Origin of the sequence: Rhizobium sp. UGM030330-04, from assembly GCF_003208455.1 — a bacterium.
Lineage (GTDB): Bacteria > Pseudomonadota > Alphaproteobacteria > Rhizobiales > Rhizobiaceae > Agrobacterium > Agrobacterium rhizogenes_A.
In genome coordinates, this window is the sequence record NZ_QKML01000007.1 from 173,015 (window position 1) to 230,685 (window position 57,671).

47 protein-coding genes and 1 tRNA gene (1 of these 48 cut by a window edge) are annotated in these 57,671 nt (G+C 59.5%); 31 read left to right on the top strand and 17 right to left on the bottom strand.

Features of this window, described 5'->3' with window-relative positions:
- Positions 1 to 1,024 carry the 5' portion of a LacI family DNA-binding transcriptional regulator gene (locus N434_RS12835; protein WP_110758178.1) on the bottom strand. It extends 17 nt beyond the left edge of the window, so the window shows 1,024 of its 1,041 coding nt (coding positions 1-1,024); it begins with the start codon at positions 1,022 to 1,024; the stop codon falls past the left edge of the window.
- 148 nt (positions 1,025 to 1,172) lie between these two features.
- Here N434_RS12835 and N434_RS12840 point away from each other — a divergent pair, with 148 nt between their 5' ends.
- From N434_RS12840 to N434_RS12875, 8 genes are all read left to right on the top strand, one after another.
- Positions 1,173 to 2,138 (top strand): substrate-binding domain-containing protein, encoded by a 966-nt coding sequence (locus N434_RS12840; protein ID WP_110758358.1) that lies wholly within the window; start codon positions 1,173 to 1,175, stop codon positions 2,136 to 2,138.
- Positions 2,139 to 2,236: 98 nt separating this feature from the next.
- On the top strand, positions 2,237 to 3,241 hold the full coding sequence (locus N434_RS12845) for an ABC transporter permease (protein WP_181423961.1): 1,005 nt from the start codon (positions 2,237 to 2,239) through the stop codon (positions 3,239 to 3,241).
- 9 nt (positions 3,242 to 3,250) lie between these two features.
- The gene (locus N434_RS12850) at positions 3,251 to 4,072 is read left to right on the top strand and encodes an ATP-binding cassette domain-containing protein (protein ID WP_065117312.1); all 822 of its coding nucleotides are present in this window, start codon (positions 3,251 to 3,253) and stop codon (positions 4,070 to 4,072) included.
- Between the two features lie 79 nt (positions 4,073 to 4,151).
- The gene (locus N434_RS12855; RefSeq protein WP_110758182.1) at positions 4,152 to 5,054 is read left to right on the top strand and encodes a sugar phosphate isomerase/epimerase family protein; all 903 of its coding nucleotides are present in this window, start codon (positions 4,152 to 4,154) and stop codon (positions 5,052 to 5,054) included.
- Positions 5,055 to 5,136: 82 nt separating this feature from the next.
- Entirely contained in the window at positions 5,137 to 6,309 is a 1,173-nt protein-coding gene (locus N434_RS12860) for a Gfo/Idh/MocA family protein (protein WP_110758183.1), read from the top strand.
- An 82-nt stretch (positions 6,310 to 6,391) separates the two neighbouring features.
- Entirely contained in the window at positions 6,392 to 7,333 is a 942-nt protein-coding gene (locus N434_RS12865; protein WP_110758359.1) for a sugar phosphate isomerase/epimerase family protein, read from the top strand.
- Positions 7,334 to 7,389: 56 nt separating this feature from the next.
- A complete protein-coding gene (locus tag N434_RS12870; RefSeq protein WP_110758185.1) occupies positions 7,390 to 8,319 on the top strand; it encodes a sugar phosphate isomerase/epimerase family protein in 930 nt (309 codons plus the stop codon).
- Between the two features lie 278 nt (positions 8,320 to 8,597).
- Complete coding sequence (locus N434_RS12875; RefSeq protein ID WP_353618473.1) at positions 8,598 to 9,701, top strand: agmatine deiminase family protein; 1,104 nt, start codon at positions 8,598 to 8,600, stop codon at positions 9,699 to 9,701.
- A gap of 132 nt (positions 9,702 to 9,833) precedes the next feature.
- Here N434_RS12875 and N434_RS25795 read toward each other — a convergent pair whose 3' ends face one another.
- From N434_RS25795 to N434_RS12910, 7 genes are all read right to left on the bottom strand, one after another.
- Positions 9,834 to 10,196, bottom strand: a complete 363-nt coding sequence (locus N434_RS25795; RefSeq protein ID WP_181423966.1) for a hypothetical protein — start codon at positions 10,194 to 10,196, stop codon at positions 9,834 to 9,836.
- Positions 10,197 to 10,540: 344 nt separating this feature from the next.
- Positions 10,541 to 10,630, bottom strand: a tRNA-Ser gene (locus tag N434_RS12885).
- 197 nt (positions 10,631 to 10,827) lie between these two features.
- Positions 10,828 to 11,709: a dihydrodipicolinate synthase family protein gene (locus N434_RS12890; protein ID WP_110758189.1), complete on the bottom strand. Its 882-nt coding sequence runs from the start codon at positions 11,707 to 11,709 to the stop codon at positions 10,828 to 10,830.
- The gene (locus tag N434_RS12895) at positions 11,706 to 13,349 is read right to left on the bottom strand and encodes an ABC transporter ATP-binding protein (RefSeq protein WP_110758191.1); all 1,644 of its coding nucleotides are present in this window, start codon (positions 13,347 to 13,349) and stop codon (positions 11,706 to 11,708) included. The genes N434_RS12890 and N434_RS12895 overlap by 4 nt, the downstream gene beginning before the upstream one ends.
- Entirely contained in the window at positions 13,342 to 14,265 is a 924-nt protein-coding gene (locus N434_RS12900; RefSeq protein WP_110758193.1) for an ABC transporter permease, read from the bottom strand. Before N434_RS12900 ends, N434_RS12895 begins: the two co-directional genes overlap by 8 nt.
- Before the next feature lie 15 nt (positions 14,266 to 14,280).
- The gene (locus N434_RS12905; RefSeq protein WP_110758194.1) at positions 14,281 to 15,195 is read right to left on the bottom strand and encodes an ABC transporter permease; all 915 of its coding nucleotides are present in this window, start codon (positions 15,193 to 15,195) and stop codon (positions 14,281 to 14,283) included.
- 76 nt (positions 15,196 to 15,271) lie between these two features.
- Positions 15,272 to 16,780 carry an ABC transporter substrate-binding protein gene (locus N434_RS12910; RefSeq protein ID WP_110758363.1) on the bottom strand — a complete coding sequence of 503 codons (1,509 nt, stop codon included), beginning with the start codon at positions 16,778 to 16,780 and terminating at the stop codon, positions 15,272 to 15,274.
- Positions 16,781 to 17,102: 322 nt separating this feature from the next.
- Between N434_RS12910 and N434_RS12915 the strand changes: the two genes are divergently transcribed.
- Genes N434_RS12915 through N434_RS12925 form a run of 3 tightly spaced genes read left to right on the top strand, consistent with a single transcriptional unit; the run spans position 17,103 to position 20,377 of the window.
- The gene (locus N434_RS12915) at positions 17,103 to 18,299 is read left to right on the top strand and encodes a sialidase family protein (RefSeq protein WP_110758196.1); all 1,197 of its coding nucleotides are present in this window, start codon (positions 17,103 to 17,105) and stop codon (positions 18,297 to 18,299) included.
- On the top strand, positions 18,296 to 19,252 hold the full coding sequence (gene pdxA, locus N434_RS12920) for a 4-hydroxythreonine-4-phosphate dehydrogenase PdxA (protein WP_110758198.1): 957 nt from the start codon (positions 18,296 to 18,298) through the stop codon (positions 19,250 to 19,252). The genes N434_RS12915 and pdxA overlap by 4 nt, the downstream gene beginning before the upstream one ends.
- A 6-nt stretch (positions 19,253 to 19,258) precedes the next feature.
- The gene (locus tag N434_RS12925; protein ID WP_110758200.1) at positions 19,259 to 20,377 is read left to right on the top strand and encodes an iron-containing alcohol dehydrogenase; all 1,119 of its coding nucleotides are present in this window, start codon (positions 19,259 to 19,261) and stop codon (positions 20,375 to 20,377) included.
- 46 nt (positions 20,378 to 20,423) lie between these two features.
- Here N434_RS12925 and N434_RS12930 read toward each other — a convergent pair whose 3' ends face one another.
- From N434_RS12930 to N434_RS12945, 4 genes are all read right to left on the bottom strand, one after another.
- The gene (locus N434_RS12930) at positions 20,424 to 21,131 is read right to left on the bottom strand and encodes a FadR/GntR family transcriptional regulator (protein WP_035260774.1); all 708 of its coding nucleotides are present in this window, start codon (positions 21,129 to 21,131) and stop codon (positions 20,424 to 20,426) included.
- Positions 21,132 to 21,135: 4 nt separating this feature from the next.
- Positions 21,136 to 22,176 (bottom strand): four-carbon acid sugar kinase family protein, encoded by a 1,041-nt coding sequence (locus tag N434_RS12935; RefSeq protein ID WP_110758364.1) that lies wholly within the window; start codon positions 22,174 to 22,176, stop codon positions 21,136 to 21,138.
- Between the two features lie 329 nt (positions 22,177 to 22,505).
- The gene (locus N434_RS12940) at positions 22,506 to 24,749 is read right to left on the bottom strand and encodes a polysaccharide deacetylase family protein (RefSeq protein ID WP_110758202.1); all 2,244 of its coding nucleotides are present in this window, start codon (positions 24,747 to 24,749) and stop codon (positions 22,506 to 22,508) included.
- Between the two features lie 172 nt (positions 24,750 to 24,921).
- The gene (locus N434_RS12945) at positions 24,922 to 25,311 is read right to left on the bottom strand and encodes an acyl-CoA thioesterase (protein ID WP_110758204.1); all 390 of its coding nucleotides are present in this window, start codon (positions 25,309 to 25,311) and stop codon (positions 24,922 to 24,924) included.
- A 173-nt stretch (positions 25,312 to 25,484) separates the two neighbouring features.
- Between N434_RS12945 and N434_RS12950 the strand changes: the two genes are divergently transcribed.
- Positions 25,485 to 25,679: a hypothetical protein gene (locus N434_RS12950; protein ID WP_065117449.1), complete on the top strand. Its 195-nt coding sequence runs from the start codon at positions 25,485 to 25,487 to the stop codon at positions 25,677 to 25,679.
- A gap of 38 nt (positions 25,680 to 25,717) precedes the next feature.
- On the opposite strand, the gene N434_RS12955 is transcribed toward N434_RS12950, so the two are convergent.
- Positions 25,718 to 27,526: an ABC transporter ATP-binding protein/permease gene (locus tag N434_RS12955; protein ID WP_110758205.1), complete on the bottom strand. Its 1,809-nt coding sequence runs from the start codon at positions 27,524 to 27,526 to the stop codon at positions 25,718 to 25,720.
- A gap of 292 nt (positions 27,527 to 27,818) precedes the next feature.
- Here N434_RS12955 and N434_RS12965 point away from each other — a divergent pair, with 292 nt between their 5' ends.
- The 7 genes from N434_RS12965 (at position 27,819) to N434_RS12995 (ending at position 39,587) form a co-directional block, all read left to right on the top strand.
- Positions 27,819 to 31,145, top strand: a complete 3,327-nt coding sequence (locus N434_RS12965; RefSeq protein WP_110758207.1) for a transglutaminase family protein — start codon at positions 27,819 to 27,821, stop codon at positions 31,143 to 31,145.
- A 1-nt stretch (position 31,146) separates the two neighbouring features.
- Positions 31,147 to 33,552 carry a circularly permuted type 2 ATP-grasp protein gene (locus N434_RS12970; protein WP_110758209.1) on the top strand — a complete coding sequence of 802 codons (2,406 nt, stop codon included), beginning with the start codon at positions 31,147 to 31,149 and terminating at the stop codon, positions 33,550 to 33,552.
- Positions 33,553 to 33,556: 4 nt separating this feature from the next.
- Positions 33,557 to 34,438 (top strand): transglutaminase family protein, encoded by an 882-nt coding sequence (locus N434_RS12975; protein ID WP_110758211.1) that lies wholly within the window; start codon positions 33,557 to 33,559, stop codon positions 34,436 to 34,438.
- Positions 34,439 to 34,604: 166 nt separating this feature from the next.
- The gene (locus tag N434_RS12980; RefSeq protein ID WP_110758213.1) at positions 34,605 to 35,843 is read left to right on the top strand and encodes a vWA domain-containing protein; all 1,239 of its coding nucleotides are present in this window, start codon (positions 34,605 to 34,607) and stop codon (positions 35,841 to 35,843) included.
- 148 nt (positions 35,844 to 35,991) lie between these two features.
- The gene (locus tag N434_RS12985) at positions 35,992 to 37,614 is read left to right on the top strand and encodes an ABC-F family ATP-binding cassette domain-containing protein (protein ID WP_110758215.1); all 1,623 of its coding nucleotides are present in this window, start codon (positions 35,992 to 35,994) and stop codon (positions 37,612 to 37,614) included.
- A 64-nt stretch (positions 37,615 to 37,678) separates the two neighbouring features.
- Positions 37,679 to 38,689, top strand: coding sequence for a 2-hydroxyacid dehydrogenase (locus tag N434_RS12990; RefSeq protein WP_110758366.1), 1,011 nt, complete (start codon positions 37,679 to 37,681; stop codon positions 38,687 to 38,689).
- Between the two features lie 145 nt (positions 38,690 to 38,834).
- The gene (locus tag N434_RS12995; protein WP_077767946.1) at positions 38,835 to 39,587 is read left to right on the top strand and encodes a FadR/GntR family transcriptional regulator; all 753 of its coding nucleotides are present in this window, start codon (positions 38,835 to 38,837) and stop codon (positions 39,585 to 39,587) included.
- A gap of 58 nt (positions 39,588 to 39,645) precedes the next feature.
- On the opposite strand, the gene N434_RS13000 is transcribed toward N434_RS12995, so the two are convergent.
- Positions 39,646 to 40,443 (bottom strand): carbohydrate-binding protein, encoded by a 798-nt coding sequence (locus N434_RS13000; RefSeq protein WP_110758217.1) that lies wholly within the window; start codon positions 40,441 to 40,443, stop codon positions 39,646 to 39,648.
- 10 nt (positions 40,444 to 40,453) lie between these two features.
- On the bottom strand, positions 40,454 to 42,241 hold the full coding sequence (locus N434_RS13005) for a heparinase II/III domain-containing protein (protein ID WP_110758219.1): 1,788 nt from the start codon (positions 42,239 to 42,241) through the stop codon (positions 40,454 to 40,456).
- 246 nt (positions 42,242 to 42,487) lie between these two features.
- On the opposite strand from N434_RS13005, the gene N434_RS13010 reads away from it, so the two are divergent.
- From N434_RS13010 to N434_RS13050, 9 genes are all read left to right on the top strand, one after another.
- Positions 42,488 to 43,417 carry a carbohydrate ABC transporter permease gene (locus N434_RS13010; RefSeq protein WP_236771826.1) on the top strand — a complete coding sequence of 310 codons (930 nt, stop codon included), beginning with the start codon at positions 42,488 to 42,490 and terminating at the stop codon, positions 43,415 to 43,417.
- A 3-nt stretch (positions 43,418 to 43,420) separates the two neighbouring features.
- Complete coding sequence (locus N434_RS13015) at positions 43,421 to 44,257, top strand: carbohydrate ABC transporter permease (RefSeq protein WP_065117286.1); 837 nt, start codon at positions 43,421 to 43,423, stop codon at positions 44,255 to 44,257.
- Positions 44,258 to 44,261: 4 nt separating this feature from the next.
- The gene (locus N434_RS13020) at positions 44,262 to 45,434 is read left to right on the top strand and encodes a glycoside hydrolase family 88 protein (protein WP_110758221.1); all 1,173 of its coding nucleotides are present in this window, start codon (positions 44,262 to 44,264) and stop codon (positions 45,432 to 45,434) included.
- 13 nt (positions 45,435 to 45,447) lie between these two features.
- Positions 45,448 to 46,557 (top strand): ABC transporter ATP-binding protein, encoded by a 1,110-nt coding sequence (locus N434_RS13025; protein ID WP_110758223.1) that lies wholly within the window; start codon positions 45,448 to 45,450, stop codon positions 46,555 to 46,557.
- A gap of 19 nt (positions 46,558 to 46,576) precedes the next feature.
- Entirely contained in the window at positions 46,577 to 47,281 is a 705-nt protein-coding gene (locus N434_RS13030) for a DUF624 domain-containing protein (protein ID WP_110758225.1), read from the top strand.
- Between the two features lie 48 nt (positions 47,282 to 47,329).
- Positions 47,330 to 48,610 (top strand): ABC transporter substrate-binding protein, encoded by a 1,281-nt coding sequence (locus N434_RS13035; protein ID WP_110758227.1) that lies wholly within the window; start codon positions 47,330 to 47,332, stop codon positions 48,608 to 48,610.
- 66 nt (positions 48,611 to 48,676) lie between these two features.
- Complete coding sequence (locus tag N434_RS13040) at positions 48,677 to 50,542, top strand: DUF2264 domain-containing protein (RefSeq protein WP_110758367.1); 1,866 nt, start codon at positions 48,677 to 48,679, stop codon at positions 50,540 to 50,542.
- 2 nt (positions 50,543 to 50,544) lie between these two features.
- Positions 50,545 to 52,206 (top strand): acyltransferase, encoded by a 1,662-nt coding sequence (locus N434_RS13045; protein ID WP_110758229.1) that lies wholly within the window; start codon positions 50,545 to 50,547, stop codon positions 52,204 to 52,206.
- A 61-nt stretch (positions 52,207 to 52,267) separates the two neighbouring features.
- Positions 52,268 to 53,416 carry an alpha-hydroxy acid oxidase gene (locus tag N434_RS13050; RefSeq protein WP_065117279.1) on the top strand — a complete coding sequence of 383 codons (1,149 nt, stop codon included), beginning with the start codon at positions 52,268 to 52,270 and terminating at the stop codon, positions 53,414 to 53,416.
- A 27-nt stretch (positions 53,417 to 53,443) separates the two neighbouring features.
- Here the strand turns inward: N434_RS13050 and N434_RS13055 are convergent, their stop codons facing one another.
- Positions 53,444 to 53,788 (bottom strand): hypothetical protein, encoded by a 345-nt coding sequence (locus N434_RS13055; protein ID WP_110758231.1) that lies wholly within the window; start codon positions 53,786 to 53,788, stop codon positions 53,444 to 53,446.
- Between the two features lie 231 nt (positions 53,789 to 54,019).
- Between N434_RS13055 and N434_RS13060 the strand changes: the two genes are divergently transcribed.
- Positions 54,020 to 54,961 carry a bifunctional helix-turn-helix transcriptional regulator/GNAT family N-acetyltransferase gene (locus N434_RS13060; protein WP_110758233.1) on the top strand — a complete coding sequence of 314 codons (942 nt, stop codon included), beginning with the start codon at positions 54,020 to 54,022 and terminating at the stop codon, positions 54,959 to 54,961.
- Positions 54,962 to 54,994: 33 nt separating this feature from the next.
- Here the strand turns inward: N434_RS13060 and N434_RS13065 are convergent, their stop codons facing one another.
- Entirely contained in the window at positions 54,995 to 55,432 is a 438-nt protein-coding gene (locus N434_RS13065) for an Lrp/AsnC family transcriptional regulator (protein ID WP_046799006.1), read from the bottom strand.
- A 131-nt stretch (positions 55,433 to 55,563) separates the two neighbouring features.
- Between N434_RS13065 and ocd the strand changes: the two genes are divergently transcribed.
- Both ocd and ctlX read left to right on the top strand, forming a co-directional pair.
- Positions 55,564 to 56,613, top strand: coding sequence for an ornithine cyclodeaminase (gene ocd / locus N434_RS13070; protein WP_065117277.1), 1,050 nt, complete (start codon positions 55,564 to 55,566; stop codon positions 56,611 to 56,613).
- Positions 56,614 to 56,621: 8 nt separating this feature from the next.
- Entirely contained in the window at positions 56,622 to 57,548 is a 927-nt protein-coding gene (gene ctlX / locus N434_RS13075; protein ID WP_110758236.1) for a citrulline utilization hydrolase CtlX, read from the top strand.
- The last annotated feature ends 123 nt before the right edge of the window (positions 57,549 to 57,671 follow it).

Consider the following 57,671-nt stretch of genomic DNA (forward strand, 5'->3'; position numbering starts at 1 on the left):
CGGGCGTCAGGATTTCAAAGGGAACGATCCGCTGTTCGACGGAGGATGTGTCGCCATTCTCGACGCGCCGTAACATCACGTCGATCAATTGCTGCGGCATCCTGTCGAGGGGAAGTGGCAGAGAGGCGGTAATCAGCCCCTCATTCAGACCCTTGCGCGTTTCCGGGCCGATATCGTTGCAGACGATCTTTATGCCGCGCTGCTTTTCCGTGGGCAGTTCCCGAAGTGCCCGCAAAACGCCGGATATGCCACCACCATTGACATAAATCCCCTTGAGGCCAGGTTCGGAAGCGATCATGTCGCGGATGATGACATAGGCATTTTCGGGCTCTTCGAAGGTCAGCAGTGTTTCCGCCACCTGCAATTCAGGTGTGTTCTCGCGGATATAAGAGCGGAAGCTGGCATCCGAAACATCCTGACATTGATAGCGGTTGCTGCCGATCAGCGGCACGACCACCCCCTCGCCCTTTACCGTCTGGCTGAGGAACCATGCCGCAGTCCGACCGCGTTTCCAGCTGTCGGTTCCGACGAAACCCGCGCGGCTCGCCGCCGACAGATCGGACACGTAGGTTACCACGGGAACGCCCCTGCCCCGCAGCTCGTCGATCGCCTGGCTGACGAGCGGATGATCGGCCGTCACCACCGCGATCGCGCTGCAGGATTGCCCCATCTTCAGGAGATTGGCGGAAACGGCCTCCGGAGAGAGGTCGTCCTCGAACACGACATCCGGCTCGATGACGCTGTCCGGCCTCTGGCGTGCGGCGGTAACGATCCCCTCCGCCCACAACCGGTAGAGCGGACGATGGGATTGCTGCAGCAGGAACCCGAGCCTGTAATGGGGCATGGCCTCACGACGCCGGTCCTTGATGGTGCCGAGACCATAAAAACCGATCTCTTCCGCAGCCTTGAGAATCTGGTCGATCGTATCCTGACGCACAGCGGTCGAACCGTGCAGCAACCGGTTGACCGTGGAGATGCTGACACCGGCTGCCTTGGCGAGATCGGTAATGGTCGGGCGGTTCATGACACCTCACAATCGTATCATTCATGAATGACATGGAATGATACGAAATGCAACATTAAATGAAATATAAATTCCATTATCGTGAAAATGAAAGATATAAATCATCCTGTCATTTTGGCCCATCGGGAGAATGGGCAGGGAGGAAACAATGGCATATTTCAGGAAATTTCTCATCGCGGGTGCTGCATCGCTGGTGATGGCATCCGGCGCGTTTGCGGCCAATATTGCCGTTGTCGGAGGCAAGAATGACGATGCGTTCTGGAACCTCATCAAAAAGGGTCTGGATGACGCACGCCTCGTGGTCGAGGCAAATGGCGGCAAGGTCAATTATCTCCGCCTGCAAACCTACGACAATTTTGCGCCCGACGTGGTGCAGCTGATCCAGACCGCCATCAGCCAGAAGGTCGATGGTCTCGTGATCCCGAACTGGGTACCGGAAGGCGAAGACCCGGCGATACGCGAAGCCATCAAGGCCGGCATCAAGGTCATTCTCATGAATGCCGGGGGCCATGAAAAGGCGAAAGAACTCGGTGCGATCAATTATGTCGGCTCCGACGAATATCTGGCGGGTGTGGCCGGCGGCGAATATTTCGCCAAACAGGGCAAAAACAACGTCATCTGTGTCAACACCGTTCCGGGCGCCGCCAATCTCGAAGCTCGATGCAAGGGTGTCCTGGACGGCATCACCAAGGCCGGCGGCACCGGCAAGCAGCTGCCGCTGCCCGCCACCAGCTTCGGCGACGCCACCGCCGTGGCCGAAGCCATCAAGGCGACGCTGCTTCAGGACGGCAAGATCGATGGTGTTCTCACCATTTCTGCCGGTGATGCGGATTCGGCGGCCATCGGCGTCATGCAGGCCGGCAAAACCGGAACCGCTCTGCTCGGCACCTTCGACCTCAACCAGTCCGGCCTCGACCGCATCAAGGACGGGACACAGGGTTTTGCAATCGACCAGCAGCCCTATCTGCAGTCGCTGCTGGCGGTGACGCTGCTTGCCTCGGCCATCGATTTCGGAACCGATCTGCCGACCGCACCGGTGCTGACCGGCCCCAACATCGTCGACAAATCCAACATCGAGGCCACGCTTGCCGGCGTCGCCAAGGGTGCGCGCTGAGCAATGATCCATGCGCTGTCCCGATCCCGATAGCCGGGCTCGGGACAAAGCGGACAGGACATCGCCGCAAAACCCGGAATCTATCGTGGAGTAACGACGTGAAAAATCTCTCTTTGGGCGACCTTTTGCGCCGCCCGGAATCAGGCGCCTTTCTCGGCCTTGTTTTCGTTCTTGTCTTCTTCGTTGTCTTCGGCAGCATCGAATTCCTGAAACCGGCGGGTGCCGCAAGCTGGCTGAATGTCGCCGCCAATCTCGGCATCGTCGCCATTCCCGTCGGCCTTCTCATGATTTCCGGCGAGCTGGACATTTCCATCGGCGCGATGATCCCGGCCGGCGCGCTGACGGTCGCCATCATCACCGGTTATTACGGCATGCCGATCTGGCTCGGCATCATCGGCGCGCTTGGCCTTGGGGTGCTCGTCGGGCTGATTAACGGCTTTCTGGTGATACGGACCGTGGTGCCGTCATTGATCGTCACGCTCGGCACGCTGTTTGCGGTGCAGGGACTGATCCTCGGCTTTTCCGTGCTTCTGACCGGCACGACCAGCGTGGCGCTGAGCCCTGCCCAATCCGGCCCGATCGCCAAATTCCTGTTCGGACAGTTCATCGGCGGCAGTTTTCAGGTCAGCATCGTCTGGTGGCTCTTGCTGACGGCGATCTATATCTTCTACGTCCATTATTCGCCCTTCGGAAACTGGATCTTCGCCATGGGCGGCGACCGCGTGAGCGCCCGCAACGCCGGCATTCCCACCGACAAGCTGACGGTGACACTTTTCGTCCTTTCCTCCGTCAGCGCCTCCTTCGTCGGTGTCTGTCAGGCAATCCTGTTCAACGTCGCCCAGGTTTCGGCCGGCATGACCTTCATCTTCAACTCCATCATCGCGGTCGTCGTGGGCGGGGTACTGCTGACCGGCGGTTTCGGTTCGGTGATCGGCATTTTTCTCGGCACCATCACTTTCGCCATCGTCAACCAGGGCATCTATTTCACCGCGTTTGACCGCAACTGGTCGAGCCTCATCATCGGCGTCATGCTGCTGCTCGCGGTGCTGATGAACAACACCTTCCGCGTCATGGCGCTCACCTATTCGCCGAAGAAGAAGTGAGGCTGGACGATGACCACACCCATTCTCGAACTCAGAAACGTCAACAAATCCTTCGGTCCCATCGATGTTCTGCACGATATCTCGCTGAAGGTGCGCGCCGGCGAGGTGCTCTGCCTGCTGGGCGACAATGGCGCGGGAAAATCCACGCTGATCAAGACACTGGCCGGGGTTTATCAGCCCAGTTCCGGTGAGTTGCTGATGGATGGCAAGCCGGTCGATTTCGACGGGCCGCGCGATGCGCAGCGCATGGGCATTTCCACCGTGCACCAGTTCGGCGGAACCTTTCCGCTGATGAGCATCGGCCGCTCCTTCTTCATCGGTGCAGAACCGACCAAAGGTTTCTGGCCTTTCCGCATCTACGACCGCAAGAAGGCAAACGAAATCGCCGTCAAGGCAGTGCAGGAATTCGGCATCACCCGCATCGATGACGGCGACCGCCTGATCGGCGGGCTCTCCGGCGGCGAGCGACAGTCGCTCGCCATCGCCCGCGCGGTGCATTTTGGCGCACGCGTTCTGATCCTCGACGAGCCGACGGCGGCGCTGGGCGTGAAACAGGCGTCCCATGTCCTGCGCATCGTCCTTGAAGCGCGCAAGCGGGGGATCGCGGTGATCTTCATCACCCATCAGGTCACCCACGCCATCGCCGTCGGCGACCATTTCGCCGTGCTCATCCGTGGCGCGGTCGCCGCCAATTTCCGCAAGGGCGAAAAATCCCGCGAGGAGATCACCGACCTGATGGCCGGCGGTGAGGCGCTCGCCGATCTCGGGGCTGAGGTGGAAAATTACATGGCCAGCCATGACGGCCATCCGCCGCAGCCGCCATCCAGTTAGAGCATTTCCAGTAAAAACGATTCCGCTTTTACGTCCGGACAATGCGTAAAAACAAAGACATAGAGAAGGATCAAGACCGATGAAAATCGCCATCGACCCCCACATGCACCGTTTCACCAGCCTCGATGCGCTGCCCGCCAAGGTGAAGGAGCTTGGCTTCGACTGGATCGAACTCAGCCCCCGCGCCGATTTCCTCGAATGGTTCAAGGCGCCGCGTGTCTTTCCCGAGCGCATCAGGTCTTTCAAAAAGGCGCTGAAGGACGCCGATGTCGGCATCGCTGCGCTGCTGCCGATGTATCGCTGGGCTTCCAATGACGAGACCGAACGGCAGGCGGCGGTGAAACACTGGAAGCGGGCCATCGAGATCGCCATCGACCTGGAGGTCGACACGATGAACTCCGAATTCGGCCGCGGACCGCATCCCGACAAGGGTTCATGTTATTGCTGCCATACCGGCTCGATGATTGAGGCCTGCGAGGATGCCTGGTGGCGCTCGATGGAAGAACTGGTGCCGATCTTCGAACGTGAAAACATCAACCTGCATGTCGAGCCGCATCCGGAAGACTGGTGTGAGACGCTGCAGCCGGCGCTCGACATCATCCGCACCGTCAATTCGAAAAACGTCAAATTCCTCTATTGCGCGCCGCACACCTTCTATTTCGGTGACGACACCAAGGCGATGCTGCGCGAAGCGAAGGATGTGCTCGCCCATGTGCATGTCGGCGACACCTTCAACCACAAGGCCAGCTCCGGGCTTCGTTATATCCTCAACCCGCCGGGCACGCAGGCGCGGGTGCACCAGCATCTCAATATCGGACAGGGTGAAGTGCCATGGGACGAGTTCTTCAGCACACTCGCCGAAATCGGTTTCGACGGCATCATGACCTCCTGCGTCTTCGCCTGGGAGGACAGGGCCGATGAATCGAGCCGGTTCATGCGCAGCAAGATGCAGGACTATATCGACCTCTATTTCAAGAAATAACGCGGCAAACCGGCGCTGAAGCTGAGGCGGACCAAGCCTCCGGCCACGGCCATTGGCAACATCAAATGGAAAGACGACTGACATGATCAATGGAGAAAGACTGATTTCACGCCCGCTGCGCTGGGCCATGGTGGGCGGCGGACGCACGGGACAGGTGGGCTACAAGCACCGCACCGGCGCCCTGCGCGACGGCAACTACCAGCTCGTCGCCGGCGCATTCGACCTCGATGCCGAAAGAGGCCGTGACTTCGGCGTCAATCTCGGCGTGGCGGCGGAACGCTGCTATGCGGATTACAAGGCGCTGATTGCCGGTGAAACGGCACGCGAAGACGGTGTTGATGTCGTCTCCATCGCCACCCCCAATTTCACCCACTATGAAATCACCAAAGCCTGCCTTGAGGCCGGGCTGCATGTCATCTGCGAAAAACCGCTGTTCTTCACCGTGGCGGAATGCGACGAGGTGGCGCGGCTGGCCGAACAGAAGGGCCTGATCGTCGGCGTTACCTATGGTTTTACCGGGCACCCGCTCGTCCACCAGATGGCGGCCATGGTCAAGAAGGAAATGCTGGGCGACATCCGCATCGTCGACCTGCAATATACTCACGGCTTTAATGCCGGTGACGATGTGGGCGCGGGCGAGGCCGTCAAATGGCGCACCAATCCCCGCACCGCCGGCCCGACCTTCGTGCTGGGCGATATCGGCACGCATCTTTATTATCTCTCGGAAGTCGTGCTGCCGCATATGAAGGTGGAACGCCTGCTTTGCGACCGCAAGGCTTTCATCCCCACCCGCGCGCCGCTGGAGGACCACGCCACCGTTCTGATGCACTACGACAACGGCGCACGCGGCCGTCTCTGGGTCTCCTCCGTCAATGCTGGCAATATGGGATCGCAGCGTTACCGCTTTGTCGGCTCCAAAGCCTCGCTCGAATGGTCCGATTCCCATCCCGACCAGCTGATCTACGAAGTTCAGGGCGAACCCGGCCGCATCCTGCATCACGGCATGCCCTATCTGGAACAGGAAAGCCTCGCCATCGACCGCATGGGCGCGTTGCATACCGAAGGTCTCGGCGATAGCTGGTCGAACATCTATCTCTGGATCGCCCAGGCTATCGACGCGGCAAATCGCGGTGACAGGGCTTTTCTGAAAACCCACCATTATCCCGGCATCACGGCCGGCACCGAAGGCGTTCGCTGGCTGGAAAACTGCGTCCGCTCGGCCGATGCCGGCGCCACCTGGGTCGATTTCGCATAACCAGTTTGGGGGCGCGCCGGACCACTCTCCCGTCCTCCTCTTCCTCAAGCGCGTCCCCATGCCTCTTCCGAAAGATGAAACGATGAAACTCGCAATTTGTACTGATGTCATGGCAAACTTGCCCTTCACCGATATGCTCGACAAATGTGTCGTGCTGGGCGTCGAGGGCATCGAGATGACCGGCGGCGGCTGGTCCAGCGGCCCGCATTTCCGCGCGGACGAACTTCTGGCGGACAGGGGGTTGCTCAAGTCCAAGCTGAAGGAAATCGAGGCCCGCGGCCTCGAAATCGCTGCGCTGAATTGCTCCGCCAATCCGCTCGATCCCGGCGACATGGGCAGGCGCCACTTTAAGGAGATGCAGGACACTGTCCGGCTGGCCGGAGAGATCGGCGTGACGAAGATCGTCACCATGTCCGGTCTGCCGGAGGCAGCGCCCGGCGATACGGTGCCGAACTGGCTCGTATACACCAAGAGTTGGCCGACCGAGATGCCGGAGCGCGACCGTTATCAATGGGAAGACCGCGCCTTCCCGCTCTGGCATGGGCTCGTGAAGCTCGCCAAGGAAGCCGGCGTTGAAAAATATGCGCTCGAGAATTTCTCGGCCATGCTCGTCTGGAACCCGGAAACCCTGTTTCGGCTGCGCAACGAGGTTGGCCCGGCGGTGGGCATGAATCTCGATCCGTCACACCTGATGTGGATGGGTGCCGATCCCATCGCCTCTGCCCGGGCACTCGGCGACGCTATCCACCATTGCCATGGCAAGGATACCCGCATCGAACGCGGGCTGGCGGATGTGAACGGCCTCCTGGAGCTGAAAGAGGTGACTGACGTCGCCAATCGCAGCTGGAACTATGTGGCTGTCGGCGCCGGCCGCGATCTGCAATGGTGGAAGGAGTTCTTCTCCGTCGTGCGCATGGCCGGCTACAACGGCTGGGTGAGCCTCGAAATGGAGGATTTCACCATGTCCACCGAGGCGGGCATCCAGTCCTCCATCGACGCCCTGCAAGCGACCATCAGCCGCTGAGACGAGCTCCCGGGCCGCAGAATGCGGCCCGGCACCGATCGCACTACGAGGATGCCATGACCAACCCGATCACCATCACCACCGCCCCCTGCTGCTGGGGCGTCGATGACGTCAAAAACCCCCATCTGCCCCATTGGGAAAAGGTGCTGGATGAGGCGAAGGCTGCCGGTTTCGGTGGTCTGGAACTTGGCCCCTACGGCTATCTGCCGCTTGATCTCAAACGCGTTTCACAGGCGCTGGACGAGCGCGACCTGAAGATCGTTGCCGGCACGATCTTCGACGATCTGGTCTCACCTGACAACCGCGACAACCTGCTACGCCAGACCGACGATATCTGCGCGCTGATCACCCGCCTGCCGAAGCCGGAAACCCATGCCGGCCAGCGTTTTCCCGCCCCCTATCTGACGGTGATGGACTGGGGCCATGACGAACGCGATTATACCGCCGGTCATTCCGGCCGCGCGCCGCGCCTCGATGCAACGGCGTGGCAGGGCATGGTCGAAAACATCCGCGCCATTGCAACGCTTGCCCGCGACACATACGGCGTGCGCGCCACCATCCATCCCCATGCCGGCGGCTACATCGAATTTGCAGACGAGTTGCAACAGATCGTCGAAGACATTCCCGCCGAACTCGCGGGTCTCTGCCTCGATACCGGCCATATGGCCTATTCCGGCATGGATCCCATCGCCACGCTTCGCCGCTATTGGGACCGTGTCGACTATATTCATTTCAAGGATATCGACGCTGCTGTTTTCAAGGTAGTGATGGCAGAACACATCCGTTTCTTCGACGCCTGTGCCAAGGGTGTGATGTGCCCGATCGGTCGCGGCTCGATCGATTATCCGGCGATCCGCAGCCTGCTGACGGAACTCGGCTACGGCGGCTACATCACCATCGAACAGGAACGCGACCCGCGCAATGCCGGCAGCATTCTGAACGACCTTGCGGCCAGCAGGGTGTTTCTCGCAAAAACCGGTTTCTGAACCATACGAGGTACAGTCATTGCATTTTCCGAAGAGACAGACCGACGCATTATGTAACGGTAACAATGGTCGATAGCCGGCCCGAAACGCGAGGCGATGCCAGCACATAAAATGCCCGAGCCTCGAACGGAGACATTCATCCGTCACATCCGTGTAAAAGCCGCATTGGAAGATCGCAGGACAATTTCACCTCCGTTGACAGCATATACTGTCGAACCTAAGGTGCGCGCCCACAAGTTGAGCGATCATTTCCTTTGTATTTTCATGGTGATACGATGATGACCCGCCGTCAGGCCCTGCTGTTTGCCGCTGCGGCCACCGCCGGCCTTTCGGCCTCGCACCACCGGGGCCGGGCGACAGGCCCGTCGGCCCGTGCCGCCGGTTTTTGGTATCCTGAGGAAACGGAACCGCATGAACGCACCTTCATGCAGTGGCCGGCAAACCCCGCCATACACGACGATCCCGATTTCCTTGAGGATCTTCAGAAATCCATCGCGAAAATCGCCAACACCATCGCGGAATTCGAGCCGGTCGTGATGCTGGCCGCAGCGCAACACCATGGCGCGATCCGCAAACAGGCGTCAGACAAGGTCGAATTATGGGACGTTCCCACAGATGATCTGTGGTGCCGCGATTCCGGGCCATCCTTTGTTGTGGATGGCAAGGGCGGGCTCGCCATCACGCAGTTCAACTTCAACGGCTGGGGTAACAAGCAAACCCATAATGCCGACGGAAAGATTGCCGCGCGGATAGCCGAACGCATGGGCCTTCCGGTTTTTGACGCAGGCCTGGTGGGCGAGGCTGGCGGGGTTGAGACCGACGGCCACGGCACGCTGATCGCCCATGAAAGCAGCTTCGTCAATATCAACCGCAACCGGAGCAACAAGACCGAAATCGAACGGATGCTGCTCGACACGATGGGCGCACGCAAGATGGTGTGGGCACCCGGAATCATCGGCGCCGACATCACCGACTACCACATCGACGCGCTGGTCCGTTTCGTCAAGCCGGGGCAATTGCTGATCCAGATGGGAGACAAGATCGACCACGATGACCCGTGGTCGGTCGCCGCCTTCGAAACCCGCGATATTCTGGCTGCTGCCACAGACGCGGAAGGGCGCAAGCTCGACATGGTCATTTTGCCGGAACCCCACGATATCCGGGTCGACAGCGCCGATTTCGTGTCTTCCTACGTCAATTATTATGTTTGCAACGGCGCTGTGATCGCCGCCGAATTCGGCGACCGGGAAGCCGACGAGCGGGCCGCAGCCATTCTTGGCAAGCTGTATCCCGGCCGTGAGATCATCACATTAAATATCGACCCCGTGGGTGAGGTAGGCGGCGGCATCCACTGCGCCACCCATGAGCAACCCAAAGTCTGATCATTTGAGCCTCATGTGCTCATGACGGCCAGAACGTGCGGGAAGATCGAAACCGGCACAAAATGGCCTCGAAGTTTGAAATGACTTCGAGGCCATTCGACAATTCACTGGCAAGAACCGGCTCCGCGACCGTCAGGCTTCAACGGACTCGCGAACATCATCCAGCAGAAAGTGCACGATCACATAGGGTGTCGTGTATTTCTGACCACTATCGGACACGCTCTCGACGCTGCCACCATCGGAAGGATGCCATTTCTGGTAATGGGGGTTGTTGGCAATCAGCGTAATCGCCTTGCCCGAAAACCTGCCGTTCAGCCGATAGCGAGCCTCTGCGAGAGGCCAGATTTTCTCAAAGTACTGCTGACTGATACGGGCTTTCAAGGCCCTTCTGGATATCGTTTTTCCGGGCGAACCGTCATCATGTGCCGCCAATGGAATATGCAGATCAACCTCTTCCGCATCATCCAGCAGAAAGGCAAACTCGTCTGGCCACATCCGTCTCACGTATCACTCCTCCCAAAGCTTACCGTCCTACAGAACGGCCATGATAGCGCGTCTGTCGCGAGAGGCAATGGCGGAGAAGAACCTACGTGCCATCTCCCTCTGAACTGCCGGATCAATGCCGTATGATCTCCGGCTGATAATAGGGACACACATCGGATACCTTGATGCCGCATCGATCTTCATCAACGGAGGCTGCGGGTCTCTCAGCCCTGCTTCATGCAGTCCAGGAATATGGAAGCACCGGATATGCGACCACGGCCACTTTCGGCATCGGCTATCAAAGATAGCCTAAATTCAAAAACCTTCGGGAAACCTTGCCTGTCCCAGGCAAATTATGGCGGAGAGGGTGGGATTCGAACCCACGATACCCTTGCAGGTATGCCGCATTTCGAGTGCGGTGCATTCGACCACTCTGCCACCTCTCCGCATGCGCGAACGCTTGCGTTGCGCGCTCCTCTTAAACATCAATGGTCGGGCTGACAAGGGGAATTTCGTGTTTGTGTCACAAATTATTCGTCATGGAGGAGGCCGGGGAAGCACTGTGGAGTTTCGCTGTTTTCACCGCTTGTTTTTGACGTGACGCACACAGTGTTTTCCATGCGCCCCACATTCGGCGCCGGCATCACAGCCGCTGATAACGCCGCAGGATTTCCAGGATGCGGCCGTCCTGTTCCGGATCCGGCAGAAGGGCCGGCTGGCGGCTGGCGCCGACGGAGGGGTCCTGCAGATAGAGCGAGCGCTTGACCATGGCCGGTGCAAAACCGAGCGCATAGAGATCGGTACGGAAGGCCGCGTAGATCGCCTGCTGGCGTTCGGCCTCAGCGGTGTTACCGGTATTAAAAGCGCTGAGAATGCCGGCGAGTACATCCGGCAGGGCGTTGCCGAGGCCGGAGATGCAGCCGGCGGCGCCATTCTGCAACGACCAGAGAACGAGATGGTCCGGGCCGGAATAGACTTCGAAACCGGGCACCTCCCTTGCCACCTGAAGATAGGCCTCGAGCGTCTGCTGGGCACCGCCGGAATCCTTGATGCCGGCGATGTTGCCATGGGTCGCAAGTTTGCGCGCGGTTTCCGGTTCTATGTGGTTCTGGGTGCGGGCGGGAATGTCGTAGAGATAGACCGGTGTTTCGACAGCATCGGCCACTGTCGAGAAATGGCGGATCAGGCCATCCTGTGTGCAGGCGATGAAGAAGGGCGTGATGACGGCAATGCCGTCGACGCCGATACGGTCGAAAGCCTTGGCAAGCTGTATGGTCTCGAACGTGGCGGGCATGCCGGCATTGACGATGACTCTGGCGCGGCCCGCCACCTCGTCCACCACCTCTTCGGTCAGGCGGATTTTTTCCTCATGCGTCAGGGCGGTGAAATCACCATTGGTGCCGGCGCACATGATGTTGTTACCGGCAGCCACCTGGCGGCGCACCTGCGCGCGGGTCGCCTCGTAATTGATGGTTTCGTCCTCGTTGAAACAGGTGACGAGCGCGACGAAGGCTTGTTTGCTCATGAAAGAACTCCGCTTGAATTTCCGATGGCGTGACCGGCGGCAGCCGGATGACGCTGGGATTGCATGTCGGGGTCGGGATCGAGGCTGGCGGCGAGCAGCGCACGGGTATAGGCTTCGCGCGGCGCCTCGAAAACCTGTCGCACCGTGCCGAACTCCACCACCTCTCCCCGCTGCATGACCATGACGTGATCGGCAAAATCCCGTACCACCGGCAGGTCATGGGCAATGAAGATGAAGGAGAGGCCCATATCGCGGCGCAGCCTGTCGAGAAGCGTAATGACCTGCGCCTGAACCGAAACATCGAGCGCCGAGACCGCCTCATCACAGATGATGAGCTTCGGCTCCAGCGCCAGCGCACGGGCAATGGCGATCCTCTGGCGCTGGCCGCCGGAAAACTGGTGCGGATAACGGCGCATATGTTCCGGCGAAAGGCCGACCTGCTGTAGCAGCTCCGCGACCCGTTCGCGCCACTTCGTCTTCGGCAATATGTCCGGATGGATCACCCAGGCCTCAGAGATCAGCTGGAACACGGTCATGCGGGGATTGAGCGACTGGGTGGGATCCTGAAATACCATCTGCAGATCGCGCCTCAGAGCAAACAGTTCCGCTGGCGACAGCCTGAACAGATCCTGTCCTTTCCAGACGGCGCTGCCCGCATCCGGCTCGTCGAGCCGTAGCAGAATGCGTGCCAGCGTCGACTTGCCGGAACCGCTTTCGCCGACGACGGCGATAGTTTCGCCGGGCATAAGGTCAAAGGAAACGCCCTTCAGCGCTTCGAATGCACCATAACGCTTGCGCACGTCACGGACACTGAGCAGCGGTTCGCCCGCCGCTTTCGGCTCATGCATGTCGCCGCGCCCCGGCGCGGCATTGATGAGCTTGCGGGTATAGGGATGCTGCGGATTGCGATAAACCTCGCGCACGGCGCCAGCCTCCACCAGCACGCCTTTTTCCATCACCACCACCCGGTCGGCGATTTCGGCGACGACACCGAGATCGTGGGTAATGATGAGTACGGCCATGCCGGTTTCACGCTGCAATTCCTTGAGCAGCGAAAGCACCTCGGCCTGCACCGTCACGTCAAGCGCGGTGGTCGGTTCATCGGCAATCAGAAGATCGGGCCGCAACGCCAGTGCCATGGCGATCATCACACGCTGGCGCTGACCACCCGAAAATTCATGCGGATATTTCGAAAGCGACCGGTCGGGATCGGGAATGCCGACACGGGCCATGAGCCGCCTTGCCTCCGCCTCAGCTTCCGCCTTGCCCATGCCATGGGTCGTCATCGCCTCGCGGATCTGCCAGCCGACGGTATAGACCGGATTGAGATGGCTGAGCGGGTCCTGAAAGATCATGGCGATACGGCGGCCGTTGATCTCGCGGCGCGCCTCGTCCGGCATGGTCAGCAGGTCTTTGCCGTCGAGCAATATCCGACCGCCGCTGATGCGGCCGGGCGGCATATCGATGAGGTTCATGATGGCCGAGGACGACACCGACTTGCCCGAGCCGCTTTCGCCAAGGATCGCCAGCGTTTCACCACGGTCGATATGATAGGAAACGTCCTTCACCGCATGGACGACACCGCTTGCGGTGTGAAACTCCACGGAAAGGTTGCGCACGTCGAGAAGATGGTCAGCCATGCTTGCGGCCCTTCATTTCCAGCCGCCAGCGCTGCACGGGATCAAGCGCGATGCGCAGCCAGTTGGATAGCAGGTTGAGCGAGAGGGTGGTGAGAATGATGGCAAGCCCCGGCCAGAAAGACAGCCACCAGGCATTGGTGAGATATTGCCGTCCCTGCGAAATCATCAGGCCCCAGGTGATTTCAGGCGGCTGAATGCCGATACCGAGGAAGGACAGCGCGCTTTCCGCCAGCATCACATAGGCGAAATCGAGCGTTGCAAGCGTCGTCAGCGTTGGCAGCACCACAGGCAGGATGTGGCGGAACAGGATGCGTTTGCCCGATGCGCCCATGACGCGCGCCGCCTGCACGAACATGCGTTCGCGCACTTCCAGCACTTCCGCCCGGGTGGTGCGGATGTAAACCGGGATGCGGGTGATGGCGAGTACCAGCATCAGGTTGAGGATGGAGGAACCGAGCAGATAAAGCACGATGACCGCGATCAGCAGCGACGGGAAGGACATGATCACATCGGCAAGCCGCATGATGATCTGGCCGACGCGGTTGGAGGAAAAACCGGCGATCAGGCCAAGCACCGTGCCGGTGATGGCGGAGAGGAGGACGGCGCCGGCGGCGATCATCAGCGTATTTTGCGTGGCGGCGACGATGCGTGCGAGAAGTGAGCGGCCGAGCGCATCCGCCCCCAGCCAGAAATACCATTCGCGCTGCCAGTCGAACGGGGCAAGGTTGCGCCCGCGCAGGTTCTGTTTCGTCGCGAGATCGCCGAGCCAGGCCGGGCCGACAAAAGCGAGCACGACGATGACGACGAGAAAGATCGCGGCGCAGAGCGCGAATTTATCCGCCCACAACATGCGCAGCATGCGTGTTGCGAAGGACGGTTCATCGATGATCTCGGTATCGGCGTTCGAAAGGCTCATGGCGAACTGGCCTCCTCAGTGCCGGATGCGCGGATCGAGCAGCGCATAGGCGATGTCGATCAGAAGGTTCATCAGGAAGATGGCGAGCGCGGTCACGAGAATGGCGGCCAGCACGACATTGAAATCCCGCTGAAGAATGGAATCTATCATCAGCTTGCCGACACCGGGAAACCCGAAGATGGTTTCAACGATGACTGCGCCATTGAGAAGGCTCGCGGCCTGATCGCCGATCACCGTGATGACCGGCAGCATGGCGTTGCGCAAGGCGTGGATGAAGATGATCGGCCCAGATCTCACACCCTTGGCCCGCGCCGTCTTGACGTAGGCGGAAGACAAGGCACCGATCATCGAGCCGCGCACCACCTGCACGATGATACCGAAGGGCCGCACGAACAGCACCGAGATCGGCAAGATCCAGTGCAGCACCGATCCCGTGCCTGATGTGGGCAACCAGGCGAGATTGACGGAAAAGACGACGATCGCCACGATGGCCAGCCAGAAATCCGGAACCGAAGCCCCGATCAACGAAACGGTCGAGGCCATGCGGTCGAAAAAACCGCCGGAGCGGAAAGCCGCAAGCGAACCGACAACGATGGCCGCCGCTGTGACCAGCGACATGGTGATGACCGCAAGCCAGAGCGTCCAGTTGAAAGCCTCCAGCACCACATCCAGTGCCGGCCGGGCTTTTCTGAGCGATTCTCCCAGATCTCCGGTCATCACATCGCCTGCATAACGCAGGAACTGCACCATCAGTGGATCATTCAGCCCGTGCAGCGCACGAAACTGCTGTTTCAGTTCCTCCGACGCTTCCACCGGCAGAAACAACGCAGCCGGGTCTCCCGTCAGACGGGAGAGGAAGAAAACCATCACGATGAGGCCGATCAGGGAGATCAGGCTCGCAACGGAACGTTTTCGGATGAAACTCAGCATGGTTGACTCCGGGTTTTCAACGCAGGCGGCGAAGCTCTCGCCCCGCCGCCGCTTTTTGGCAGATCAAGACACCGGCTTATTTGATGCCGATTTCCGAAAGCTGCAGCATCGAGTTGGTGGCGATGGTGGGCTTGAAATCCAGCCGTTCCGAAACACGGGAGAAACCGACCATGTGGAACAGCAGCACATCCGCCACCACGTCATCATGCAGGTAGGCGATGAGTTCGGACCAGAGCTTGGCACGTTCGTCACCCACGGCTGCGGAGGCACGTTCGATCAGATCATCCACCTTGGGGTCCGAGAAGCCGGACTGCGTGCCCTTGGTGGCATATTTGAAGAACATGGTGAAAGACGGATCGCCCTTGGAATTATCGTGCATCGCAGCGACGATCTGCGGTCCGCGGCCTTCCTTGAAGGGCTTGGAATAATAGCTCTCGTGCTCGGCCACTTCCACGAACTTCAGATCGATCTTGAAGCCGACATCCTGCAATTGCTGCTGAATCGCCTCCATGATCTCCGTGACATTCGGGAAGTTTGCCGTGCGCGCGATGATGGTGATCGGCGTATCCACCTTCACACCGGCAGCCTTGGCTTCCTCGAGCAGTTTCTTTGCGCCTTCGGGGTCGTACGGGAAAACCTTGACGTCAGGGTTCCAGCCAAGCGTAGTCGGCGGAACGAGCGCTGTCGCCAGCACCGCGCCCTCGGGAACCAGCGTGCCGAGGAAAGCCTGACGGTCGATGGCAAGGTTGAGCGCGCGGCGCACCCGCACGTCGTTCAGCGGCGCGATGTTGTGATCAAGGCGCATATAGACCGTTTCACTGTCGAGATAGGAAAAGTCGGTCTTCGGATTTGTCGCGTCGAGCTGGGAAATGGAGGGCGAAAGATCGGCCTCCCCCGTTTGCACCATGGCGGCGCGTACCGAAGGATCGGCGCGGAAGAGATAGGTCGCTTCCGTCACCTGCGGCTTCGCGCCCCAATAATCATCGCGCGCGGTCAGAACGATCTGCTGGCCGGGCGTCCAGTTGGTCAGCTTGTAGGGCCCGGTACCAACCGGCTCGCGGATGAATTCCATCTTGGTTTCTTCCGGAACGATGGTGACCAGCGACATCAGGAGCGGCAGGATGGGCTGGGCCGGCTCCGTCTTGAAATCGATCGTATAGTCGTCGACAACCGAAGGCGTCACCGTCATGCCACCAAAATAGCGGCGGGATTCGCAGGCATTCTTGTCGCTCATGATGCGCTCGAAGCTGTGCTTCACATCCTTGGCGTCAAAACCCGTACCATCTGAAAACTTCACGCCGTGACGCAGGTGGAAACGCCAGCTGCCGTCCGCGTTCTGCTCCCATTTTTCGGCAAGGCGTGGCTGAACGCCGTTCTTGCCGCGCACATCAAGCTCGGTCAGCGTCTCGCTGACATTTTCCATGATGATACGGCCGATATTGGAGCGGGTAGCCATGCAGGGCTCCAGCAGGTCCGCCTCTTCCGCCAGCACGATCTTGATCGGCCCCGATGCCGCAAACGCCGGCGAAACCGCGGCGCTGAGGGAACCCAAAACAAGGGCGCCCGCAATCAATGACTTCTTCATTCCGTTCTCCTCCCAGATCAGAAATTCAGCAACATGGCGGCGTGCCGCAAGGGGTTTTAAGAAAAGCCCCGCCTCCCGCATCGAGGAGCATGGCATGCGGATGATTGTTTCCTCCACCCGTGAACAGAGCATCGGCGCTATCACATTTTTTGTCAATTTATTTTTCGTAAGCATTTTTTATTGGCGGCAATATAACAAATTTTATCATTTTAAAACAGATAATTAGGCAAAACAATCAAAAGCTCAAAGGTCCGATTTCTATTGAAATAAACTTGACAACTTTTCGAATATGTCATTTTCATCAGACCAAGAGGAGACCACGATGACCCCTGATGACATCGCTCATGCCATGACCGGAGCCATCCGCACCACGTCAGAAAACCGGCAGGAAGCGCTGCTGCCGTCGCCGATGATCCAGAACCATGCAAGCTTTCTGCACCTGGCTGATGACGGCGCCCTGCTGTGCGCGTGGTTCGGCGGCACGCTGGAAGGAAAATCGGATATTTCGATCTTCGCTTCCGTGTTGATGCCCGGCGCGACAAGCTGGGGCGCACCACAGCGCCTGAGCCACGACCCTGCCCATTCCGAACAGAACCCGGTTCTTTTCACTGCGCCGGATGGTGCCCTGTGGCTGTTTCACACCGCCCAGCCATCCGGCAATCAGGACGAATGCCGCATTCGCATGGCACGGGTTACCCGTGATACGACGGCCCCGGAAAAGCTCGTCTCCGAAGAGGGGCGTTTTCTCGATCTTCCGAAGGGCTGCTTCATTCGCGCGCCGCTGCGCATTCGTGATGATGGCGCCTGGCTGTTGCCGATCTTCCGCTGCATCCAGCGCCCCGGCCAGAAATGGAACGGCAGCCACGACACCGCAGCACTTGGCATATCCAAGGACAATGGCCTGACATGGCAATTGCAGGAGCTGGAAAATTCGACCGGCTGCGTGCATATGAGTCCGGTTTCCGGCGGTGATGCACGCTACTCCGCCTTCTTCCGCCGTCGTCAGGCCGATTTCGTCTACCGCACGGAAAGCACCGATGGCGGCCGCTCCTGGTCGAAGCCGCTGGCGACCGACGTGCCGAACAATAATTCCTCCATCGCCGCAATCAGGCTCGGTGACGGCAGACTGGCGATGATCTGCAACCCCGTCAGCGCCGCGCAATCAAGCGACCGGCGCGCCTCGCTTTATGACGAACTGGGAGAGGATGACGGCAGGCCGGATGCCGATCCGAGTGGCGGATGCGTGCCTGTCTGGGGCGTGCCGCGCGCACCGGTCTCCATCTGCCTCTCCGATGACGATGGGCGCAGCTTCCCCACCCACATCCTGATCGAAGACGGGCCGGGCACCTGCCTGTCGAACGATTCGACCGATGGCCGCAATCTGGAAATGTCCTATCCGTGGCTTCTGGAAGCGCCGGACGGTACGCTGCACGCAAGTTACACCTATCATCGCCGCGCAATCAAATATGTCCGGCTGGCGCCCGGCTGGGCCGTGGTCAAGGACGAGGGAAAAAGATGAGCAACATCATTGGTATAACCATGGGAGATCCCTGCGGCGTGGGCCCTGAGATCACCGTCAGGGCGCTGGCTGAGATGTCCGTGCCTGACCGGGCCGCGACGCGGATCTACGGCAACCTCGCAACGCTTCAGGCAGCGCGGGATGCGCTCGGCGTTGATATGGACCTTGTCCCCCATGTCGTCGATCTGCCTGTTGAGGGCGCACCACTTGCCTGGGGGACACTGTCGCCGGTGGCCGGAGACGCCGCTTTCCGTTTCATCGAAAAGGCCGTTCGCGATGCCGAGGCGGGCGAAATCGGCTGCATCGTCACCGCGCCGATCAACAAGGAGGCGCTTAACCTTGCCGGCCACCATTATGACGGCCACACCGGCATGTTGCGCAGCCTCACCGGCTCTTCGGCCGCCTATATGCTGCTCGCCTCCGAACGGCTGAAGGTCATTCACGTCTCGACCCATGTGTCGCTGCAGGATGCCATTCGTCGGGCAACAACCGAACGAGTGCTGGCGACCATTCGCGCCGGCAACGCCCATCTGAAACGCATCGGTTACGAGCAGCCGCGCATCGCGGTTGCCGGCATCAATCCGCATTGCGGTGAGAACGGCCTGTTCGGCACCGAAGATGACGATCAGATCGCGCCTGCGATTGCTGCCGCCCGTGCAGAAGGCATCGACGTGCAGGGACCGATTTCCGCCGATACCGTATTTCACCGGGCCTATTCGGGCGCTTTCGATCTCGTTGTCGCGCAATATCACGATCAGGGCCATATCCCGATCAAGCTGGTCGCCTTCGATACCGCCGTCAATGTCTCGGTCGATCTGCCGATAGACCGCACTTCCGTCGACCATGGCACGGCCTTCGACATTGCCGGCAAGGGCATCGCCAATCACGGCAACATGAATGAGGCCATCGCCTATGCGCGCAAGCTGGTAGCGGGCAAGAGCGCGAAAGGATAAAAACCCATGTCCACAGCTCCCATTCTCATCCACCAGCCACGCAGGCTTGCTGTCGGCGCCGGCACTATCGCGCAGGTTGGCGCCTTCGCCGGAAAAACCGCCTCGACCCTGGTGGTCGCCACGCCGCTGACGGCGAAATTCGTCGACCGTCTGCAATTGCAGGGTCCATTCACGGTCTTCGATGCCATTCCCGGCGAGCCGGATACCGCAACACTGGATGCAGCGCTGACGGCAGCACGCGCGGCCAAACCCGACCTCGTCATCGGCCTTGGCGGCGGCTCGGTGATGGATGTGGCAAAGCTGGTCGCCGCATTGTGGAATTCAGACCAGATGCTTGAGGATGTGGCCGGACCGAACAGGGTCGCTGGCCGCAATACCCGACTTGTGCAGATCGCCACCACCGCCGGCACCGGCTCGGAAGCCGGCATCCGCTCGCTCATCACCGACCCCATAAAGGGCAACAAGATCGCGGTCGAAAGCCCGTTTCTGATTGCGGATTTCGCCGTGCTCGATCCGGAACTCACCTATTCCGTGCCATCAGCCGTGACGGCGGCGACGGGGGTGGATGCCATGGCCCATTGCGTGGAAGCCTTCACCAACCGCAAGGCTCACCCGATGATCGACGGGTTTGCCCGCATGGGCTTTGCGCTGGTCGGCAAATATCTGGCGCGCGCCGTTCGCGATGGCGGAGATACACAAGCCCGGGAGGGAATGATGCTCGCCTCCTATTATGGCGGCATCTGCCTCGGTCCGGTCAATACGGCCGCCGGCCATGCCATCGCCTATCCGCTCGGCACGCTTCTCAACCTGCCGCACGGACTGGCGAATGCCATCGTCTTTCCGCATGTTCTGGCTTTCAACCAGCCCGCGGTTTCGGCAAAAACGGCGGAGGTGGCGGATGCGCTCGGCCTTCGCGAACACCTTGCGTCTGATGACCTGCGCAAGGCGGCGACGGATTTCTGCGCCGGGCTCGGCATCGAAATGTCGCTGGCAAAACACGGAGCGACCGAGACCGATCTTCCCCGTTATGCCGAGGACGCGCATGCAATCCGCCGGCTGATGGACAATAATCCGGTCGATATGAGCCTTGAGGACGTGCTTGGCATCTATCGCCGCGCCTTTTGAGCGACGGCATCCGGTGCGCGGTCACGCGCATCCGGCCAGATCCTCCTTAATCCGCGTGCGAGGACTCGAAAAGGCGATCGCGCGATCCCGTCAAATGCTGGAGCATCAGCTGCCGGGCCGCCTCCGCATCCCCATCCGCAATCGCCTTCGCAATCGCCTCATGTTCGGCAAAAACGCGTGTCAGACCGGATGCCTCGCGCTTGACCGACATGCCGTGGAATTTCATGCCCATCGCGATATGATCTTTCAGAGCTTCCATCGCGGTGGAGAAATAACTGTTCCTCGCCGCCCGGGCGATGGCGAGGTGAAACTGGTAATCGGCATCCTCGCGGTGGGACTGGCGATTGGTGGCATCCCGCATCAACTCAAGCGCCTTCCTGATCGCCGCAAGCCTCTCGCCATCATGCCGCAATGCAGCGGCAGCAGCAGCAGCCGGTTCCAGCGTCAGCCGGAATTCGTAACAATTCAGCAGATCCGCGACATTTTCCAGCTGTCCGAAGCCGAGTGGCTCGCGCAGGCCGAAGGCCCGCACATAGCTGCCGGAACCCCTGCGGGAATAAATGAACCCCTGCTCGCGCAACCGCCGCAACGCCTCGCGCACGACCGGTCTCGACACTTCGAATTCCATGGCGAGTTCATGCTCGGTCGGCAACCGTTCATCCGGTTTGTAGGCGCCGGATTTGATCGCCCGGTGCATTCTCTCGAAAATAATGTCCGGAAGTGCCTTGCGCGCCGTTTCTTTCATCAGCCCCATCTGATCAGTTCTCTCCAGCACCATTTTCGCCAAGCATCATTTTCGCAATGCGTTTCAACGTGTCAGCTTGCCCAAAACCGCCGGACTTCGCAATGATACATTGGTCGCCGGACCAGCCGACGCCGAGACCCGGCAGGCATTCACCGGCAAGGCGCAGACGCGTAACGCCCATGGCGCGCAACACGGCTTCCGCGGTCGCCCCACCCGACAGAAGCAGCCGGGCCGCACCATCCGTCAAGCGCGGCACGACGCCTTCCGCCAGATGGCGTGAAACCGCAAGCGGAGACACTTCTTCCGCCCCGTCCGTCGCCTGAACGAGCATAAGGTTGGAGCCATCCCCGGCGTGGCGGGGCACAACACCATTTGGCGCCTCTGCAATCGAAACAGATGCAATATTCTTCAGCACCTCAATTTGCTCCAGCGTGATCGGATCACGAGAACCGATGACAAAAAGCCCCTTGCCGGGGGGAATAACAGCCGCCTCAGCAACAGCCTGCGCCGTCATCGTCTCCGCAAGCGCTTCGGCAAGCCCACGCGCGCCGACCAGAAGATCGACTCCTTCCGCCTGTGCCGCGATGAGAGCTTTTCTGACATCCGCCTGTGTATGCGTATCGGGTATCGTGCAACGGTCGGCATGACCGCCAAGCTTCCCATGAACGGGAATGGCGGTTTCGACGCCGAAACCGGACACGGCTCCCCCAGTGACCACACGCCCGAAATCGGGAATGGCGGGCGCGACAAGCGCCTGCCTATAGGAAATCGCATCCATCTCGGCTGCAACATGCCCTTTCAGCCGGGAATCGATCTTCTTGAAAAGGAATGTACCGGCCGGAACCAGCCCCATCAGTTCCCGCGTACGGCGGCAGGCTTCATCCGCCTCGCCATCGCGGCAGCCAAGATTGACGCCGAGAACGGCAGGCCCATTCGCCAGCGCTGCGCGCACGCCATCCAGCCCGATTGCGACTTCCGTCACCAGGCCACGCCCGGCAAAGGGAGCGGTCGCATCGAGCGCACCGGTCAGGTCATCGGCAAAAATCAACAGCACGGACAGGGCCTTCAAAAAAGTTGTAATGTTTTACCTCAATAAATTTATTTATAATCAATAGATAAATGGATGTGAATAACAAAAATGATCCCATGGATGATGGCGTCGGCCATCCAGCGCAAACAGCCCGCAGGATGAAAGCCGAATTCGAAAGTTAGGGATAAAATGGAAACCTTGCCCGCCCGCGCATGGCTGCGGGTAAAGAAGATGATGAGCGGGGGCCGCTAAAGCATTTCCAGTAAAAGTGCGTCACGGTTTTACACTCGGAAAATGCGAAAAAACAAAAGGCTGGAGCACGTCTGATGATTCCGTTTCAGACCGGACGAGCTCTAGACCAGCCGGAAAGGCAGTCCCGAAATAAGCGCTTTGACAAAGCGCTTCTTCTGAAAGCGTCCATTCAGTGAAACACGCGGTAATTGCGTTGGCTTTTCAAGGCTATGGGGGCCTAGAACTCCAGCCTGCGTGGTGACCGCCACGGAAAATCCGGCCTGAAGCACCGCCGTTGCCTCACGCTCCGCCACTGCCTTTGTCCAGCCATAGGGATAAGAAAAGGATTGGGGCCGACGACCGACGTAAGCCTCCACGCGGCGCGTCGATTCCTCTATTTCGTGGGCCAGACGCGCAGCATCTATCTTGCGCATGTTCACATGCGTCATGGTGTGCGCGCCGAAATGCACCAGCGGGTCCTGCGACAGCGCCCTGAGTTCGGCGGCGTCCATAACGAGTTCGTCCACAATCGAAACGGGATCGATACCATGCTGCCTCGCCGCGCGATCGATCCTTTCCACCGCCTCATCCTCGGCAAAGGTCTGCACAAAGTTTTCCAGGCGGGCGAATGCCTCCGCTTTCTGCGAGGAGGTGGCGGCTTCCACATGCTCAGTCCCCGCCCCGAAATCGAATTCGAACGACGCGGCCTTCTGTGTCAGCGCGGCGGCAGTTTCCCACCACAGGCTGCGCGTCCGCTCGACAAAACCCGGCGTGATGAAAATTGTGTAGGGAACGGCATATTTGCGGAAAATCGGTGCGGCATATTCGGCATTGTTGCGATAGCCGTCATCTAGCGTGAAGGCACAGAAAGACCGGCCTTCGCGATTGTCGGCAAGCAGCGTCGGCAGATCGTGCAGATGGACGGGAACGAGGCCACATTCGAGCGCGGCCTGTATCGCTTCTTCAAGAAATTGCGGCGTGACGGACAATTGTACATTGGGTGCGGACACCGAAACCGCCCGCCCCGGCCGCACATGGTGAAGCGTGAAGATCACTCCCCGCCCGGCAAGGGATGGAAATGCCGCGCGCACCGCCGGCAGGGCGCTCACCTCCAGCCCTGCCCGTATGGCCCCATATCTTGCGAGACGTTTCAGCGACGGCAAGAACGCCGTCGCGGATTGCCGTAACTTCAGACCGGGCAAAACCCGCTTTTTGACGACCCTCCACGCGGTCAGCGGAAGGTCGATCATGCCGGGAAGGGGATCGTTCAGCGCAAAAGCGGCCCAGCTTCGGATTCTGCCGAGCGAGGCAAGGTAGTCCCCCACATCCACCTTGCCGCGCCGGCTCAATGTGAAGGCCGCAACCGCATCCCGTACAAAATAGGACCACGAAACACCTTGCAGCACACTGCGGGGCTGGCTTACCGGCAGGTCATTGGCGGTCCGCCACAGCAATGCGCCGAGATCGATACCCGCAGCCGAACACAGGCCGAACCACGACCACGGACGCGGATTGACGTCGAGAAGTTTCAGCGCGCCATCCCTGCTATCGAACTTGAACTCCACCTCCACCAGTCCGCTATGACCGGCCGATTTTAGTATTGTCCGGGCCGCATCGATCGCCTGCTGGTTGTCGACAACCTCGACACAGGTACTGGTATAGCCGAAATCGACGGGATATTGCCGGGCGCGCCGGGCGGTGAACTCGGCAACCGGCTCGCCGTCCAGCCAGAGGGCCGCATAGGAAAACTGGCTCTCTCCCCCGCCGGGAATGAGTTCCTGCACCACGACATTGGCCGCGCCGATCTCTGCGCTTGCATCCAGGAAAGCGGTTTTCAAGGCCTGCCGGTCATCGGCACGAATGACCTTGGCCCGGGAAATCACGGTATTGCCGCCACCCATGTTCGGTTTGAGAATGACGGGAAACAGCACATCCAGCGTATCCACACCGTCGATCGATGTCAGCGCATAGGTCCGGGGAATACTGACGCCAAGCTCCACGGCGCGCTTATAGAGCAGCGGTTTTTCACACAGCCATTGCAGCGCGGTCCACTCCGGCAAAATGATCTTGTAGAGCGCGGACAGCTCCTCCCGATACTGCGAGACGAGCTGAACCTCGCCATCTCCCGACGGCACCAGCAGGCAGCCTTTCAGATGATATTTTGCGGCCATTTCCCGTAAAAACGGCAACGCCCCGCCATCGTGAGGCCCGGCCCAGCGGATCGTTTCCCGCACGAAACGCGACCAGCCGGGCAGGGGTGAATCATGAGTGAGGTAATAAACGGGGATATTGAGTGCGCCAAGGCTGCGGGCAAGGGCGAGCGTGCCGTGAGCGCCACCGACAATAACAACACCTGGAATGGTCACAGCCTGATCCCCGTCCTATTCCGTACCTTGATCGCAAAAATTGATAAATAAATTGGATATTTCTAAAGTAATGGGCGGCTGGCGGTCGAAGTGCCGGAGCGGAAGCGCATGCTGTTCTTTCAGGCATTCTTCACGCGCTTCGCAGTAGCCTTGAACGGAAACGGGAGCCCGCTCACGCCTCCTTGCGAACGGGGCGCGGCTCGCCATTATCGTCCACCGCGACCATGATGAAGACGGCTTCCGTGACCTTTTCGCGGGAATCCTGATAGTGCCTGCGGGTCCAGGCCTCGATCCTGAGCGTGACGGAGGTACGGCCAACCTTTTCGATCCGGGTGTAGACGCACAATGTGTCGCCGATCTTGACCGGTTTCTTGAAGACGATTTCATTGACCGCCACGGTGACGGTGCGGCCGCCGGCCACATCGTTGGCGCGAACGAAAGCGGCAAGGTCCATCTGCGACATGACCCAGCCGCCGAAAATATCACCGGCCGGATTGGCATCGGCAGGCATGGCAAGCGTTCTGAGCGTGAGTTCCATATCGGCGGGCGGTTGCTGGTCCATGTCTCAAAATCCTTTCACAAACCTCCCGCCGTCGGACTTAAACAACCGCGCCACCTCAGCCAATAGCCGATTTGTCGCGGCAGCCCCTCCAAAACAGCAAGGAATCACAAAGCAATCGTAAGCTTCGGTTAACCATGATGGGGCACGATTCCAAAAAACGCGAGGGCGTGCGAATGGCCTATGACTGGAGTGGAAACAACACGATACAGCAACGTTACGACCGCATCGTGCTGGTGGTCGCAGGCGTTATCGCCATCAGCGTGGCGACCGGAACCGTTGCCCTGAATTCACAAGCAGGCGCGGACACCACCATAAATCTCGCAAAACAGCAGCGCCTTAACCTGGAAAAGTGGCATTTGCGGCTTTAGCACCCGTGGTCAGGCGGAAGAGGAAACCAGCCTGACGACTATTGGGGCGTGACATCGCGCCTGTTGATATTCTCCTTCGGGGAGACGTGGTCGAGATGCGCCACGGCAGGAGAAAGAACCGAAAGAAAGGTCTCCGACCGACCGATATAGATGATTGCCGCACCGTCTATCCCGTTCAGGACCCCGGCCAGCGTATCCTGCGTCTGTTTCTCCAGCCCTTCCAGCAGATCGTCGATGACGACGAATTTCGGTTTCAGCAACAGGGCATTGGCGATCCTGATACTTGCCTGCTCGTCCGAATCCAGTTTCTTGTCCCAGCGGATATTTTCATCGAGACGGGAGGCCATGTCGCCAAGCCCGCATGCACCAAGCGCGGCGACATAATCTTCTTCCGCAAACCGCTGCGGCGCGCGGGGATAGGCCAGAATTTCCCGCAGTGAGCCTGTGGGCAGATAACCATGCTGGGCGATGAAAAGCGTATCGGACTGATCCGGCATTTCTATCCGGCCCTGCCCCCAGGGCCACAGACCCGCCATGGCGGCAAATAACAGCCGCCGGTTCACGCCCTGTTCACCATTGATCATGAGACGGTCGCCCGGGCCGATCTCAAGCTCGGCTTCACGCAGCCTGAACCCGCGCTCCACATCCTGCCCGCCCGCATCCCGGCAGATGATGACCGACTGCAGACGGATCCTCTCATTCTCCGCGCTCCGTTGCAGATCGATCGCCTGGCCATGCTGCTCGACGCTATCCATCTGGATCAGGGCGTTGCGGAATACCGAAACACGCTGCAACGTCGCCTTCCAGCTGGCGATCGGTCCGAAATTGTCGATGTACCAGCGCAGCGCCGTATTGACCTGATTGAAGGCGCCGACCGCCATCATCAATCCACCGAATGTGAGGTTGCCGGAAAAATAGACCGGGGCTGCGATGAGGATGGGCGCCACCACGGCCAGCCAGCCATAACCCGCCGACACCCATGTCAGATGCGTCAGCGCCATGGCCAGACCCCGGATAACCCCCAGCACCGCATCGATATCGATGCCGATCCGCCGCCTCTCGTTCTTTTCACCGCGCGCAAGCGCAATGGCGGCGAGATTTTCACTCGCACGCATCAGTGAAAAGCGCAGTTCCGCCTCTTTGGAATAACGCTCGGCGTTCAGCCCCACCAGCCGGTAACCGACAAGGTTGCTGAGCAACGAGGCAGAGCCGGCATAAAGGATCGCCGCCCAGACCATATATCCCGGAATCGCAACCGGACTGCCATTGATGGTGATGGCAAAACCGGCCGAGAGCGACCAGAGCACACCGATGAAACTGATGAGCAGGATCGTCGCATTCACGAGGCCAATGGAAAGCGCCGTGCTGCTTTCGGCAAGATTGCGGACATCGTCATGCAGCCGCTGGTCCGGGTTGATCGCAATGGTGCCGAAACCGGCGAGGCGGGCGGCCCGTCCGGGTTTCAGCCATTGATCCACCATATCCTTGGCAAGACCCTCGCGCATGTTCAGCGCCGTCATCTGATTGAGCCAGGTCTGGATGACATTGAGGAGCAGCAAGAGCCCGGCGATGATGGCGAAGACTTCAAGCTGATGAATAAAAGCGTCGAGATCGCGCCGTTCCAGCGCGTTGTAAAACGGCGCGTTCCATTCATTGAGCCTGATCTGTCCGTAAGCCGTCAGCAATATCACCGTGAGCAGTGCTATCGACAGGAATATCAGCCGGTTGCGCACCGGTGACGTCCAGAAGGCACGCCCCATCATGCGCAGCTGCGCCGGAAAATCGAGGTCGAAACCCGAAAGGTTAGCCGCGCTCTTGCGCTGATCGTCGGTCACCGTTGTTGCCATTCATTCCATTCCGAAACGTCAGTCGGCAAAGAAAGCGGGTCGCGATCCCGCGCCTTTCGATGCCAAGCAATAACACGCCGTTTCACCTTGTCCACAATCCCGGCAATATCTGAGGGGCGACAATTGAAAAGCCCGTACAATTCCTCGTGCGGGCAAATGGCGCGGCTTCAACCAACAATGCAATTGCCCCCGGAAATGATCCTTGCTTTCTTTTCCTGCATTGCACAAAATCCGAATAATTTCAGAGGGGCGGATAACCGCATAAGCCGGAAAAACCGGGCAAGGCAGATTAATGGCGATCAAAGCGAGCATCTATCATCTGACGCATTATAAATATGACAATCCGGTCCGCCTTGGACCACAAATCATCAGATTAAAGCCAGCCTCGCATTCCAGAACCCGCGTCATCAGCCATTCGCTCAAGGTTTCTCCATCCAATCACTTCGTGAACCTGCAGCAGGATCCCTACGGCAATTATCTTGCCCGTTTCGTTTTTCCCGAGCCGGCGACGGAGTTCAAGATCGAAGTCGATCTTGTCGCCGATATGACGGTTTATAATCCGTTCGATTTCTTCGTGGAGGAAGAGGCGACAAAGTGGCCTTTCGATTATCCGCAGGAGTTACGCGACGATCTGTCCATCTATATGAAGCCGGAACCGACCGGACCCCTGCTCGCCGCCTTCATGGCGACGGTCGACCGGGCCCCGGGTCAGCCGACGGTCGATATGGTCGTCGGCCTCAACGCGCGTCTGCAACAGGAAATCGGTTACGTCATCCGCATGGAGCCCGGTGTCCAGACACCGGAGGAAACACTCGCTTCCGGCAAGGGATCTTGCCGCGATACAAGCTGGCTGCTGGTGCAGGTTCTGAGGCATCTCGGCCTTGCCGCCCGCTTCGTGTCGGGATACCTCATCCAGCTGACGCCCGATCTCAAGGCCTTGGACGGCCCGTCCGGTACCGAGGTGGATTTCACCGATCTTCACGCCTGGGCCGAGGTCTATATGCCTGGCGCAGGCTGGATCGGGCTTGACCCCACTTCGGGGCTTCTGACAGGCGAAAGCCATATTCCGCTGGCGGCAACGCCGCATTATCGCAATGCCGCGCCGATTTCCGGCGGCTATTACGGCCACGCCAATACGGAATTCGCCTTCGACATGCAGGTCCGGCGCGTCGCCGAAACCCCACGGATTACGAAGCCGTTTTCCGATGACAGCTGGGAAGACCTCAACGCGCTCGGCGAAGCGGTGGATGACGTTCTCAATGCCCATGATGTCCGGCTCACCATGGGCGGTGAACCGACATTCGTTTCCATCGACGATTTCGAATCCGACGAATGGAACACCGGCGCCGTCGGACCCACGAAACGCGAAAAGGCCGATGCCCTGATCCGCCGGCTGCGCGAACGCTTTGCCCCCGGCGGTTTTCTGCATTACGGGCAGGGTAAATGGTATCCGGGCGAAAGCCTGCCGCGCTGGACCTTCTCGCTCTACTGGCGAAAGGACGGCCTGCCGATCTGGCAGAACCCGGCGCTTATCGCCGAGGAAGGTGCCGATACCAGCGTCTCGGCCGACGATGCACGGAAACTGCTCGGCGGCATCGCGGCCCAACTCGGCATAGATACGGATCTGGTGCTGCCCGCTTACGAAGATCCGGCCGAATGGATCATCAAGGAAGGCAGCCTGCCCGACAATGTCGACCCGTCCAATTCCAGGCTGAAAGACCCGGAGGAGCGCAACCGCATCGCCCGCGTCTTCGAACGCGGCTTGACGACCCCGACCGGCTACATCCTGCCCGTTCAGGCATGGAACGCGCGCGCCACCGGCAAACGCTGGATCAGCGAAAGATGGAAGACGCGACGCGGCAAAATATTCCTCGTTCCGGGTGACAGCCCGGTGGGTTACCGTCTGCCGCTCGGTACCCTGCCCTATGTGCCGCCATCCGCCTATCCCTATATTCACGAGGCGGACCCGTCGATCCCCCGCGGTCCGCTCCCCGATGTCTTCACACCATCGGGCCGCGCCATGCCCGAAGCCTCCTTCCATGCCAGCGAGACAGCCGGGCAGGAGCGCGTTGAACAGACTCTCGGCGAAATCGGTGGCGCGGTGCGCACCGCGCTCTCCGTCGAGCCGCGCGACGGCCGGCTCTGCGTCTTCATGCCCCCGGTCGAACGCATCGAAGACTATCTCGAACTGATCGCAGCGGCAGAAGCGGCAGCGGCCGAGCTCGGGCTGCCGGTCCATATCGAGGGTTATGCGCCGCCCCATGACGAACGCATCAATGTCATCCGCGTCGCGCCCGATCCCGGCGTCATCGAGGTCAATATCCATCCCGCCGCAGGCTGGAAGGACTGCGTCGACATTACCACCGCAGTCTATGAAGAGGCACGGCAGGCGCGGCTTGGCGCCGACAAATTCATGATCGATGGCCGCCACACCGGCACCGGCGGCGGCAACCACGTGGTCGTGGGTGGCGCCAGCCCCAATGACAGCCCTTTCCTGCGCCGTCCCGATCTTCTGAAGAGCCTCGTTCTGCACTGGCAGCGGCATCCTTCCCTTTCCTACCTATTCTCAGGCCTGTTCATCGGCCCGACCAGTCAGGCGCCCCGTATCGACGAAGCGCGTCACGACAGCCTCTACGAACTGGAAATCGCGCTCTCGCAGGTACCCGCCCCCACTGAAGGGGGTCCGCCTTTGCCGTGGCTGGTCGATCGGCTGTTCCGCAATCTGCTGACCGATGTGACAGGCAACACCCACCGCGCCGAAATCTGCATCGACAAGCTGTTTTCGCCTGACGGACCGACCGGCCGCCTCGGTCTCGTGGAGTTCCGCGGCTTCGAAATGCCGCCGAATGCGCGCATGTCGCTCGCCCAGCAAGTGCTGGTGCGCGCGCTTATCGCCCGTTTCTGGAAAAATCCGGCCGGTGGCAGATTCGTGCGCTGGGGCACCGCACTCGCGGACCGTTTCATGTTGCCACATTATATCTGGGCGGATTTCCTCGACGTACTCGCCGATCTCAGGGAAAACGGCTTCGACCTGAAGCCCGAATGGTTCACCGCCCAGCAGGAATTCCGTTTCCCCTTCTTCGGTGAGGTCGAATATGAGGGTGCGAAGCTGGAACTGCGTCAGGCGCTGGAGCCCTGGCACGTGATGGGCGAACAGGGCGCCATCGGCGGAACCGTGCGTTATGTCGACAGCTCCGTTGAGCGCCTGCAGGTGCGGCTGGAAACCTCCAATCCCGCGCGCTACGCGGTGGCCTGCAACGGCCGCGCCGTTCCGCTGACCCCGACGGAAAACCGTAGCGTCGCGGTCGCCGGCGTGCGCTTCAAGGCATGGCAGCCCGCTTCCGGCCTGCATCCCGTCCTGCCCGTCAATTCACCCTTGACCTTTGACATTTATGATACATGGTCGAGGCGATCGATCGGCGGATGCATCTACCATGTTGCTCATCCGGGCGGGCGCAATTACGAGACGTTTCCCGTCAACGGCAATGAGGCCGAGGCACGCCGCCTCGCCCGTTTCGAACCATGGGGACATACGGCAGGGCAATATCCGCTACAGGTGGAAACCGTGTCACCAGAATTTCCGCTGACGCTCGATCTGCGTCGGCCTTACGGAGTGTAAATTGTCCAAAGCCCCGGCAACGGAACGCAAGACGGAAACGGGCGCGCCACCGCGCGGGCTTGAATATTCCCCCTTGCCGGGCGTTGCCGACGAAATGCTCGATACCAACGGCAAGGTCAGACCGGTCTGGAAAACCCTGCTCGACGCCCTGTCGCGCATGTCGGAACGGGAATTGCACGAGCGTTTTGCCCGTACCGACCGCTATCTGCGCGATGCCGGCGTGTTCTACCGCGACTACGGCAAGGGCAGCAGCGAAAGAAACTGGCCGATCTCCCATATTCCGGTGCTGATCGACGACAGGGAATGGGCAGTTCTTTCCGAAGGGCTGAAACAGCGCGCCAATCTTCTGGAAGCCATGGTCGCCGATTTTTATGGCGAGAACCGTCTGGTGAAGGAAGGTTACGTGCCGCCGGCCCTGATCGCCTCCAATCCGGAATATCTGCGGCCCATGGTCGGCGTCAAACCGGCAAGCGGCCATTATCTGCATTTCTGCTCGTTCGAAATCGGCCGCGGGCCGGATGGCAACTGGTGGGTGCTGGCCGACAGGACGCAGGCGCCTTCCGGTGCGGGTTTCGCGCTTGAAAACCGGGTGGCCACCACCCGTGCGCTTTCAGATATCTATGCGGAAACCCACGTCCACCGTCTCGCCTCTTTCTTCGGCGCTTTCCGCGACACGCTGCAGGCGCACCGAAAGCATCCCGATGACCGCATCGCCGTGCTGACGCCAGGCCCGGCCAACGAGACCTATTTCGAACACGCCTATATCGCCCGTTATCTCGGCTTCATGCTGCTGGAGGGCGAGGATTTGACCGTCGTCAACGGCCGCGTCATGGTCAGGACCGTGGCCGGGCTGAAACCCATCGGCGTTCTCTGGCGGCGTCTCGACGCCTCCTATTCCGACCCGCTGGAACTGAACCAGCAATCCCATATCGGCACGCCGGGCATGGTGCAGGCGCTGCGCAATGAAGCGCTCACCATCGTCAATGCGCTTGGCAGCGGCATTCTCGAAACGCGGGCGCTGCTCGCCTTCATGCCCCGCATCTGCCGCCACCTTCTGGGCGAGGAACTGAAGCTGCCATCCATCGCCACCTGGTGGTGCGGGCAGGAAGCCGAGCGCCGCCATGTTGCCGGCAATATCGAAGGCATGGTCATCGGCCCGGCCTATTCGCGGCTCCCCTTCTTCGACGATAATGGCCAATCCGTACTCGGGTCCTCACTGCGCGAGACGGCAAAGGAATCGATCAGCGACTGGCTTGCCTCCGATGGCCACAAGCTGGTGGGTCAGGAAGTCGTGAAGCTTTCAACGACCCCGGCCTATATCGACAACAAGCTCGTGCCGCGTCCGATGAGCCTTCGCGTTTTCGCCGCCCGCACCCAGGATGGCTGGCAGATCATGCCGGGCGGCTTCGCACGGATCGGCAGCGGCGATGACGTTTCCGCCATTGCCATGCAATCGGGCGGCAGTGCGGCGGATGTCTGGATCGTCAGCGACAAACCGGTGGAACGCACCACGCTTCTACCGGCGGAAGAAAGTTTCACCCGCAACATGCCGGGCAGCCTGCCGAGCCGCGCGGCGGACAATCTCTTCTGGCTCGGCCGTTACATCGAACGCTCGGAAGGCGCGCTGCGCATCCTGCGCGCCTGGCACGGACGTTATGCCGAGTCAGCCGACCCGCGCCAACCGTTGCTCGCCCATGTGACGCGATATCTCGAAGCACTCGATGTGGAAATGAACGATGCCGTGCCGGAAAGCCTGCTCACCAACATCAACAGCGCACTTTATTCCGCCAGCAATATCCGTGACCGCTTTTCGCCTGATGGCTGGCTGGCGCTGAACGATCTCGCCAAGACGGCCCGCCGTTTCCACGCAAAAGTCGCTCCCGGCGACGACGCTACCCATGCCATGACGATCCTGCTGCGCAAGCTTGCCGGCTTTGCCGGTCTCGTGCACGAAAACATGTACCGCTTCACCGGCTGGCGTTTCCTGTCTATCGGCCGTTATCTCGAACGCGGCCTGCATATGACGCGGCTTCTCGGCCATATGACCGGCCCGGATGCGCCTGATGGTTCCTATGACATGCTGCTTGAAATCGGCGACAGCGTCATGACCCATCGCCGCCGCTACAATGTCAACACGGCCGGGCTGACCGTGACCGATCTGCTGGCGCTCGATCCGCTCAATCCCCGCTCGATCCTGTTTCAGCTGAACGAAATCCGTACCGAGGTGGAGCAGCTTCCGAATGCCTTCGTCAACGGCCAGATGTCCCCATTTTACCGCGAGACGATGCGCCTGCATTCCGGGCTCGCCGTCATGACGCCGGAAAACATGAACGGCGCGATCTATCGGCAGCTCGAAACCGACATGGAACATCTCTCCGATGTTCTGGCCCGGACCTATCTCGGATAACCCTATGCTCTACGATCTTTCCCTGCATATGGGTTACACCTACGACACGCCGGCCCATGGCGCGCGGCACATCATCCGCGTGCTGCCGCTATCCATTCCCGGCCGGCAGCGGCTCGTCGCCGGTTCGATCGATGTTTCGCCAACGCCGGAAGAGCGCGCTGTCTTCGAGGACTTCTTTCACCAATCGGCCACATCAGTGCATTTGCGCGCGCCGCATGAAAAGCTGGATATCCGCATGCAGGCGCGTGTGATGGTGGAATCACCGGCATTGACGGCCGATTTTTCGCCCGAGCTTTCACGTCTGCCGCAGGACATGGCCGATGTCTGGTCGATCGATTTCCAGTCGCCACACCACTTCATCGGCACAAGCCCGAGAATAGGGATGGATGCGGCGATATCGGCCTATGCACGGGAGTTGCTGACGCCCGGAATGACCATCCGCGAGATCGCGCTGGCCATGTGCAAACGCATCCACAGCGACTTCACCTATGATGGTGAGGCAACAACCGTGGATACGACGCCATCGGAGGCCTTTCAGCTGAAACGCGGCGTGTGCCAGGATTTTTCGCATATCATGATCATGGCGCTGCGCAGTCTCGGCATTCCCGCCGGTTATGTCAGCGGTTTCCTGCGCACCATCCCTCCGCCGGGCAAGGAACGGCTGGAAGGGGCGGATGCAATGCACGCCTGGGTCCGCATCTGGTGCGGTGAAGCGGCCGGTTATCTGGAACTCGATCCCACCAACGATATAGTTGCCGGAAGCGACCATATCGTCGTCGGTTACGGCCGCGATTATTCCGACGTCGCCCCGGTGATCGGGGTCCTGAAGAGCTATGGCAACCAGCAGATAAAACAGGCCGTCGACGTCATTCCCGTCCAGCAATGACGCAACCTGTATTATTTCAGCCCGCAAACAAATTAATTCTTGAAAATACTTCAAATTCTGCACCAATTTGAACGATTGGTAAGATTTGAATCTTCACGTTAGCGGATTTTACATCCTTTGTGGGTTTCCTGCGCTCAATCGAATATTCTAATCGTTGGGCCCCGCCATGACCGCCTCCGCAGATCAAAAACTCAAGCGCCGTTTCCTTGCCGATACGAGCGGCAATTTCGGTATCATGACGGCAATATTGCTGCCGATACTGCTGGGTGTGGCCGGAGCCGGCATGGAATTCGCAAATGTGATGCAGGTGAAAGCTGATCTGCAGAACACGGCGGATTCCGCAGCGCTTGCTGCGGCGACCGAAGCACGCGTGAAAAAAGGTGATGCCACCGACGAAGAGATCAAGGAAATAGCCAAGGCTTTCATCGCCAGCCAACAGCTGAAGAACCTGACCGAGGAAGAGAGGAAAGAGCTCGAAAAGAACTCTCCGATCAGTATCGCGACAACCGAAGATGCCCGCGGCAAGACCTATATCATCGAGACCACGATTAACCGTCAGCTGCAGCTCAATCCCCTTATTGGCTTCTTTGGCACCAAGACCATCAACATTTCCGCCACCGGCATCGCGAAAAGCACGGTCAACAAGGGCGCGCCGATCTCGATGTATCTGGTGCTCGACCGGTCCGGATCGATGTCATTCAAGACGGATACGATCAACACCGCGAAAAAATCTTGCCCGAACTACACCGCGAACAACTGGGGCAAAAGCGAAGCACAGGTCACATCCAGCCCGTGTTACGTCAACAAGGCCACATCGCTGAAAACCGCAGTTGGCTTTCTCGTCGCGACGCTGAACAAGGCCGACCCAACCTATACCGCCAGCGGCGGTTCCCAGCTCGTTCGCACAGGCGCGTCCGTCTATACACACGAGTCCTATCCTGCGCAGTCGATTACCTGGGGCACAAGCAGCATCGTCAGCTATGTCGACAAACAGATACCGGAATTTCCAACAGGCGGCACGGACGCACGCAGCAGCCTGACTGCCGCATATAACGCCCTCAAAAAGACGAATACCGTCGAAGCGGACGCGCACAAGTCAAAGGAAAGTGAATCCTTCGAGCGCTATATCGTCCTCATGACCGACGGCGAAATGACGGGAAACAGCGCCGCCTGGAATTCAGGCATCGACCAGTCGGTACGCACCACCTGCGAGACTGCCAAGAAAGACGGGATCAAGATTTTCAGCGTCGCCTTCATGGCGCCGGACAAGGGCAAGTCGCTGTTGCAATATTGCGCTTCCAGCGCCGACAACTATTACGCTCCCGAAAACATGGAACAGATCGTTACCGCCTTCGGCGAAATCGCCCGCAAGGCAGCCGGCAGCATAGCCACGCTCACCAACTGACAAAAATCCGGCAGGTGCAGTCGGAAACCATCCGGCCTGCGGGGCGCATATGCCCCGCGGCGATCTTCGCCAGTTCTGCATGGCTGGCGCAGGTGACAGCGGCTGCTGCCCGTGGCATAGGAGGGCGCTCCCATTCACAGGCCCTGTCATGATCCGCATTGAAAATATCAGCAAGTCGAACAGCCACCGCATTCTCTACATCGAAGCTTCCGCGGCACTCAACCGCGGTGAGAAGATCGGCCTTGTCGGCCCGAATGGCGCCGGCAAGACCACGCTGTTCCGGATGATAACAGGCGAAGACCAGCCCGATGAGGGCCAGGTGGTCGTCGAAAAGGGTATGACGGTCGGTTATTTCGACCAGGATGTCGGTGAAATGTCCGGCCGCTCTGCCGTAGCCGAAGTCATGGAGGGCGCAGGCCCCGTCAGTGAAGTGGCGGCGGAACTTAGGCAGCTGGAAGCCGCCATGTCCGATCCTGACCGGATGGATGAAATGGACGCCATCATCGAACGTTACGGCGAAGTGCAGGCGCGTTACGAAGAGCTGGACGGCTATGCGCTGGAAGGCCGCGCCCGTGAGGTGCTGGACGGGTTGAGCTTCAGCCAGGAGATGATGGACGGCGATGTTTCCAAGCTTTCCGGCGGCTGGAAGATGCGTGTGGCGCTCGGCCGCATCCTGTTGATGCGCCCGGACGTCATGCTGCTCGACGAACCCTCGAACCATCTCGATCTCGAAAGCCTGATCTGGCTTGAGGATTTTCTGAAGAACTATGACGGCGCGCTGCTGATGACCTCGCACGACCGCGAATTCATGAACCGCATCGTCACCAAGATCATCGAGATCGACGGCGGCAGCCTCACGACCTATTCCGGCGACTACGGCTTTTACGAACAGCAGCGCGCCCAGAATGAAAAGCAGCAGCAGGCGCAGTTCGAACGCCAGCAGGCCATGCTCGCCAAGGAAATCAAGTTCATCGAGCGCTTCAAGGCGCGCGCCTCACATGCCGCGCAGGTGCAGAGCCGTGTGAAGAAACTCGAAAAGATCGATCGTGTCGAGCCGCCCCGGCGGCGCCAGACCGTGGCCTTCGAATTCGCGCCGGCTCCCCGCTCGGGCGAGGATGTCGTGGCGCTGAAGAAGGTGAACAAGGCCTATGGCAGCCGCACCATCTATGGCGAACTCGATTTCATGGTGCGACGCAAGGAACGCTGGTGCATCATGGGCGTCAACGGCGCCGGAAAATCGACATTGCTGAAACTGGTCACAGGCACGGCAGAACCGGATTCCGGCAATGTCACCCTCGGCGCCAGTGTCAAGCTCGGCTATTTTGCCCAGCACGCCATGGATGTTCTGGATGGCGACAGCACCATTCTGGAATGGCTGGAAGAGCGCTTCCCCAAGGCCGGCCAGGCGCCGCTGCGCGCCCTTGCCGGCTGTTTCGGCTTCTCGGGCGACGACGTGGAAAAACGTTGCCGTGTGCTTTCCGGCGGTGAGAAGGCCCGCCTCGTCATGGCGGCCATGCTGTTCGATCCACCGAATTTCCTCGTGCTGGACGAGCCGACGAACCATCTCGATCTCGACACCAAGGAAATGCTGATCAAGGCCCTGTCGGATTATGAAGGCACGATGCTGTTCGTTTCCCACGACCGCCATTTTCTGGCCGCCCTTTCAAACCGGGTGCTGGAACTGACACCGGATGGGATCCACCAATATGGTGGCGGATATACCGAATATGTCGAAAGCACCGGGCAGGAAGCGCCGGGCCTTCGCAGCTGAGACGGCCTGCCGGACAAACAATCCCTGCGACGGCAGCTTTCGTTTTCGAATACCGGAGAAGCAGATGCGGATCGTGGTCTACAGCGCCAAGCCCTATGACAGGCAGTTCCTCGACGATGCTGCCAGGCCCGGCATGCGGATGCATTATTGCGAAGCGCGCCTGTCTCTTGAAACAGTGGCGTTGGCGAAGGGAGCGGATGCCATCTGCGCTTTCGTCAACGACCACCTGTCACGACCCGTGCTCGAAAAACTGGCGGAAACGGGAGTAAGGCTGGTTGCCCTGCGCTGCGCCGGCTTCAATCAGGTCGATCTCGCGAACGCCGAAAAGCTGGGCCTGACCATTGCCCGCGTCCCGGCCTACTCCCCTTACGCGGTTGCCGAACACACCATGGCGCTCATCCTGTCGCTCAACCGCAAGATCCACCGCGCCTATAACCGCGTCCGCGAAGGAAATTTCGCCCTTGATGGCCTGCTCGGTTTCGACCTTCACGGCAAGACAGTCGGCATTGTCGGCACGGGTAAGATAGGGGCGATTTTCGCGCGCATTGCGGCCGGCTTCGGCTGCCGCCTTGTCGGCCACGATCTTCGCCCCAACCCAGATTGCGAGGCGCTCGGCATGGCCTATGTCACGCGGGAGGAACTGTTTCGGACATCGGACATTCTCGCGCTGATGTGCCCGCTCACACCGGAAACCCGTCACCTCATTCGCAGGGAGACGCTGCCGCTTCTGAAAAAGGGCGTGATGCTCGTCAATACCAGCCGCGGCGCCATCATCGATACGCAGGCCGCGATCACCGGACTGAAAGACGGCACGATCGGTTCCCTCGGCATCGATGTCTATGAAGAAGAGGCCGATCTCTTCTTCGAAGACCTTTCCAACGAGGTGCTGCGCGACGATGTTTTCGCGCGACTGCTGACTTTCCCCAATGTTCTGGTCACCGGCCATCAGGGCTTCTTCACGCAGGAAGCTCTCAAGAACATCGCGGACACGACGATTGGTAATATCGAGAGCTTTTTCAGTACCGGCACGGCGCTATATGCGGTTTCCACGGAGCAGTTGGCCGGCCCCGCCTAAACTCTGCTGCCGAATTCGAGAAGATTTTTGATGCCCTCATCTGCGACCTCCGCATGAAATTGGGTAAAATTGGTATGATCATTGAGTTTTTCTAAAATTCATCATACATATTTGACAGGCTCCACGCCTGCCTCGATTTTAATGCATGGTGACCGACGTGCCTGAACAGCAAAAACAGCGCAGCAAATCCTCCGGTTCTCTGGTCAGTCAAGTCAGCCTGAGCCTTAGAAACGCGATTGCCTCCGGGCAATATGGACCCGGTGACCGCTTGCCCAGCGAAATCGAGATGACGGAAACCCACGGCGTCAGCCGCACGGTCGTGCGCGAGGCGGTGACGGCACTACGCTGCGACGGGCTGGTGGAGGTTCGCCAGGGGGCCGGCATTTTCGTGCTGAAGCGCGAAAAGGAGATGTCCTCCACGCCCGGCATCGATCGCGCCCGGCTGTCGTCCGATCTTGAGGTTCTGGAAATCAGAACGCCGCTTGAAATCGAGGCGGCGGGGCTGGCCGCCCTTCGCCGTTCCCCCTCGCAGGAGGAGGCGATTTTCGACTGTCACGCCCGGCTTCTCAAATGCATCGACGAAAACCGCTCCATTCGCGAGGCCGATCTGGCACTGCATCTGGCCATTGCGGCGGCAACCAACAATCCGCTCTTCACCCAGTTCCTCGAGCTGCACGGTCAGGCCGTGATCCCGCAATCCCGCGTGGTGCCCGAAACCCGGGAAAACGACCAGACGGCCTATCGACGACTGATCCACAAGGAACATGAGGCGATCGTCATCGCCATATCGGACAGGAATGAACAGGATGCCAAACTGGCCATGCAGGCGCATCTGCGCGGCAGCCAGAACCGCTATCGCGACATGATGCGCGACCTTCGCGGCATTTCGCACAGCTAGAGCATCTCCGAAAAAGCTGCGTGGCGGTTTGCGGCTAGGGAACTCGGCAATCAGAAATCTATGATGCTTCCCGCAGATCCGCGCCCCAGACCTCGATTTGCGTCAGCGCGGGAAACGGTGAGGGATCGTCCGCTTTTTTCAGGTCGTGCAGGCGGATCCATTCCACACGGCGCGGCGCGACCGGGAACGTCTGGGCGGCACCGGTTTTTTGCAGCGTGAAGCGCAGGCTTTCGCCGTCGGAAAATGTAACGCTCGCCTCTTCCCACCAGGCATCATGGGGAAAATCTGCCCTCAGATAAAATGTCAGCTGGTCGATCAGAACCGCGCGACCGAAAACAAGCGTCAACGAAGCTTCGGGATCACGGTTGATGCCCCAGCTGGTATAGGGCCAGAAACCATGGCCGGCGCTGACCTTTTCGCCATCAATGACATTACGGGCCGCAAACGCGGCTTCCCCACGCGTTTCGGTACTCGCATGGACATGCGGAAACAGCGAGGTGTTTTCGTGGTCATCGAAAGGGTTCAGGGCCAGGTTCCTGCGAACCCCGATCTCACCGGCAAGAGCACAACGCGCCGCAATCCGGTGAATGCTCCCGCTGAAAGCCTGCGGCGGATAGGATTTGCGCTTCGCCGCGAAAGGAACAGGCAGGACAAATTCGGCCGTCTGCAAAAAAACCAGCGTGGGCGGCATGCCGGCATCAAGGCCGAGCCAGATATGACCAGGCTGCGAAGCTTCGACGACGAGCCTGTCGCCTTCGCAATATTCAGCGCGGTAGACGAGGAACACCTCGTTCTCCGCCCCGGCCTCCGCCAGAATAGCACCGGCCGCATTAACGACCTTGAGTGTAAGCTTCATCGGCATTTCCTTAGCTGATCGTCAGGCACAGACGCTTGGCTTTGATGGGAACAAGAATGCGATAGATCATCTGCGGCAAAGACTGGCGAAGCCTGGTGTCGTCGATGGGGATGGCCTCGATGGCAGGCTCTCCCGCCCCTTCGCAGGCCACCTCGCCAAGACCCGCAAAGATCAGGCTTCCCGGCGTGACGACGGGCTTTTCGACAACCATCAGTGACAGAACCGCGCTTCTCTCGCCCTGATAATCATCAGTGATCTCGATGCGGCTGCCACGCAGCAACCGGATACGGCGCCGGTAATGCTCGACACGCGCTTCGGGCGGATAAGCTCCCGCTATATCGAAAGCAATTTCCGCCTGTTTTTCCGAAAACTCCGCCACGAAATCCCGTGTCGCAAACTCTGCCCCGGCGCCCTGCATGACGCCACCGAAGGTCGGCAGATTGTGAAAGGCCGACTGCATCGTCCAGATGTCATAGCGCCGCGGCGAGAAAGTTTTCGCGGTGTAGGTTTCCACCCCCACATCGATGATGAATGGCCTGCCATTCTTGTAAAGCGTGAAACTGCCGACATCGTTGTGGTTATGGCTCTCGCCATTATTGCCCGCCTTCACGGCAAGATCGAACACCCCGTCGCGGACAATCGCCAGCCCGATACCGGTATAGACAATGTCGTTCTTCATCGGTTCTGCAACAGCAAGTGCAGACAATTCCGGCGTGACGAGAACCGCCTGGACGCGATACCAGAGGTTCCACTCCCTGCGCATCAACTTATCCGTTGATCGGTTCCAGCAAGCTGCGGCGAAAGCCTGAAGCGGCAGGGAAGAGACGGCTTTGCCGAAGAGATATTCCCGAACGCCTGATATTTCGACCTTCGCCGGCGCATCGGCGAAGTTGAAAAAACTGTCTCCCGCCACATGCATGTTGAGGATGAATTCCGCCATGTTGCGCAGTTTCGGCGCCTTGAAAAGCGACGCCATGGAGCCGGGCGCGGCGGTATCGAGAATGCTCATCGCTCCGAACAGGCACAGCGCTGCATGGCCGTAATAAAGAACGCCCTCTTCGCAGGCTCCGTCTTCCGCATAGTCCTTCTGAAACGCATCGAGACTCTGGAGCGCCTTTTCCACGACCCAACGCCGCGTCGGCTGGTCGGTGGGCGAAAGCAGGGTGGAGAGCAGAACATTCTGGGTGATCCAGGCCGTCCAGTTGTTCATCCGCTCATCACCGCTCCCCATCCACCAGAAATGTCGGGCGAGATAGGGCTTCGTAATCCGACATTCGATCTCGGTGCGGACGCGAGATATAAGGGTTGGGGCCGCTTGCTCCAGTTCCGACGCGAGCAGGTGCAGGCACAAAGCAAGATTGGCACCCGTTTCCGCGGCGAACAGGTCGATCACCGGATCCTGCGGGTCGGGAAGCGACGCGCGGGGGCCACCGCGAATATGGGAATTATGCGCGGGCAATTGCCAGCCGCTTTCCTCACATATCAGCCAGAGACCATCGATGATGGCATCGAGAAACCGACCTTGCCCCTCGGCACATTCACCGAGAACCAACGCGTTCAATTTCAGCCGGCGGGAGAAATAAAGCGCCTCGAAACGATCACGATTGCCGCTCCGGCCATATTCCCGGTAATCGCCCGCCAGAATGACGGACCAGGGCTCGCCAAGAGCCTGCTCCGCCGCATCGACGAGACTGCCGCGAACCGCTTCCGTTGCTGAAGACCGAATTTTTTCTGTCGTCAGTTCCGCGCCGAAATCGGCGAACCGATCAGGCAGGAGCCGCATCATTTCGACAAACACGCCCTCAAACCTCCCGCGCGTTCCGTAATCCGATATGGGCCTCCTATCATACGTATTTTTGAAAAACCAGAAAATTTGTCTGACTTTATGTAAAGTTGTTTGACCAATATCGATATTGTGTTATCCAGAGCGCGGGAGGCGGCAGGGTGAAGACCCGGGCCGCAATGGAAAATGCAGGCAGCCGGCACCGATGAAGCGTGAAACGGCGGCAATGGGAGATATGCTGTGGCAATCGCAACCGCGACCATGTCCGACAAGCAGGCGACTCCGTATCGCAGGAAAAAACTCCGCATCGTCTCCAAACGGCGGCGCGGAATAGAAAATGCGCTCGTTGCCTATTCCTTCATTGCGCCCAATTTTCTCGGCTTTGCGATTTTCACGCTCGGGCCGATCCTCTTTGCCTTTGCACTGGCCTTCATGCATTGGGACGGCTCCAATGCGATGCGTTTTGCCGGTCTCGATAATTTCTGGCGGCTGTTCGAAGACAGGGCCTTCATCGCAGCCTTCTGGAACACGGTCATCTACACCGTCGCATCGGTGCCGGCCACGCTCGCCTGCGCGCTCGGCCTTGCGATCCTGCTCAACCAGAAAATCCTCGGCCGCAATTTCTTTCGCACGGCCATGTTTTTTCCCTATGTCGCGTCACTGGTCGCCGTGGCCGTCGTCTGGAACATGATTTTCAATCCGGAGATGGGTCCGGTCAACATGCTGCTCTATACGCTCGGCCTCGATCCCGCCGACATGCCGGGATGGGCGGCGGACCGGCACTGGGCCATGGTCACGGTCATTCTCTTCGGCGTGTGGAAGAGTATGGGTTATTACATGGTCATCTATCTCGCCGGGCTGCAGGGCATCAATTCGGAGCTTTATGAAGCAGCAGGGCTGGATGGTGCCAATGCCTGGCAGAAATTCATCCACGTCACCCTGCCGCAGCTTGCGCCGACGACGTTTTTCGTGACCGTCATGCTGACGATCCAGTCCTTCAAGGTTTTCGATCAGGTCTACATGATCACACAGGGCGGCCCGGGCACCTCGACGCTGGTTCTCGTCTATCACATCTACAATGAGGCCTTCATTTCCTGGGATCTCGGCTATTCCAGCATGATCGCCCTCGTCCTGTTCTTCCTGGTCCTTGTCGTCACCATCGTTCAGTTCAAACGGCAGCGGGAGGACTGATCCATGCGCATCATGGGCCGCAAAATCCCTGCCGCCACGATCGGCATCTATCTGACGGTGATCGTCGTCACCATCGTCATGCTTCTGCCCTTCGCATGGATGCTGTCGGCATCGCTGAAACTCAGCCGCGATGTCTTCGCGTTCCCGATCGAGTGGATACCCTCGCAGCCACGCTGGGAAAACTATGTGGAAATCTGGACGAAGATCCCGCTGGCATTATTCATCTACAACACGTCGAAGCTGACGATCATCGTCACATTGCTGCAATTGCTGACCTCAAGCTTTGCTGCCTACGCCTTCGCCAAGCTGCATTTTCCCTACAAGAACACGCTGTTTCTCGGCTATATCGCCACCATCGCCATGCCCTGGCAGGTCTATATGGTGCCGCAATTCCTGCTGATGCGCGAATTCGGGCTGAACAACACCCATCTTGCGCTGATTTTCCTGCAGGCCTTTACCGCTTTCGGCGTTTTCCTGATGCGGCAGTTCTACATGTCGATCCCGAACGAGCTTTGCGAGGCGGCGCGCATCGACGGCATGAACGAATACCAGATCTGGGCGAAGATCATGCTGCCGCTTTCCAAACCGGCGCTTTCCACCTTGACGATCTTCACCTTCGTCACGACCTGGAACGACTTCATGGGTCCGATGATCTATCTCACCAAGACCGAGCTGAAGACCATCCAGATCGGCCTGCGCATGTTCATTTCGCAATATTCGGCGGAATACGGATTGATCATGGCCGCCTCGGTGGTGGCGCTCATTCCGGTTCTCATCGTTTTCCTGGCGTTGCAGCGCTTCTTCGTCGAAGGCGTCGCCTCCACCGGCCTCAAGGGTTGATTTCATGCTCGATTTGACCACGTCCGTTCCAGCCCCGATCACGACAGAGGAAGTCGATGCCGCACTCGCCGCCGCCGTCGCGCAGGTCAGGCGCAACCTGCCCGAGTTCACCTACGCGGCGCAAAACCACTCGAGCGTGAAGAACCTTTACCCTGCAGTCGCCAATGACCAATGGACTGCCGGTTTCTGGCCGGGCCAGATATGGCTCGCCTTCGAGCACACCGGCGACAGGACCTTTCAGCATGCGGCGCAAATTCAGGTGCAGAGTTTCCTGCACCGTATCGAAAACCGCATCGAGACCGACCATCACGATATGGGCTTCCTCTATTCACCCTCCTGCATTGCCGCATGGAAACTGGTGGGGGACGAAGACGGAAGGCGCGCGGCGCTGATGGCGGCGGACCAGTTGATGGAGCGGTTCCAGCCGGTCGGTCAATTCATCCAGGCCTGGGGCCGCAGGGATAATCCCAACGAATATCGCTATATCATCGACTGCCTTTTGAACCTGCCGCTGCTTTATTGGGCGAGCCGCGAAACGGGCCGGGAGGACTACCGCACCGTGGCGCTTGCCCATGCCCGCACCACGCTTGCCCATTCCGTTCGGCCGGACGATTCCACCTATCATACATTTTACATGGACCCGCAGACCGGCGCGCCGGTGCGCGGCGTCACGAAACAGGGTTACAGCGATGAGAGCTACTGGGCCCGCGGACAGGCCTGGGGCATTGCCGGCATGGCCATTTCCTATCGATACGAGCGCCTGCCCGCCTATCGCGGCACCTTCGAGCGGCTTCTCGCCTTCTATCTCAAACGCCTGCCCGATGATCTCGTACCCTTTTGGGACCTGATTTTTGCGGATGGCGATGGCGAACCGCGCGACAGCTCGGCGGCAGCCATCGTCGCCTGCGGTCTTCTGGAAATGGCGGAGCTGGAGACACCGGAAAAGGCAGTGGAATATCGCGATCTGGCAAGGCGCATGGTGAAAAGCCTCGCCGATGTCTATTCGGTTCGCGATCCCGCGATCTCCAACGGGCAGCTTCTGCACGGCACCTATTCCAAGAAGACGCCCCATAATACCTGCCGGGGCGAAGGCGTCGACGAGTGCGTCTCCTGGGGCGATTATTATTATCTGGAAGCGCTGATCCGGCTTTCGCGCAACTGGTCTTCCTATTGGTGAGCGCGAGGAACAGATGGCTAGCATTTCCCTGAAAAAACTCAACAAGACCTTCGGCGCGCTCAAGGTGGTTCACGATATCGATCTGGATATTGCCGACAAGGAATTCATCATTCTGGTCGGCCCTTCCGGATGCGGCAAATCCACGACGCTCAGGATGATCGCCGGGCTGGAGGAAATTTCCGGCGGCGAATTGCGCATCGGCGAGGACGTGATGAACGATGTGCCCTCCAAGGATCGCGACATCGCCATGGTGTTCCAGAACTATGCGCTTTATCCGCATATGACGGTCTACAAAAACATGGCCTTCGGTCTGGAACTCAGAAAGGCGCCGCGCGATCTCATCGACACCAAGGTCAAGGATGCGGCGAAAATTCTCGACATCACCCATCTCTTGAACCGCAAGCCGAAAGCGCTCTCCGGCGGTCAGCGCCAGCGTGTCGCGCTCGGCCGGGCCATGGTGCGCAACCCGGAAGTCTTCCTGCTCGATGAGCCGCTTTCCAATCTGGATGCCAAGCTGCGCGGCACAATGCGGTCGGAAATCTCCAAGCTGCACAAGCGGCTGGATGCCACCTTCATATACGTCACCCACGATCAGGTGGAAGCCATGACCATGGCAGATCGCATCGTGGTGATGAAGGACGGCCATATCCAGCAGGTGGATACGCCGCAAAATCTCTACGACCGGCCGATCAACATGTTTGTCGCGGGTTTCATTGGCGCACCGCAGATGAACATGCTGCCCATGACGCTGCGCCGCGACGGCGACCGCTTCACCGCCCTGTTCGACGGCAATCCGCTGCCTCTGCCAGCTGATATCGATTCCGGGCGGCTGCGATCTTACGAGGGAAAGAACATCATTCTCGGCATCCGCCCGGAAAATTTCCACGAATTCGCCCCGGCGGATATCGATGCCGCCAATGTCGCACCCTTCCGGGCGACGGTGGAACTGGCGGAACCGATGGGATCGGAAGTGCATCTCAACCTTGTCTCCGGCGGCAGAAACCTCGTCGCACGCGTCTCACCGCGCTTCAGAGCGAAGATCGGTGATCCCGTCGAACTGGTGGCCGATCTGACGAATGCGCAGCTTTTCGATCCCGCCACCGAACAATCGATCCTTTATTGAGGCGATGGGGAGAAACGCGATGCAATGGCTGGAGGGGTTATGGACGAGGGAAGGAGCCGGGATCGACAAGAACACCCCGCCGCTGACCGGCCTTGCCCTGTTCCTCGACATCATCAAACGCGAATGGTGGGAGATGGTGAAGCTCAATCTTCTCTTCATCCTCGCCAGCCTGCCGGTGGTGACGATGCCGGCAGCGATGCTGGCCATGGCTCGTGTCTGCGTTTCTTTCACGGATGATGAAAATACCTATCTGCTGCGCGATTTCCTCGAAGCCTTGCGGAAATTCGCCCTGCGCGGCACTACGCTTGTGGTTTTAAACGCGCTGCTGGTGAGCGCCGGTGTTTACGCGACCGTCAGCTACGCCGGGGCGGCCCGGCTTCAGCTCGTCTACAGCCTGCCCTTTGCGGTCAGTCTGGCAGTGACGCTGTTCCTCATCCTCCTGTGCGCCTACGCCATTGTTCTCATGGCAAGACAGGACCTGCCGCTTCGGGAAACGCTACGGCAGGCGGCATTTTCTGCGCTCACCAGGCCACTGCCCATGCTGGCGGCACTCGGTTTCGTCACGGCACTCTGGATCGCGCACATCCTGTTTTATCCGGTGTCCGTCTTCATGCCGGCCACCGTCAATTTTTCGCTCGGCATGTTCGCCCTGTGTTTTGCGGCGAGAAACGCCGCTACGCGGATGCGGGTGTCGATACCCGAACCGGCGGGGAGCAGCACTTAAGGCATACCGAAAATCAAACGACATCAGTCAGGGAAGGAGAAACGGGCTATGGAGTTTAAGACAACCAGACGTGCATTCGCTCTCGCAACCGCCGGTCTCGGCATTGCCATGGGCATGGGAGGAACGGCGTTCGCTGCGGGCGATGCACCCGTCACCTTGAAATGGGCCCTTTGGGATCTGGACAAGGGTGCCTACTTCAAGCCCTTGATGGAGGCCTACAAGCAGAAGCACCCGAATGTGACGTTCGAGGTGGTGGACCTCGGCTCGCAGGACTATACGCAGATGATATCCACGCAGCTGACCGGCGGCTCGAAGGATATCGACATCGTCACCATCAAGGATGTGCCCGGCTACGCCAATCTGGTGCGCGCCGGCAACATCACCGATCTCAGCGGCTTCATCAAGGACCAGAAGATCGAGACGGCACCCTATGGTGGCCTGATCGAGGAACTGACCATCGACGGCAAGATCTACGCCCTGCCGTTCCGCTCGGATTTCTGGGTGGTCTATTATAACAAGGATATTTTCGACAAGGCCGGCGTGCCCTACCCCAGCAATGACATGACCTGGGCGCAGTTCGATGAAATCGCCGGCAAGCTGAAGGGCGGCATGGGTGCCAACCGCATCTATGGCGCGCTGTTGCACACCTGGCGCTCGACGGTGCAGCTGCCCGGCATTCAGGATGGCAAGCACACGCTGGTGGACGGCAATTATGAATTCCTGAAACCCTGGTATGAGCGGGCGCTTGCCCTGCAGAAGAGCGGCGCGATACCGTCCTATGCCTCGCTGAAAACGTCGAACACCCATTATTCCGCTCTGTTCTTCAACGGAACGATCGGCATGCTGCCCATGGGCACATGGTTCGTCGGCACCCAGATCGCCAAGGTAAAATCCGGCGAGTCGAAAAGCGTCAATTGGGGCATCGTGAAATTTCCCCATCCGGATGGTGTAGCAGCAGGCGCGACGGCCGCGCAGATTGCCGGACTATCGGTCAATGCCAATTCCGGCCACAAGGAAGCGGCACTGGATTTCATCCATTTCGTCACCGGCCCTGAGGGTGCGGCCATCGTTGCCTCCACCGGCACTTTCCCTGCGCTCAGAACCGATGATGTGGCCGAGAAGATCGCAGCGCTTCCGGGCTTCCCGCAGGATCAGAACAGCAAGGACGCATTGCAGGCGGGCAAGGCCTATCTGGAAATGGCGGTCAACCCGAATGCGGCCAAGATCGAAGTCGTTCTGAACCGCGTGCATGACGCGCTGATGACCGACAATATCTCCATCGATGACGGCATCAAGGACATGAATGACGGCGTCAAGGCTATCAAATAGTTGCCGCAGAGCCGCAGGCGGCGAGCCTGCGGCCCTTTCTCTGATCACGACCGGAAATTGATAATCGTGCCTCACGACAGCGCCACAGCCAATCCGCTCTTTCACAATCCGCTTCGCAGCCGGGACGATCTCGCAAAGGCGGTGATCGACCTCTTCAATCCGCTGCTGACCTGTTTTTCACCCGGCGGCGCGCGTGTGCGGCTTGGAGCAACGGGGGCGATTTTCGATTTTCCTGCGGCGGAACTGGAGGGTTTTGCCCGGCCATTATGGGGCATCGTTCCGCTTGCCGCCGGCGGTTATGATTTTCCGCACTGGGATCTCTACCGGCGCGGGCTGGCCAATGGCACCAATCCGGCCCACCCGGAATATTGGGGTGACACGGCTGATCGGCACCAGCGGCTGGTCGAACTGGCGGCCATAGGATTTGCGCTCGCCATGGTTCCCGAACACATCTGGGAGCCGCTAGCCGAAACGGACAGGCGGGCTGTCGCCGCCTATCTTCTGGCCGCCCGCGAGCGGGAGTTCGTCGACAATAACTGGAAATTCTTCCGGGTGCTGATCGATCTCGGGCTGGAACGGGTGGGTGTGGAATTCGACCGCGCCAAAACCCAAACCTATCTCGATGAGCTAGAGGCTTTCGATATCGGCAACGGCTGGTATCGGGATGGACCGGTGCGACGTGTCGACCATTATATCCCCTTCGCCATGCATTTTTACGGTTTGATCTACACGGTACTGGCGAAAGGTGACGGCGCACGAAAAGCGCGGTTCATCGAACGCTCGCGCATTTTCGCCCGTGACATGCGCCACTGGTTCGGGCCTGACGGGGCTTCGCTCGCCTTCGGGCGCAGCCAGACCTACCGTTTTGCTGCCGGTGGTTTCTGGGGCGCGCTCGCCTTTTCCGGTCTGGAGGCGCTGCCATGGCCGGAAATCAAGGGCTATTACATGCGCCACATCCGCTGGTGGTCGAAGCGGCCGATCGCCGATCGCGACGGCGTCCTGTCCGTCGGATATGGCTATCCAAACCTTCTGATGAGCGAGAGCTACAATTCTCCCTGCTCTCCCTATTGGGCGCTCAAATTCTTCCTGCCGCTGGCGCTGCCCGCCGACCATCCTTTCTGGACTGCGCAGGAAACCGAGGCGGAAGAATTCGCCGAACCCGTTTCGTTGCCGGAGCCTGGCATGGTGGCCTTTCACACGCCCGGCAACATCGTCGTTCTATCCTCGGGGCAGCAGCATGACAGGATGCGCGGCGCGCAGGAGAAATATTCGAAGTTCGTCTACTCCACCCGTTATGCCTTCAATGTCGAGGCGGATGACCGGCATTTCGCCGCCGCAAGTTTCGACGGCATGCTCGGCCTTTCCGACGACGGCGTGCACTTGCGCACCCGCGAGACGATGGAGGAGGCGTTGATTGCCAAAGACTGCCTTTATTCCCGTTGGCGGCCATGGGCGGATGTGGAGATCGAGACCTGGCTCGTGCCGCAAAACCCCTGGCATGTGAGGCTGCACCGCATCCGGACCCCGCGACCTCTGCAAACTTCCGAAGGTGGTTTCGCCATAGAACGCGCCGACTTCAACCGCGACCGAACTCAGGCCGAGGAAGGTCGCGCTGCGTGTTACGGGCAAGGCGACACAAGCGTCATCGTCGACCTTTCGGCCGGAATTCGTCGCGAAGGACTGTGCCATCAGGCCATCGCCAACACCAATCTCATCCACGCCAGAACCCTCGTTCCGCAATTGCGCGGTACTGTTCCGTCCGGCGAAACGGTGCTGATAACGGCCTCCATGGCGCTACCCGCCGGCAAGGCCGCCGAAGCCGCATTGGCGACCCTGCCGGATGCTCCCGATCTCACCGGGCTGGAAGAGATGTTCAGGCGTGAAGGACGACGTGTTCCGGCCTTTGCACTCAATGAAAACCGTGCGGGCTGACCATGACGACGGACGAACCCCCGACTGTTTCCCAAAGGCAGGATCGACTGAACATCCTGACCTGGGAGCGGAAGCCGGAGGATATAAACAGCCCCGATCATCAGGCACGTTTGCGTGGCCTTGAACACTCTGCCAACGCCGTTTTCGGACAAGACGTTTATATTGCCGCCAGAGCGGAGGTGCATACGGACAGGCTGCTGATGGGCGCACAGTCGTGGATTGCCGGTTACGCGATCGTGCGCGGCGACATTGAGCTTGGCGAAAATGTTTCGATCAACCCCTATGCCTGCCTTTTCGGCAAGGTGACCATCGGCAATGGGGTGCGCATCGCCTCCCATGTCAGCATCGTCGGTTTCAACCACGGTTTTGACGATATCGACACCCCCATCTATCGCCAGCCGCTGACTTCGCTTGGCATAGAGATTGGCGAGGATGTCTGGATCGGCGCCAATGCGGTGGTGCTGGATGGCGTGAAGATTGGACGCGGAGCGATTATCGCGGCAGGCGCAACCGTGGTGAAGGATATTCCCGCCATGGCCATTGCCGGCGGCGTTCCCGCCCGGGTTCTGCGATATCGTGGAGAAAAAGCGGCCGCGTCAAACCTCCCGGAAATAGAACCACTGCTGCGGAAGCTCGGTGGGGAAATCGCCGGCGACTGGCTGGCGGCCATTCGTTCCTATGAGGAAGAGGGCGCCTATCATTCAGCCGATGCATCCGGGCAAGTCGTTGAAAGCGCCAGACATCTGTGTGACGCTATCGAAATCGCCGCAGCCTTCGGGCAGGAAGGAACTGCCTTCGACGCCGAAAAGACCGTGACTGGCCTGCAGGCGATGCAGGATGCGCAAACGGGGCTGTTTTTCGCCGCCGAGACGCCCGCTGTCGATGCGCCGCCGGAGCGGAACCCTTCCATTCTCTACAATATTCTGGCCATCGGATATGCGCTGGAATGTTTTGGGGCCGCGCCGAAACAGCCAATTGCCTTTGTCGAGCACATGCGCGCCGGGGAACTGACCCGTCTGCTCGAAGAACTGCCATGGCAAAGCCGGGCATGGCATTGCGGCGCCACCATCGACGCCCTCGCCACCGCGCTTTATTTCAACAGGCGCTATTTCACATCCGGTGACAATCTTGCCATGCTCTTCGGCTGGCTTGCGATGAATGCGGACAGGGCAACCGGTCTCTGGGGGGAACCGACGGCCGCGCAGGGCCTGCTACAACCGGTCAATGGCTTTTACCGTCTCACGCGCGGCTCCTACGCCCAGTTCGGGGTGCCCGTGCCCTATCCAGAAGCGGCAATCGACTCCGTCATCGCCAATTACCGCGCCAATGGCGGTTTTCATGGCGTCGAATTTAACGCCTGCAACCTGCTCGATACGATCCACCCTTTGCTTCTGTGCCTGAAACAGACAGATCACAGACGAAACGAGGCGAAAGAGATCGCCCGCGAAATTGTGCGCCGAAACGAGGGGCGATGGCAAAAGGGGAAGGGATTTGCCTTCGCCGAGGGGCATCCGGCCGGGCTGCAGGGCACGGAAATGTGGATGTCGGTCCTCTGGCTTGCCGCAAAACTTCTCGGAGCGGAGCAGTTCCTGCCGTTCCAGCCCCGCGGTATTCATCGCCTTGAACCTGCGGAAATTGTCGGCGGCACGATTGCCCGGCCCTGATCGCCGGTATAGGTTTCCGACACTCTTTAGAAGCCTTCAAACCGGACCGGTCGAGCGACAGATGCAACTCAAAGACTGCTATAATTTTCATGATTTTCGCCGCATGGCCAAGCAGCGTCTTCCCGGGCCGATCTTCAACTACATAGACGGTGCTGCCGACGACGAGGTGACATATCGGCGGAATACGGCTGCCTTTGAAAATTGCGATCTCGTTCCGGATGTGCTGCGCGGCGTGTCCGACGTGGACATGTCAGTGACCGTCATGGGGCAAAAACTCTCCATGCCGGTCTATTGCTCCCCAACGGCGCTTCAGCGCCTCTTCCACCATCAGGGCGAGCGGGCGGTGGCGGCAGCAGCGGGAAAATTCGGCACGATGTTCGGCGTCTCTTCGCTTGGCACCACAAGCCTTGAGGAAGCGCGCAGGATCAGCGGCGGCCCTCAGGTCTATCAGTTCTATTTCCACAAGGATCGTGGCCTCAACCGCGATATGATGGCACGCGCCAAGAGCGCCGGCGTCGAGACGATGATGCTGACCGTGGACAGTATCACCGGTGGAAATCGCGAGCGCGACAAGCGCACCGGCTTTGCCATTCCCTTCAAGCTCAATCTTTCCGGCATCGCGCAATTCGCCGTCAAACCGGCCTGGGGCATCAATTACCTGACACATGAGCGCTTCAGCCTGCCGCAGCTCGACGGCCATATCAAAATGGATGGCGGCGCGCTCTCCATCAGCCGCTATTTCACCGAGATGCTGGATCCCTCGATGAACTGGGACGACGTGGCGCAGATGGTGCGCGAATGGGGCGGACCCTTCTGCCTCAAAGGCATCATGTCGGTGGATGACGCCCGGCGCGCTGTCGAAATCGGCTGCAGCGGCATCGTGCTCTCCAATCATGGCGGTCGCCAGCTCGATGGTTCCCGCAGCGCCTTCGACCAGCTGGCAGAGATTGTCGATGCCGTCGGCGACCGGATCGACGTGATGATGGATGGTGGCGTACAGCGCGGGACCCATGTTCTGAAAGCGCTATCTTTGGGTGCCAAGGCAGTCGGGCTCGGCCGCTATTATCTTTTCCCGCTCGCCGCTGCCGGTCAGCCCGGCGTCGAAAGGGCGCTCGAACTGATGCGCATCGAAATCGAACGCGGCATGAAGCTGATGGGCTGCACCACTGTCGAGCAACTGACGCGACGAAATCTGCGGTTTCACGGCTAGGCCGGCGTTCCGCGTCTCAATGCAAGGTCAGAGTTTTCCGCTTGAACCGCAGGCCATTTCCGCGGCGTTGAGCCGGTGCTCCTGAAGCGCCAGCCCGATGTTCCAGACAAGCACCAGAGATACCACCACACAAATGCCGCCGGAGATCAGGGAACGGTGGCGCTTTGCACCCGACAGGAACAGCCAGCCGATAATGGCATAGGCTGCAAGCGCCGGTACGGCAGGGATCAGAACCGATATAGGCCCGTCACAATCAACTGCGTCGATGCCAACGGCGCGATACTCATTCGGCGTCGTCACGATGCCAAGGACGGCGACGGGCAACATCGCAGCAAGAATGGCATAACGGAAGAAGCGAGGTGTATCGGGCATGTCGGCTCCATAGCCGGGTAATTAAATATCGCGATGGTCCGAAAACTTCCGCGCAGACTGCTTGAGGATAATCTTTTCTCGATGGCGGTCATTACCCCCAAGCCGTGCCAACGATCCTGAACGGGAGCTTGCCCGATTTCCTGGAGAAATCCAGCATTTTAAAGAAGACCGAACTTGGCAGGTCGCGTCGAGTATGATTATGGTTGCATTATGCAACAATATGGATTCACCATGTCCGAACAGCCTCTCCCCATAGATGACATCCGCTTCACCTCGCGTCGACTTGTCCGGGAACTCGGCTTCATGGGCGGAGATTTCGCAGGCACCGATCTGCCACCTTCCGCCGTTCACGCCCTGATCGAGATCGAGACATGCCCGGGAATTACGGCGCGTGATCTGGGAAAGATTCTGCGGCTTGAAAAATCCAGCGTCAGCCGCATGCTTCGCAAACTCGTTCTGTCAGGAGATATTCTGGAGAAGACGGACGGGCAGGATAACCGTATCAAGCTGCTATTTCTTGCCGACAGGGGACAAAAGCGGGTCGAAGCCATTCACGCCTTCGCCAACCGGCAGGTATCCGGCGCCCTGACACAGCTGACACCGGCGGATGCAAATACCATCCTTGCCGGGCTTCGCCTTTATGCCGATGCGCTGGGAGACCGAAGCGATGCCGCCGCGCCCGCCATCGATATCGTCTCGGGATATCGGCCAGGCATCATCGCCCGCATAACACAGATGCATGCGCTCTATTACGCCCGAACATCCGGCTTCGGCCAGCGTTTCGAATCCGTCGTCGCCGAAGGCCTCGCCTCCTTTTGCAACCGGCTCGAAAGACCGCGAAATGCGATATGGACCGCGATGCGCGGCCACGAGATTGTCGGCTCCGTCGCCATCGATGGCGAAGACCTGGGATCGGACATCGCGCATCTACGCTGGTTCATCGTGGATGACAGCGTGCGCGGCGGCGGTGTCGGACGCAGGCTGCTTGCAGCCGCTCTGGCCTTTGCCGATAAGAACGCCTTTGCCGAAACCCATCTATGGACATTCAACGGCCTTTCGGCCGCCCGGCACCTCTACGAGACACATGGTTTCGCCTGCGTCGAAGAACATCCCGGCAGCCAATGGGGAAGCGAGGTTCTGGAACAGCGCTTTATCAGACGGCTGAAGAGATGATGTGAGCGGCAGTCTTGTCTCGCAAGGCAGCCCCTAAACGCTGCTCAGCAAGAGGCTGGTTTCGCTGTTCGAGACGCCGTCTATCATACGGACCTCCCGCAGCACCCGGTCGAAATCCGAGAGGCTGCCGGCGCGGATATTCGCCACCAGATCCCAGTTACCATTGGTGGTATGGAGCGAGGAAATCTCGGCAATGCCACGCAGCTTGCGGATGACCTGCGTGGTCGATTTTCCCATGACCTCGATCATCATCACCGCGTGGACAGCACGATCATCATAATCCTCGCGCACCCGCACGGTAAAACCAAGCAGCGTGCCGGTTTCCGTCAGCCGGTCCAGCCGGTTCTGCACCGTGCCGCGCGCGACACCCAGCGCATCGGAAAGTTTGGCAAGCGACGCCCGGCCATCGACCCTGAGGTGAGCGATGATTTGCCGGTCGAGTTCATCCGGTATGTATTTTGCGATGCTCATGGGGATTTGACCGAATTGACAATTGGACTGAACATATTGTTCAAAATGACTTCAAAAACAACAAGCTTCTGCGATTTCAGTTGAACAGGCCCGACCGTTATCTTCGCTCTCGCAAGTGAGGAGTTGCCCATATGCCCCTGTCCCCGTCTTCAAAAGCCCTTATCCCTTTCGTCAGCGTCGAGAACATGATGCGGCTGGTGCATCACATCGGCATAGAGCAGATGCTCGTTGAACTCACCGATGCCATCGAGGCGGATTTTCGCCGGTGGCCATGTTTCGACAAGACGCCACGTGTCGCCTCGCATTCACGCGAAGGCGTCATCGAGCTTATGCCGACATCCGACGGGGAAATCTACGGCTTCAAATATGTGAACGGCCACCCGAAAAACATGGCGGAAGGGCTTCAGACGGTCACCGCCTTCGGCCTGCTCGCGGCTGTGTCCACCGGTTACCCCGTGCTTTTGACGGAAATGACCCTGTTGACGGCGCTGCGCACCGCCGCCACCTCGGCAATGGCCGCCCGGCATCTCGCGCCGAAGGGCGTCAAAGTCATGGCGATGATCGGCAACGGAGCCCAGGCGGAATTTCAGGCGCTGGCAATGAAAGCCGTGCTCGGTATCGAGGAGGTACGCCTTTACGACATCGATCCCCGCGCAACGGAAAAAACGGCCGCCAACCTGAAGGAAAGCGGCCTGACGGTGATCCCGTGCAAATCGGCCCAGGCCGCAATCGAAGGGGCGGGTATCATCACCACCTGCACCGCCGACAAGCAATATGCAACCATTCTGACCGACAATATGATCGGCGCCGGCGTGCACATCAACGCCATCGGCGGCGACTGCCCCGGCAAGACGGAGCTGCACCGGGATATCCTGCTGCGCGCCGACACCTTCGTCGAATATCCGCCGCAGACACGCATCGAGGGCGAAATCCAGCAGATGGACCCGGATTATCCGGTAACGGAGCTCTGGAAAGTGGTTCTCGGCGAGGCCGAAGGCCGTCGGGACACACGCCAGATCACCCTGTTCGACAGCGTCGGTTTCGCCATAGAGGATTTTTCCGCCCTGCGTTACGTGCGCGGTAAACTCGAAGGCTCAAGCTTCTATCAGGACATCGACATCATCGCCGATCCCGATGATCCGCGTGATCTCTTCGGCATGCTGCAACGTGCGCGGGCCTGAGGAGCGGGATGATGAAAAGAACCTATTCCGTTCAGGCTCCGGCCGCCGTCGTCATGGTGCGGCCACACCATTTCACGGTCAATACCGAGACCGCCGCCGACAATCGCTTTCAGGCAACACCCGACAGTGGTGAGGACTTCAGCGCCATCGCCCATGCGGAAATCACCCGTGCGGCGCAGACACTCGAAAGCCATGGCGTGACGGTGCATCTCTTTGAAGACGAAGGCACGAAAACACCCGATTCCGTCTTTCCCAACAACTGGTTTTCCACCCATGCCGGCGGCCATGTCGCCATCTATCCGATGAAGGCCGAAAGCCGCAGGCGCGAGCGTCGCCAGGATGTCATCGAGATGTTGAAGAGCCGCTATCGGGTTCAGGACATCATCGATTACTCCGGCCTGGAACCGGACAGTCTTTTTCTAGAGGGCACAGGTGCCATGGTGCTCGATCATATCGACCGGGTCGCCTATGCCGTGCGCTCCGACCGCACCGATCCGATCGCACTCGAGCGCTTCTCGACCCATTTCAATTTCGAGCCGATGGTATTCGATGCCCGTGACGAGGCGGGAGTGCCGGTCTACCACACCAATGTCCTGATGTGCATCGGCACGGATTACGCAATGATCGGCCTCGACATGATCACCGATGAAGGCCGGCGTGCTGAAATCGTCGCCCGGCTTGAGCGCTCAGGGCGACGGGTCATCGCCCTCACCAATGCCCAGATCCGCAATTTCGCCGGCAATGCGCTGGAATTGCAGGGACGGGACGGCCGCATCCTCGCCCTTTCCTCCACTGCCTACGCCTCGCTCACTCAGGCGCAGATCGACACGATCCGCGAAAGCGCCGTTCCGGTGGCGCTCGACATACCGACCGTCGAGAAAGCCGGCGGTTCGGTGCGCTGCACCCTTGCCGGCATTCACCTGACGCCAAGATAACAGAGGTTTGCAATGGAATTTTGAGCGAGTGTCAATTTCGACAAGTCCGCTATACAAATCGCTCAAAATACCGACAGAAAATGCGCTGAAATGCCATTTTTTATAGCCGTTCAATTTCGCTAG

Bases quoted from the DNA above. Each gene is read 5' to 3' on its own strand.
- N434_RS13065 (WP_046799006.1), bottom strand. From the start codon at position 55,432: ATGAGCATCGCAAAATACATACCGGATGAACTCGACCGGCAAATCATC.
- N434_RS12840 (WP_110758358.1), top strand. From the start codon at position 1,173: ATGGCATATTTCAGGAAATTTCTCATCGCGGGTGCTGCATCGCTGGTG.
- N434_RS13020 (WP_110758221.1), top strand. From the start codon at position 44,262: ATGCTCGATTTGACCACGTCCGTTCCAGCCCCGATCACGACAGAGGAA.
- N434_RS12850 (WP_065117312.1), top strand. From the start codon at position 3,251: ATGACCACACCCATTCTCGAACTCAGAAACGTCAACAAATCCTTCGGT.
- N434_RS12905 (WP_110758194.1), bottom strand. From the start codon at position 15,195: ATGCTGAGTTTCATCCGAAAACGTTCCGTTGCGAGCCTGATCTCCCTG.
- N434_RS12980 (WP_110758213.1), top strand. From the start codon at position 34,605: ATGACCGCCTCCGCAGATCAAAAACTCAAGCGCCGTTTCCTTGCCGAT.
- N434_RS25795 (WP_181423966.1), bottom strand. From the start codon at position 10,196: ATGTGGCCAGACGAGTTTGCCTTTCTGCTGGATGATGCGGAAGAGGTT.
- ocd (WP_065117277.1), top strand. From the start codon at position 55,564: ATGCCCCTGTCCCCGTCTTCAAAAGCCCTTATCCCTTTCGTCAGCGTC.
- pdxA (WP_110758198.1), top strand. From the start codon at position 18,296: ATGAGCAACATCATTGGTATAACCATGGGAGATCCCTGCGGCGTGGGC.
- N434_RS12890 (WP_110758189.1), bottom strand. From the start codon at position 11,709: ATGAGCAAACAAGCCTTCGTCGCGCTCGTCACCTGTTTCAACGAGGAC.
- ctlX (WP_110758236.1), top strand. From the start codon at position 56,622: ATGATGAAAAGAACCTATTCCGTTCAGGCTCCGGCCGCCGTCGTCATG.
- N434_RS13035 (WP_110758227.1), top strand. From the start codon at position 47,330: ATGGAGTTTAAGACAACCAGACGTGCATTCGCTCTCGCAACCGCCGGT.
- N434_RS12975 (WP_110758211.1), top strand. From the start codon at position 33,557: ATGCTCTACGATCTTTCCCTGCATATGGGTTACACCTACGACACGCCG.
- N434_RS12965 (WP_110758207.1), top strand. From the start codon at position 27,819: ATGGCGATCAAAGCGAGCATCTATCATCTGACGCATTATAAATATGAC.
- N434_RS13025 (WP_110758223.1), top strand. From the start codon at position 45,448: ATGGCTAGCATTTCCCTGAAAAAACTCAACAAGACCTTCGGCGCGCTC.
- N434_RS12950 (WP_065117449.1), top strand. From the start codon at position 25,485: ATGGCCTATGACTGGAGTGGAAACAACACGATACAGCAACGTTACGAC.
- N434_RS12945 (WP_110758204.1), bottom strand. From the start codon at position 25,311: ATGGACCAGCAACCGCCCGCCGATATGGAACTCACGCTCAGAACGCTT.
- N434_RS12985 (WP_110758215.1), top strand. From the start codon at position 35,992: ATGATCCGCATTGAAAATATCAGCAAGTCGAACAGCCACCGCATTCTC.
- N434_RS12925 (WP_110758200.1), top strand. From the start codon at position 19,259: ATGTCCACAGCTCCCATTCTCATCCACCAGCCACGCAGGCTTGCTGTC.
- N434_RS12855 (WP_110758182.1), top strand. From the start codon at position 4,152: ATGAAAATCGCCATCGACCCCCACATGCACCGTTTCACCAGCCTCGAT.
- N434_RS12915 (WP_110758196.1), top strand. From the start codon at position 17,103: ATGACCCCTGATGACATCGCTCATGCCATGACCGGAGCCATCCGCACC.
- N434_RS12895 (WP_110758191.1), bottom strand. From the start codon at position 13,349: ATGGCTGACCATCTTCTCGACGTGCGCAACCTTTCCGTGGAGTTTCAC.
- N434_RS13030 (WP_110758225.1), top strand. From the start codon at position 46,577: ATGCAATGGCTGGAGGGGTTATGGACGAGGGAAGGAGCCGGGATCGAC.
- N434_RS13060 (WP_110758233.1), top strand. From the start codon at position 54,020: ATGTCCGAACAGCCTCTCCCCATAGATGACATCCGCTTCACCTCGCGT.
- N434_RS13000 (WP_110758217.1), bottom strand. From the start codon at position 40,443: ATGAAGCTTACACTCAAGGTCGTTAATGCGGCCGGTGCTATTCTGGCG.
- N434_RS12955 (WP_110758205.1), bottom strand. From the start codon at position 27,526: ATGGCAACAACGGTGACCGACGATCAGCGCAAGAGCGCGGCTAACCTT.
- N434_RS12990 (WP_110758366.1), top strand. From the start codon at position 37,679: ATGCGGATCGTGGTCTACAGCGCCAAGCCCTATGACAGGCAGTTCCTC.
- N434_RS13010 (WP_236771826.1), top strand. From the start codon at position 42,488: ATGTCCGACAAGCAGGCGACTCCGTATCGCAGGAAAAAACTCCGCATC.
- N434_RS12910 (WP_110758363.1), bottom strand. From the start codon at position 16,780: ATGAAGAAGTCATTGATTGCGGGCGCCCTTGTTTTGGGTTCCCTCAGC.
- N434_RS12930 (WP_035260774.1), bottom strand. From the start codon at position 21,131: ATGGGGCTGATGAAAGAAACGGCGCGCAAGGCACTTCCGGACATTATT.
- N434_RS12860 (WP_110758183.1), top strand. From the start codon at position 5,137: ATGATCAATGGAGAAAGACTGATTTCACGCCCGCTGCGCTGGGCCATG.
- N434_RS13015 (WP_065117286.1), top strand. From the start codon at position 43,421: ATGCGCATCATGGGCCGCAAAATCCCTGCCGCCACGATCGGCATCTAT.
- N434_RS12995 (WP_077767946.1), top strand. From the start codon at position 38,835: ATGGTGACCGACGTGCCTGAACAGCAAAAACAGCGCAGCAAATCCTCC.
- N434_RS12875 (WP_353618473.1), top strand. From the start codon at position 8,598: ATGACCCGCCGTCAGGCCCTGCTGTTTGCCGCTGCGGCCACCGCCGGC.
- N434_RS12870 (WP_110758185.1), top strand. From the start codon at position 7,390: ATGACCAACCCGATCACCATCACCACCGCCCCCTGCTGCTGGGGCGTC.
- N434_RS13055 (WP_110758231.1), bottom strand. From the start codon at position 53,788: ATGCCCGATACACCTCGCTTCTTCCGTTATGCCATTCTTGCTGCGATG.
- N434_RS12900 (WP_110758193.1), bottom strand. From the start codon at position 14,265: ATGAGCCTTTCGAACGCCGATACCGAGATCATCGATGAACCGTCCTTC.
- N434_RS13045 (WP_110758229.1), top strand. From the start codon at position 50,545: ATGACGACGGACGAACCCCCGACTGTTTCCCAAAGGCAGGATCGACTG.
- N434_RS13050 (WP_065117279.1), top strand. From the start codon at position 52,268: ATGCAACTCAAAGACTGCTATAATTTTCATGATTTTCGCCGCATGGCC.
- N434_RS12865 (WP_110758359.1), top strand. From the start codon at position 6,392: ATGAAACTCGCAATTTGTACTGATGTCATGGCAAACTTGCCCTTCACC.